The following is a 45,782-nucleotide window of genomic DNA, read 5'->3' on the forward strand; positions in this document are numbered from 1 at the left end:
CTCCCGGTTTGTGAAACAGGGAGAATCACGATGCCGTGCACAATTTCGACCATCGAACATTTGCTAGCAAAAGAAGAAAAGATTCCCAAGAAACATAGGTGCAAAATCTTTGCCAATTACACCGAATTATTTACCCAGATGTGCTTACGGCGGCGCAGGTCGTCTCGCTCCAGGCAGAGACGGAGTTGGAGGTCGACGCGTTCTTAGGTGACGGGTTGTACGATGATCTCGACGTTGATTTGTACAGTGTTCAGCTCGCCGCTGGGCAGACGATCTCCATCGATATCGATGCTTTTACTGATGACGCTGGAAACCATATTAGCGACCTGAACAGCTACTTGCGGGTGTTTGACGACAGTGGGGTCGAAGTGACGCCGAATGTAGGGCACCGCGTTGGCTACGCACGTAGCCCTAATGATTTTCAAAGTGAAAACTACGCGGACGATTATCTCTCATTCACTGCGGCGAATCCAGGCACCTATTTGATCGGCGTCAGCGGCCAGTCCAACACCCATTACGATGCACTCGTTGGCGGGAGCATGGGTGGAGGAGACGGTGGTTCCGGCGGTGGCAGTGGCACTGGCGAGGGAGGAAGCGGGAGTGGTACTGGAAGCGGGAGTGGTACTGGAAGCGGGAGTGGTACTGGAAGCGGGAGTGGTACTGGAAGCGGGAGCGGTACTGGAAGCGGGAGTGGGAGTGGGAGTGGGAGTGGGAGTGGGAGTGGGAGTGGGAGTGGGAGTGGGAGCGGGAGTGGGAGCGGGAGTGGTACTGGGAGCGGGAGTGGTACTGGGAGCGGGAGTGGTACTGGGAGTGGGAGTGGTACTGGGAGCGGGAGTGGTACTGGGAGCGGGAGCGGTACTGGGAGCGGGAGCGGTACTGGGAGCGGGAGCGGTACTGGGAGCGGGAGCGGTGGAGGCAGTGGCTACGGAAATGCAAGTTCCACGGGCGCTTACAAATTGCAGATGCTCACATCCGCTGCGCCTGTTCCTACCCTCAGTGTCGTTTCAACCATTATCAACGAAGACGCCGGAACGAGTTCAGTCAACGTCCAGCTTAATTTCCCGAGTGCGGGTACCGTTTCGGTCGACTACTCCGCCGTTGCCGGTACAGCAAGCTCCCCTGCTGATTTTTCTCTGACTGCCGGGACGCTGATCTTTCCTGCAGGTACCGTTGAGCAAAGCATTCCCGTCACGATCGTAAACGATGCACTTCTCGAAGGTACCGAAACATTTGCCTTGGTTTTGGCAAATGAGGTGGGCGCCCCGGTCCTGCAGCAGTCGACTCCGATCTCCATTATCGACAACGCACCGAATCCAATCCGTGACGTACGTTTGGTTCGCGATACGGGACGCGATAATAGCGATCGACATACCGCGAATCCTGAGATTGAAGGTAAAGTCGTCGGTAGTTTCGGAAACGCTTCCGCGCGAGTCGAATTTGATCACGACGAAGACGGAGTGGTAGATGGTCACGTCGATGTCTCCAATCTGCCTGCGAATTTCGTTTACGATCCAAGACTGACCGACCCGTCACTCCTCGAGTTCCAGGGCGACGTACCCATCCGATACCGGTTCGCGATGACCGAAACCAATGACAACGTGATTGAGATGTCGTGGGTCGATTTCGCCTTTACTATGGAAACGGTGCCGCAATCCGCCTACACAGTCTCTTCACTGATGCACTCCACTGGGCAGGCTGACGCAGGTGTGCCCGGTCCTCAGATTATTTCCGGGTTGCAGATCACCGGGCACGTCAATGCGAATGAAACCAGCTACTACCCCGGCGAAGACTGGATGTATGATGGCTGTGAGGATCCCATGGGACCGCTACCCGAGAGTGGAGACCTTCCCGGCGAGCCCGGCGGGGACCTCGCCAATCCAAACCTCGGCGAAAGTTGTTCGGTAAGCGTTGGTGACGATACCGTTCTCGACGGTTTCGACGCACCCGACCTACCCGCCGCGATACCGGTCGAGATTGATCTCGACATGGATGGTATTGCCGATGTGACGACAACGACCGATTCCGACTTGGACTTCGCTCAATACTTCACGTCGTTTTCTAATGGATACCACAACATCCAGGCTCGGGCACTGGAATGGAACACGGATTATGGGATGAATTTGGTTGGCGCGTGGTCTCAGCATAGTTTCTCATGGACGAACGCCTCGGCACCCGATTTGACTAGTCTAGAACTGCTCAACGATACCGGGAATTCCGATACAGACCGTGAAACGCGAGATCCGACCATCACGGGCAGCCTCGAACAGCCCTTCCACAATGTCATGAACGTCAAGGTCGAATATGACATCGACGGCGACGGAAATGCCGATGGGCAAGCCACCGTTGACGACCAGGCATCCTTCCAATTCGCACCCGCAGGGTTGAACGCAGGAACACACACGATCTCCGTCCGCAGTTCGGCACTGGATCGCGACACATCAGCCGTGGTTACAGGTAGTTGGGATTATCTTTACTTTACCTACTCTCCTCCCGCCCTGCCCGGCATTCAGGATCTCGGCCTTCTGGTCGATGACGGAACGTCCGAGTACGACAAAGTTACGACCAACGCGACGCTGATAGGAGTAATTTCGCCCGCCGAGGGCGATGATCTTACGCTGCACATCGATTTCGATCAGGACGGCGTCGTCGATACGATGATGACGCCACAATCTGACGGGCAGTTTTTGTACAACGCCGTCGAATTGGCCGCCGGTGCCCAAACCATTGATGTCTGGGCAACACGACGAAACGATGCCTTTGGCACTCTCGAAACTGGAGCGGTCGAAACATTCTCATTCACGCTCACGCCCGCAGCCGAAACACCGCTGGCTGTCGTCGATCTTCATTTAGTCAATGATACCGGCAGCATCCAGACTGACTTCGTCACCAGCAATCCATCCATCGCTGGCAAACTCACCAATGACGGCAGTGTTTCTCAACAGACGATTGAAATCGATGTCGATGGTGACGGAGCGGTCGATGCAACCACTCAGACGGACGGCTCCGGCGGCTTTCAGTTTTCGCCAACCGGTCTGACGCTGGGCCCAATCTCGATCGCCGCCCGAGGTGTGGCCTACAACAACGTCACTCAGAGTCTTGAACCGGGTGCCTGGAGCAGTCTATCGTTCTCACTCGTTGCATCGACCGGCGCGGTCGCCATGATCACCGATCTGGCCCTCGTCAATGACTCCGGCAGCGCCGATGACGATCATACCGAAGACCCTCGCATCAGCGGTCGAATCATCAGTGATTCTGCTGTCCCGGTCGCAGTCGACGTTGACACCAACGGGGACGGCACCGTCGATCAAACCGTTTTCCCCGATGCCGATGGGCGGTTCATAGTTGACCCAGATTTCGCCGTATTCGGGCCGGTCACAGTGTCCGTGCGCGCAACCCAGTTCGACTCCGAAAGCTCGACTCGTCTGGTCGGTGCCTGGACGACGTTGGCGTTCACGTACGAAAACCAAACCGATGGACCACCACGGACATCCCAGCTCGACTTTGATGCTGGCGACGCACCCCAAGGGACCCCTCCGTCGCTATCAGGCCTAGTCAATTACCAACACGATACCAGCGATCTGCGTGTTGAGGTGGATTCCGACGGCGATGGTGACGCAGACTTCACCACGACCACTGACTCACGTGGCCAGTTCACGATCGAGTTACACGATCTTCCCGATGACACCGCCGCGATCTCGGTACGCACCGTTGCCACCAATCTGCAGACCAAGGCTATCGATGCGGAAACCTGGCAGTCGTTGATCATCAACTACGACATCGCAACGGTCGCCGGTGCAAGCATTGTCAACCTGTCGCTCACCGAGGATACCGGTGCGAGTGACAGCGATAATGTGACGACAAAACCCAAAATCCAAGGCGGCGTCAGCCGACACGGCAACGGACGTGTGATGCTCGTCGAAATCGATACTGACGGTGATTCCATCGCCGATGGAACAACGATCGTGGGTGCCAATTTGAAATGGTCGTTCACCCCGACCGGCCTCGCCGACGGCTCGGTGACGATCGCGGCCCGTACCAAGGACACCGCCCCCAATGGCCAAACACTGCTGGGTACCTGGTCCAGCTTCACGTTCATCCTGCAGTCAGGTGTCGACCCGGGCGCGCCGCAGGACGAGCAAGACCAACAGGGCGACATCGACACAGCCGAAAACCAAGCCGAGCAGGATCAAAACGCCGCCGATGCCGATCTCACCGACGCCATCAACACGGCCAACGAGGATCAGGATGCCAGCGTTGCGGCGGCGCAGAACCAACTTGAGCAAGACATCGCTCAGTCTGCCATTGACTTGGCCACCGCACAAGCGACCGCCGCCGCCAATTACCAAGCGTCCCTTACCGCGTACACCGGAGACACAACGAGCTTCCAGTTCGATCCCCTGCAATGGCCCGACGCACCCGCACTGCAGCGTTTCACCGTCCCCGATGACGCAACGCAACCTCGCCCACCCAAAGCCAAACCGGACTACAGCGGCCCCGCCTTTGACTTTGATTCCAGCTCTTCGTTTCAGATTGCAGATGCTGCCGCCAAGTCGACTTACCAGCGGGCAGTGAACAGCGCCAACAACACGCGGCGCTCCGCCGACCAAACCGCGAACCAAACCTACCAAACCGCAATCAACACCGAGCGTACCCGCGCCAACGGTGCGAGAAAAACGGCTTCGGATGAATATCGAGACGACTTAGAAGAAGAACCTGCAACCGATCTTGATGCTTCGCGGGAGACCTATAACAACGCCCGTCAGACCGCCTGGGATGATTATAGAGAGGATCTCGATACCGCGAATGCAACTCTTACCGAAGCAATAAAGCTGGCTGGGGAAACGGCGCAGACAAGCTACAACACTGCCCAGAGCACCTATTCGACCACATCGAACGCTGCCTGGAACACACTTCGGGACATCCTGTATTCCAACCCCGCACCCAGTCAATCAGCACGAAACGCCGCCTATGATGCTTATTCGGCAAGCATACTGGAGGCAGGCAAGACCCGTGATCAATCTGTTGCCGATGGTGGCCACACTTACAGCGGAGACGTCATTACCGCCAATGCGGCTTGGTCGAGGTCCTATGCCGACGCCCGAAAGGATTACGCGCACGCGCTCAACGATGCCGCCAAGATCTACAGCGATGACGTGGCCAAACGCAATGATGAACTTCGCATCATCAAGATCAATGCGTCGATCACACTTGAGAAAGCCCGTGCCACTATCGAGCGTGATACCGCCAAGGCGAACGCCGACGCCGCTCAGACACGAGATGAGCAACTCGCCGCCAATCGCAAAACCGAACAAGTTTCCCTCAGCCAAGCCGAAGCAGATCTCGGTGTCAATCGTGCAACGGCCAAGAAAAATGCACTTGCCGCCTGGGACTCGGCAGTCGCCACGCCCTGGACCGCCTACCAACTTGCCCTGGCGGACAATGAGCTTGGGTACAACCAATCCCTGCGAACTGCTCGCGCCACCCACACCACGGCAATCACCGATGCGGACAAGGTTCGCGCCGACGCCATCGCCGCTGCCCGCCATGACACCGCCTACGACACCGCCGATAAAAAGCTCATCCTCGACCACGGCTATGCTGACGCCAAAGAAACTTACTGGTCCGACAGCGCGGCGGCCATGAATACCGCCGAACTCGACGCCAATATCGCGCAGCAGACCTACAGCAACAAACTCGCTGACATCACTCAAACCCGAGACAAGCAAACCACCGACGATGGCGAAACTCGCGCCAATGCGAATAACGACGCCTTCCATGATTACAACACGTCGATGATCTCGTCGCGGACCAAAGATGGTGTCTCCATCGCCGACGCCGGCAATGCTTCCGAAACACTTTCGATCGCTCAGAATAACGCCGGTCGAACCTTGTCGATCGCCAACATCAACTCCAACAAAACTTGGTCGAAAGATTATCGCGAGGCGTGGAAAACCTATGGAGACAGCAAGCAGTCAGCTTCCAGCACGCAATCCGGCGACATCGCCGGTGACTTAAAAGTCTTCCACGAAACCGTCGCCCCCTTGGATCGCGACTTCGCCATCGCGGTCTCAAAAATCGCAGGCGACGAGTCCCAATCCATTGCGGCCGCCCAGGTCGTCTACGTCCAGTCCGTCGCGCCGGTCGACAAAACCTTTGAAGTTGCTGCCGTTCAGCTCGTCGGTGTCCGCGACCTCGGCGACGCCAATAACTTAAAATCATATCGAATCGGCGAAGCCAACACTTACTCCGCAGCGATGAACGTCTGGGATAGCGCGGTGGCCACCCCTTGGTCACAACTTTTTGTCGACCAGGGCATCATCGAAACCGCTTGGGCGACCGCAACCGGTGCCGCTGAGGTAGCCTACGCAATCTCGATGAATTCCGCTAACACCACCCGCGTGCAAAACCAAGCCGAAGCCAAACGGCTGCGCCGGACAACGCTCGCCACAGCCAATCAAGATCGCACCGATGACATCGCCGATCACCACGATACTTACGTTGGCTCTGTCGCCGCCGCCAAGTACACCTACGCCATGGACTTGGCTGGGTACACTTTCACGCACACAGGCAATACCGCCGAAAACGCAGGCGACCGAAGTGACGACGAACGAACTTGGTCCAAAGACCATTTTGATGCATCGGCCGACGATGAATCGACCTACCAAATCGCCATGATCAATGCGAACACTGACTTCGCCAATGCGACCGTCACCGCCAACACCGCGTTCAGCATCTCGGTGGGCCAGTCCGGCAACCAATACTATGACGGCGACATCGACTATGCCACTCACACCGGTAACGTCGACGAAGCCAATGACACCTACAACACCGCCATGTCGGCCGCCACGGACGCTTACAATCCCGCTTCTAAGGCAGCGTGGGAAGCGATGCGAGACTCACGGGCCGCTTCGCTCGGCGAATCCCAAGCCCACTCCGCCAAAGGCAGCTATTTCTACGCCGCCGACGACGCCACTGACAACAAAACCTACACCCATGACAAAGGCGTCGCCGACAAAACGCTGGCCGATGCCATCCTTGCTGCCAAGACGATCCTGGCGAACACCAACGCCACCACCGAAAAAGCCTATGACTCGGCCGTCATCCCGCTCGACGCCGCCTATCAAGTCACGCTCTTGCAGGCCGACAACGCGCACAGCTACGCATCCACTTCCGCGTCCAACATCCACAACCGCGACACCTTCATTGCCGACGCCGCCCGCCGCGAAGACCAAATCGCCGCTCGTGGCATCTACGAAGCCGCCGCTTACCAAGGCTTCGCCAATGTCAAAGCATCCATTGCCGTTGCCAACCCCTCTTCACTGGCAACTGCGGAAGCCAACTCCGCCGCGACCGATGCCATTTGGGCGAATGCCGTCCGCGTCGCCCGCGATGCCTACGAAGACGCGGTCTCCGTGGCCGGACTGATTAAGCTCAACGCGACCAACGCGGCCCAGCTCAGCCGCGTCACCTCGACCAATATCGCCACCTACAATCATCTCAATACCGTCGCATGGGCGCAGTCTGCCTACCAGATCGACATCGCCCACGCCGCGACCGATGTCACTACCGCTGATGCCATTGGCCAAGCCACGCTCGAAAAGGAGGACGTTTACGCACGAGTCGCCTATGACGACGCAGCCGCCACTGCCAAGGAAACCTTGCAATCCAAACTCAATGAGCTCGCCACCACCTACTCCGAAGACGTCGGTGACGCTTACGAACAGTACTACCTCGATATCGCTGGCGATTGGAGCGACATCGAGTGGACCGATCGCAATCTAAGTGCCTACTACGGGTACTATGGATATTATGGGTATGGCTACGGCTACTATGGATATGGAGGTTACTACGGTGGCTATTATGGCTACGGTGGTTACTATGGGTATGGAGGCTACTACGGTGGCTACTATGGCTACGGGGGCTATTACGGTGGCTACTATGGCTACGGTGGTTTATCGGGTGGATACTACGGCGGCTGGGGCTACGGCTGGGGCGGCTGGGGACTCGGTTACTACTGGAACTATGGCTTCCAGAACGGAGCGAGCGATCCCGAAGCTGACCCGCACGCCGACCTGCAAGCCACCATGCAAACCAACGGCGAAACCTTCGACACCGACGCCATCGCCGCGCACGTGACCTACGCGACCTCCGTCGGTGACGCCGACATCACCCGCGCCACCAGCCTCGGTGATGCCAATATCGACCTGGCTGGAACTCGAGGCACCGCCGGAGTCGCCTACGCCACCGCGATCAATACCGCCGAAACCACGCTCTCCGCCGCGACCCTCCCCGCCGATGCGACTCAAGCCACCGCGCTTGCGAACGCCAATCGAACCTACACCGACACCGCCTCCGCTGCGACCAAAACCCACACGCTCTCCCGCGAGAACGCAGCCGTCGGCCTGACCAACCTCCAGCAGACCGCCGCCGTCGGCCGCGCCACCGGTCTGGCCACCGCCCAAGCTGGTTTCCAGCAAACCGAAGCCAACCAAGCCGCGACGCTGGCCGCGTCCGTCGCCAGCGGCACGACCTCGCCGCAAACCACCTACGCCGCCGCCTACGCGCAGGCCAAAGCGAACTGGATCACCGACGTTTCCCCCGCCTTCGTCACCCACGCCACCGCGATCGCCACCGCCGCTGGACAAGCCACCTACGACATCGCCCTCGCCCGTGGAAACCGCAACGCCGCCCAAGCCGGTGCTGACAAAATCTATGCGGATGCGGAATCCTTGCAGGTGCGAAATCGTGCAGTCGGTTCAAACTCACTCGAAATTGCACAGGAGACGACCCAGAAATCCATCGACAACGGTATTCGACTTTCATCCGCTCAAAAAACGAAGACCTTTGAACATGACGTCGCCGACGCTGAAAAAACACGTGGCACGGGCATCGCCGGAGCCTCGAAACAATATCAAATTGACCGCGCGAACAAGGTCGAAACTGATCAGCGAGATCGGACTAAGAGAATGTCCATAGCCGCTGTCGAGCTCACATTTGTGACCACCACCGCAGACGACGCCTTGACGCTGCAGAATGCGAAGATTGACGACCGAAAACAATATACGCTTGATGGTGCCGAGGCGGATCGTTTGCATACACAGGGAATAGCGACTCTGGAACATACCTACGCGGAGCAAATCGCAATCGCAGCCGAAACGCGTGACAAGTCACACGCGTCCGCTGAGGGCAACTTACAATTGGCCGAAACCAGCGCTCGCAACACAGGACGATTGGGCGAAGCACATGCGAAAGCAAATTTCCAGACCGCGTCGGAAACCGCGCGGGTGGACGCTCATATCGACATCGACAACGCATTGAACACCCCTTGGTCGCAATATCTGGTCGACGCGGCGTACGCACGTCAAAGCTGGTGGACAAATGCGGCCCCCATCTACATCTCGTTGGCCGTGGATCGAAACGCCGCCGAAAGCCAGTTCGCAAGTCGCACTGCGACCGCTCTGGTCTCCCGGGACCAGAATTTAGCGACCGCCGATAAGACTCGCGCCATCGCTCTCGCTGATGCCATCCGTGATCAATCCCAAGCGAACACGCAATCAACCTATGATCTCGCCACCAACTTGGCCGTGCCAGCTCGAACCTACACCAGAGCGATTGCCCAAGCAGATCGAGACCACACAGTGGACGTCGCAGAGGCCAAAGATGACTACGCCGACCATCAAATCGCGGGCACTCGCGATACCGCCATTGACACTGCCGCAGATGAGCAAACAACCGCCAAAGACAATGCGAAATCCGAATGGAAAACGAAGGATGATCAAGAACAGATCGATCGTTTCGGTGACGAAGCACTGGCGGCGAAAACTCGTACGATTGCCCTCATTGCTGCCGATGTCGCCCAATCCACTGCTCGCGTCAACCAACAACGTGCCTTCGATAACGAAAATTCAGCAGCCTACCTGCAAACGATGACAGCCTGGGAGAACATCGACGCGGTGTATCGCCAATACGAAGCGAACTCGTTTGCATCGGCTGCCGCCACGCTCGCCAGCAACAACGCATCGCCCTGGGCCGACTACGACGCCGACCAGGCCGCCGCAACCGCCGCCAATGTCACAACCACAACCAACGGTCATCGGACAAACGACATCGACAGAGCGGACGCTCAGTCAAGTGCGGAGATCACTCAAACCAATGCGTCGGACGATTGGAAAATCTCCCAGTTGACGACGAAAGCAACGTTGGCGGGTATCATGGCGAATGTGAACTATGTGATCGCACTCGCCCAGTCGTTTACCATTTCCGCTGACGACGACGAAATGCGAGTGCCCACCGTGCCGCTGGCTACCGACCTGGACGGCATCTACGAAATTGCCAAGCCTAGCAACGACTACGCAACATCCATTCACTCCGCATCGACCAATACGTACGCACACTACTACTCAGGCTACTGGTGGGGCGCGTGGGGCTACTACGGCAGTGCGTACTGGTACAGCGGCTACTACGGTTACGGCTATCCCTATCAGAGCTATTTCTCGTCGGCCAATAGGGTCAGTCTGGATCAGCCCAGCGAGCAATTTCCGGACTCGTTCTGGAAAGTCCACGACGAGGTCGATGAAATCTCCTTCGATCTGGGCGGCATCTTTGTCCAGTCACGGTACGATACCTTCGATCGGTCCAGCAACCTGTTCACGACAGCGAAAGCCCCCGCTGTCAAAGAACTGAGCGGATCGATCACGGCCATCCAACAGAGTCAAACGCCGCCGACAACGGTCGCCTACGACGCGCAAGAAGTACTTGATATCTTGGAGACCATTGATCCTGACTTAGCCGAGTTCTGGCGAACCCGTGGTAGGCTCACGCACGCACCAGTCGGCGCACGCGCCGTAGCCGACGTTCAGCTTAACTACAAAACGCGGCGAGAACTCGATCCCACCAACATCAACGCGAGTTCTTCGTACTTCGATGAATCCATCGCGGTCGAGAACTACGCAATCTCCGTTCCCAACGACTGGGAATCCGGGCGGGTTGCCAAACTCATCCACAACGCCGCCAATGGGTTGGTGGAAGAAGTAGAATTCGATCGCATCCATGACGGCTTCAAGCGATATCTGGCGACCCTGGAACCCGAATTCAATCAAGCCGAACTCAACGACGCCAAAAATAAGGAACTCTTAGCGGCGTACGGGGATGTCGAGCTCCAGCAGTTCGGCATGGCGGAACTCGACGCCGAGAATGTGCCCAATGAACGCATCGAGCATTTGCTGAAAACGGGCCAAGCGAAGAGATTCACCGAATACATCGGTCGCGCATATTACCACGCTGTGGCAATGTGGATCCCGATGGCCGATGGGACATTCCGCTCGCTCATCTTCGAGTACGTCAACGCGGGTTTGACCACCGCCGGTCATTGGCGATTGAAAACGCTCGGTCCAGGGAAGCAGTACGGCCCCGGCGGATCGTGGGACTTGCGAGAACTCGTCGACGCCTATATCTTCGACGGCAAACGCGTCGACCAAGCCGAATCGATTGCCTCGAAAGCCGAATTCGTATTACACGTCATCCCCTTGGGGGCCGCCGCCGACTACGCTTCTCAAGGCAACGGTCGCGAGGCGGCACTGTCCGTTGCAGGCGACGCCGCCATGCTACTGACTGGAGGCGGCAGCAAAGCAATCGGCTCGCTCGCCTCCGGCGTCCGCGCCGCCAAGCTAACCAACGGCCTGCGCGCCACCGGCATCGTCACCGAAGGCACGATCGCCGGAATTCGCGGCTGGCAGGGAGGCGTCAAACTCGCCAACGGCGATGGCGGCTACGGCGAAATCGCCGAAGCCCTCCTGAGAGTCTTCGGCGTGAAGTACGCGATGAGTACGAAGGTCGATGATTTGGCTCGTGCAGGTAAATCTGCGGCACGTGCCCCAAACAGTGTAGCGACCGGTGGTTGGCACAAGGCTACCGGTGGCAAATGGATCAGTCTTGATGATGCTGGCGGGGCTATCCGCCCACTTTCAAATGATAAGATCAAATTTACCGATCTTGGAATTGACTACTTGGAAGATCATCTCTCCCGCTTCAAGAGTCCTTCTGGCGGAATGTGGGATCACAATGCCGCGATGATCAACGATCTCCGCAAGATCGCTCGCGGCGAATTGGAAGCAACGCAGATCCACCGAAACTTCTACAGCCACGAGCTTCGTGAGATGACGCGACTGAGACGCCTTGGGTCGACTTCTGGGCCGGTCGACCCATTCGACTATGCAAACACGCACTACGCAACACTCTTTGAGTACGGGATACCGTGGGGCGACCATGGTTCGTACCTCTACACGCGATTCGCTCGAACGTTTTTCCCAGGAGGGTTTTAAAATGAGTGAACTTTCGGAAAAACAGAAGGTCATCATGTTCATTTACCGATATGGTGGCAAAATCGACTGGCATCCGCTTGTAGAGTTTGGGTTGATTGATGCAACCAAGCAGCTTGCGGATGAGGGGCTTGTTGCGGTTGAAGAGAACTCAGACGGAGTCTTGGTCTCACTTACAGAAAGTGGGAATCGTGATGCAATGGAATTGACTTCATCGCATAAGCCAGGTGAATCTGTCACGTTTGGTGAATAGGGCGGAAAGCGACTACCGCGATGGCAGGATGCCATCGCAACACCGGGCCGGAAGCCCGCCACACTGGACGACCGCGCACCGGAGCGTTAGCGACAGCGACGCACACGAAGTGCGTCGCAATCTTCGGCACGATGCCGCCACGCGCCGATAGACCGCGCTCCCGCCGGAGGCACGGCGGCCTGGATGGCCGCCGCATGACGTAGCCCGGCGGCACGATGCCGCCCGGCGAACGCGACACGGAAGGGCAGCTAAAGAGAAAAAGATTCAAACCCCGAAAGACTCTGCCAACTCATTGACGGTTGAATCACAAGTGAATCGCCCGACGTCGCGTTCGCCGGGTCGAAGCGACCGAGCGTAGGGAAGGCGCAGTGACGAGGAACGAGGAACGGAGACCGCACCGGAGTGACCGAGCGTAGACCGGGCGTCGTGAGCGAACGGGCCGCTGAGGGCAAAGCGAAGCCGCACGGTGAAGACGCAAGTAAACGGAAACACGTCAAAGCACCGGATAACGACGGCCAATCGTGAAAGGCTGCAAGGCGGCGTAGCGGGAGGCCCGAAGGCCCGGTAGCGAACCGAGGCAAAGCGGAACCGGCCCACGGGAAAACGTCACGACCCGATGAAAGCTCAACCCACCAAACAACTCCAGCCAATCGTTTAATGTCTCCAGGCCGGTGTAGCGGGATGCCGATAAAAACAGAATAGGCACGATGCCGTCATCCGCTCATAGAGTACGCGAGCGACCGCGCAGTGAGCCTAAGCGAACGGAGCTGGGAGCGGTGAATCGCCAGAAGACTTGCAAGGCGGCGGCGGAGCGTTGACGTTCCGCGACATTCGCTCAAAAGAACCGAACAACTCTCCATCGGTTCAAAGCCCGACAAGCCGAAAGACTCAACCATCGGTCGCGGTACGTCATAAGCGCAGTCCGTTCCGCAGATGGCCGCCCGAATCACCGACAGGCTACGCGGCCAGACCTGCCAGCGAAGTAGCGAAGCGGTTGTCGGCGCAGTGAGCCTGCGAACAAGCGGACAAACGCGGGAGCGGACGACTTGCGATGGCCCGTTGAATCACGCTTCGCGGACCGCGCACCGACGCTCCGAACAAGTCTCCATCCGGGCAAACGCCCGCGCGCCAAAACGGCTTCCAACCGCTTGCGTGTACTCTGGGTCGATCACGCTGACTTCTTGGACTTCTTGCCGTTGTAAGTGGCGCGGGCGTTGGCATCACGAACCAGCGCGTCGATCACTTCAATGACCCGACTTCGTTCGTCGGTTGGTAGTCGCTGGATACCGTGCAGACGGTCGAGCGTCTCTTGGTCTTGGATCGAATCTTCCGGCGCGTCCGGATCGGTCATGTAGTCGAGCGTGACTCCGAGTGCATCGGCAATCTTCCGAGCTACTTCGATCGACGGGGCAACGTCTCCGCGTTCATATCGTCCGGCAATCGCGGCGGACGTACCGAACTGCTTGGCTAGTTCGCTCTGGGACCATCCGTGCGATTTACGAAGTTCGCCGATCCGCTTGGCGAAGGTTGTCAAAACGCCATTCTTCTTGGGAGTCATATCAAAAGTGCCTCAAATATCACCTGTCGATGCCTGAATACTCCGATATTAGGAACAGAAAAGTGCCGGTCAACACCGAAGGGTGTTGCGTGGCTGGTTCTTGATCGGTACGTTCTAGTACCGATCGGTACCCAATCCAAAATCCCCGGTTATTCGCAAAAAGGGAAAATCATGGCACGATTCGACGATGACTTCATCGACCGCATGAAAAACGAAAACGACATCGTGGCTCTGATCGAGAGCTACGGAACACGACTCAAAGAACGTCCCGGTGGCAAAGGCGAGTTCATTGGGCTGTGTCCGGTTCACGATGACAAGAACCCTTCACTGGTCGCCAACCGAAAGAAAAATGTTTGGAACTGCTTGGGCGCGTGCGGCTGCGGCGGCGATCCGATCCAGTGGGTCATGCACGCCGAGAACGTCAGCTTCCGCCACGCGGTTGAACTGCTCCGCGATGGATCAACCGGCGGTCGTCCCAACGGTCGCGGGGCGAAGCCTCGCAAGCTCGACGCGCCGTTGCCGCTGTCCGGTGACGATCACGAAACGCTCGCCGGCGTCGTCGATTACTACCACTCGCGATTGAAGCAGTCACCCGACGCGCTGGCGTATCTGCAAAAGCGGTTCATCACCGATCACGAAGCGGTCGAGCGATTCAAGATCGGCTTCGTCGATAGAACGCTCGGTCTGCGGCTGCCGCCCAAGCAAAACAACAAAGCAGGAAACGAAATCCGCACGCGGTTGAAAGAACTGGGCGTCACTCGCGAAACCGGCCATGAACACTTCCGCGGCTGCATCACGTTCCCGCTTCTCGATGACACCGGCCGCATCAAACAAATCTACGGTCGGCGGATCGACAACAAATCCAAGGCCAAACACTTCTATCTGTCGCAACCGATGGGCGGCGTGCTGAACCTGGAAGCGTTCACCGCCTCGGATGAACTGATCCTGTGTGAATCGGTGATCGACGCGCTGACGTTCTGGTGCGCGGGCTTCCGCAACGTGACAACGATCTACGGAACCAACGGTCTGACCGATGAACTGCTGCAAGCTCTGCAGGTCCACGACATCAAACGGCTGTTGATCGCGTATGACGCGGACAAGGCGGGCGATGACGCGGCGGCGAAGCATGCCGAGAAATTCTGTTCGCTCGGTATCGAATGCTTCCGCACTCGAGTGAGTGACGGGGCCAAAGACATCAACGGCTGTGCGTTCTTAAACGGCGGCGGTCATGCTGAACCGATCCGCGACACGTTGGGACTACTGATCCGCAACGCGGCCTGGATCGGTCCAGGCGTGAAGCCGTCGCAGGCATCCAGCGCGGGAGCAGCTAAAGAAAAAAAGCCTGAGCAACCGACGAGCAAACCAGCCTCCTCAAAGGCTTCTTCTTTAGCTGCCGAAATCCCTGGCGTCGAAGTGGCGAAGCCTGCGGCGGCGGACGATCAACGGGCGGCGGAGCCGCCCGTTGAAAAGCAACCGCCTGTCGCTTCACCGCAACCACCGGCCCCGAAAGAAATCGAAGCCGAAGTGAAAGAGAACGGCATCGTCATCGAGATCGGCAATCGAACCTACCGCGTTCGTGGCCTCGAAAAGAACCTTGCCTTCGACGTGTTGAAACTCAACGTGATGGTTCGCCGTGACGAAGCGTTCTACGTCGATACGTTCGATCTGTACGCGGCGAAAGCTCGCGCCGTGTTCATCCGCGAAGCGGCCAAAGAACTGGGCTTCGATCCCGAGGTCATCAAGCGAGACCTTGGAAAGGTCTTGCTGAAACTGGAATCCCTGCAAGACAAGCACATCGAAGATACGCTTGCGGTCAAAGACGAAACCATCGAACTAACCGACAAAGACAAGGCGACCGCCTTGGACATGCTTCGTCAACCGAACCTCGTCGAAACCATCCTGACCGACTTCGACGCTTGCGGCGTGGTCGGTGAAGAAATCAACAAGCTCGTCGGCTACCTCGCCGCAACCAGTCGCAAGCTACCGCAACCGCTGGCGGTGCTGATTCAATCCTCGTCCGCTGCGGGCAAGTCCTCGCTGATGGAAGCGGTGCTGGCGTTCATGCCACCCGAAGACACGATCAAGTATTCGGCGATGACCGGGCAAAGCCTGTTCTACATGGGCGGCACGAACCTGAAGCACCGCATCCTAGCCATCGCCGAAGAAGAAGGCGTCGAGCAAGCGGCCTACGCGCTGAAGCTGCTGCAAAGCGAAGGTGAACTCAACATCGCCTCGACCGGCAAAGACCCCGGCACCGGCCGAATGGAAACGCAAGAGTATCACGTCGAAGGCCCGGTGATGATCTTCCTGACCACCACCAGCGACGACACCGACCCGGAACTCAAGAACCGCTGCGTCACGCTGGGCGTGTGTGAACACGCCTGCCATACCGAAGCGATCCACCGCCAACAACGCACGCGGCGAACGCTCGACGGCCGCAGCCTGCAGCATGAACGCAAAGCGATCCGCGCCCGTCATCAAAACGCACAGCGTCTGTTGCGTCCGCTGGAAGTCGTCAACAACTTCGCCGAGCAATTAACCTTCCGCAGCGACAAAACCAAAAGCCGCCGCGCCCACGATCATTACCTGACGTTGATCGAAGCGGTCACGCTGCTGCATCAGTACCAACGTGTCGAAGGCACGATGGTTAACGCGGCGGGCGAATCGGTACGGTTCGTCGAAACAACGCTTGACGATATCGAGCTAGCCAACCGTCTGGCCGATCGGTTCTTGGAACGCTCGTTCGCCGAGCTTCCCGAGCGAACGCAAGTTCTGCTGGAACAACTCCTCGCGGGTCTGCGCACGCGATGCAAGGAACAGGAAACCGAACTGTGGGAACAACGCTTCACGCGGCGTGACGTTCGCCGCTGGAGTACGTTCGGTGACACGCAGTTGAAAGAACACCTCTCGCGTCTGGTCGATTACGAGTATCTGAAAATCGAAGCAGGCGGCGGCAAGGGCCGCAGCCTTGAATACTCGTTGTCCTACGACCCCGACAGCGATCAAACGACCTCAATCACGTCAGGCCTGATCGACGTCAATCGACTGCGAAGCCCCGACAACTCACCCGAGAAGGCGGGAGAAGTCGGGGAGAAAACGGAAGAAGTCGCCCCACCCGAAAACGATTCGGCCCGGCAAAACACGTCACTTCCGCCCAGTAGTCGGGAAAACGACGAAAACGGGCAAGCGGAAGCTGCTTGAAGCGACACGAATCGTAGTCGTACTCAAAGCTCATTCAAAGAAACACGTTCCCGGCTTCTGGTTCATCAAAGAATCAGAAGCCGTTCTCGTTGGCGGCGGTCGGTTCCGTCGTCGGCGTTGGGTCTTACGTCAAGTCTCACGCCTGTTACCTCACCCCTGATTCGACGAAGGAGAATCAACCATGCCACGCAAAGGCGACAAACAACCACCCAAGCAAGTCGGCAACCTGGGCGACCCACAAGGGATGGCCGTGATGCTTGAAAAGTTCCTCGAATGGATGCGAGTGAAAAACTACAGCGAGCGCACCGTCGAGAATCGACACTTGTACTTGAACTACTTCATCCAGTGGGCGGAGGATCGCGGCTTGACGCGACCGACGGAGATCACCAAACCGATCCTGGAGCGTTATCAACGCTTCCTGTATCACTACCGCAAAGCGGACGGACAATCGCTGTCGTTCCGCAGTCAATCATCCCGCCTGGTTCCGGTGCGTGCCTGGTTCAAGTGGCTGACGCGAAACAACCACATCCTTTACAACCCGGCGAGTGAACTGGAACTGCCACGCCTCGAACGACGCCTTCCGAAACACGTCTTAACGATCCGTGAAAGTGAAACGGTCCTGGCCGTTCCTAACGTCACCGACCCGCTTGGGCTTCGTGATCGAGCGATCTTAGAAACGCTCTACTCAACGGGCATCCGAAGGATGGAAGTCGTGAACCTCAAGCTGTACGACATGGACGTAGACCGTGGAACGCTGATGGTCCGGCAAGGTAAAGGCAAGAAAGATCGGATGGTTCCGATCGGCAAGCGTGCTATCGACTGGATCAACAAATACATCACCGAAGTGCGTCCCAGGCTGATCGTCGATCCCAACGACGTGACGCTGTTCCTGACCCACCTCGGCGAAGCGTTCACCACCAACCGCTTAACGCAGCTCGTTCGTGAATACATCGACGCGGCCGACATCGGCAAGCGTGGTTCGTGTCACCTGTTTCGACACACGATGGCCACGCTGATGCTTGAGAACGGAGCCGACATCCGGTTCATTCAAGCGATGCTCGGTCATGCGAAGTTGGAGACGACGCAAATCTACACTCAAGTCAGCATCCGCAAACTGAAAGAGATTCACGAAGCCACGCATCCTGCCAAGATGAACCGCGAAGAAATCGACGCTCTGCCCGATGATCCCCCAAAGCCCACCGATCCATCGGGGAATCCCTCGACGCCCGAAAACCCATCGTCATCGACCGACGAAACCAAGTCGGACGATGACGACAACGACGCGCCCGGCGGTGTCCCCGCTGTGCCGCGTTAATCAAAGACTTCTTTCTTTATCTTTAGCTGCTATCTAGCTGCTTGCGGTCCCTGCACCGTCGCGGCGGTCGCTTCCAGCGATCCCGCCGCGTAGAATAGGTGCATGAAGGCAGCTAAAGAAAAAATCTTGTTCATGCTCGTGATCGCGTCGGCGCTGCTGGTCTGCGCCCCAGCGATCGCATCGAGCACGCATCATTCAACGCTGGAAAACCGCGCCGAGATTTTTTTACAATCGGCCCAAAACCGCGTCGAGCGACAGGCGTTTGAGTCGGCAAATCGCGTCGAGAATTACGATTCGCTGGGGGGAGTTGCGTTAGAGTCCTCTGTTGCCCCAAACAGTGTAGCGACCGGTGGTTGGCACAAGGCTACCGGTGGCAAATGGATCAGTCTTGATGATGCTGGCGGGGCTATCCGCCCACTTTCAAATGATAAGATCAAATTTACCGATCTTGGAATTGACTACTTGGAAGATCATCTCTCCCGCTTCAAGAGTCCTTCTGGCGGAATGTGGGATCACAATGCCGCGATGATCAACGATCTCCGCAAGATCGCTCGCGGCGAATTGGAAGCAACGCAGATCCACCGAAACTTCTACAGCCACGAGCTTCGTGAGATGACGCGACTGAGACGCCTTGGGTCGACTTCTGGGCCGGTCGACCCATTCGACTATGCAAACACGCACTACGCAACACTCTTTGAGTACGGGATACCGTGGGGCGACCATGGTTCGTACCTCTACACGCGATTCGCTCGAACGTTTTTCCCAGGAGGGTTTTAAAATGAGTGAACTTTCGGAAAAACAGAAGGTCATCATGTTCATTTACCGATATGGTGGCAAAATCGACTGGCATCCGCTTGTAGAGTTTGGGTTGATTGATGCAACCAAGCAGCTTGCGGATGAGGGGCTTGTTGCGGTTGAAGAGAACTCAGACGGAGTCTTGGTCTCACTTACAGAAAGTGGGAATCGTGATGCAATGGAATTGACTTCATCGCATAAGCCAGGTGAATCTGTCACGTTTGGTGAATAGGGCGGAAAGCGACTACCGCGATGGCAGGATGCCATCGCAACACCGGGCCGGAAGCCCGCCACACTGGACGACCGCGCACCGGAGCGTTAGCGACAGCGACGCACACGAAGTGCGTCGCAATCTTCGGCACGATGCCGCCACGCGCCGATAGACCGCGCTCCCGCCGGAGGCACGGCGGCCTGGATGGCCGCCGCATGACGTAGCCCGGCGGCACGATGCCGCCCGGCGAACGCGACACGGAAGGGCAGCTAAAGAGAAAAAGATTCAAACCCCGAAAGACTCTGCCAACTCATTGACGGTTGAATCACAAGTGAATCGCCCGACGTCGCGTTCGCCGGGTCGAAGCGACCGAGCGTAGGGAAGGCGCAGTGACGAGGAACGAGGAACGGAGACCGCACCGGAGTGACCGAGCGTAGACCGGGCGTCGTGAGCGAACGGGCCGCTGAGGGCAAAGCGAAGCCGCACGGTGAAGACGCAAGTAAACGGAAACACGTCAAAGCACCGGATAACGACGGCCAATCGTGAAAGGCTGCAAGGCGGCGTAGCGGGAGGCCCGAAGGCCCGGTAGCGAACCGAGGCAAAGCGGAACCGGCCCACGGGAAAACGTCACGACCCGATGAAAGCTCAACCCACCAAACAACTCCAGCCAATCGTTTAATGTCTCCAGGCCGGTGTAGCGGGATGCCGATAAAAACAGAATAGGCACGATGCCGTCATCCGCTCATAGAGTACGCGAGCGACCGCGCAGTGAGCCTAAGCGAACGGAGCTGGGAGCGGTGAATCGCCAGAAGACTTGCAAGGCGGCGGCGGAGCGTTGACGTTCCGCGACATTCGCTCAAAAGAACCGAACAACTCTCCATCGGTTCAAAGCCCGACAAGCCGAAAGACTCAACCATCGGTCGCGGTACGTCATAAGCGCAGTCCGTTCCGCAGATGGCCGCCCGAATCACCGACAGGCTACGCGGCCAGACCTGCCAGCGAAGTAGCGAAGCGGTTGTCGGCGCAGTGAGCCTGCGAACAAGCGGACAAACGCGGGAGCGGACGACTTGCGATGGCCCGTTGAATCACGCTTCGCGGACCGCGCACCGACGCTCCGAACAAGTCTCCATCCGGGCAAACGCCCGCGCGCCAAAACGGCTTCCAACCGCTTGCGTGTACTCTGGGTCGATCACGCTGACTTCTTGGACTTCTTGCCGTTGTAAGTGGCGCGGGCGTTGGCATCACGAACCAGCGCGTCGATCACTTCAATGACCCGACTTCGTTCGTCGGTTGGTAGTCGCTGGATACCGTGCAGACGGTCGAGCGTCTCTTGGTCTTGGATCGAATCTTCCGGCGCGTCCGGATCGGTCATGTAGTCGAGCGTGACTCCGAGTGCATCGGCAATCTTCCGAGCTACTTCGATCGACGGGGCAACGTCTCCGCGTTCATATCGTCCGGCAATCGCGGCGGACGTACCGAACTGCTTGGCTAGTTCGCTCTGGGACCATCCGTGCGATTTACGAAGTTCGCCGATCCGCTTGGCGAAGGTTGTCAAAACGCCATTCTTCTTGGGAGTCATATCAAAAGTGCCTCAAATATCACCTGTCGATGCCTGAATACTCCGATATTAGGAACAGAAAAGTGCCGGTCAACACCGAAGGGTGTTGCGTGGCTGGTTCTTGATCGGTACGTTCTAGTACCGATCGGTACCCAATCCAAAATCCCCGGTTATTCGCAAAAAGGGAAAATCATGGCACGATTCGACGATGACTTCATCGACCGCATGAAAAACGAAAACGACATCGTGGCTCTGATCGAGAGCTACGGAACACGACTCAAAGAACGTCCCGGTGGCAAAGGCGAGTTCATTGGGCTGTGTCCGGTTCACGATGACAAGAACCCTTCACTGGTCGCCAACCGAAAGAAAAATGTTTGGAACTGCTTGGGCGCGTGCGGCTGCGGCGGCGATCCGATCCAGTGGGTCATGCACGCCGAGAACGTCAGCTTCCGCCACGCGGTTGAACTGCTCCGCGATGGATCAACCGGCGGTCGTCCCAACGGTCGCGGGGCGAAGCCTCGCAAGCTCGACGCGCCGTTGCCGCTGTCCGGTGACGATCACGAAACGCTCGCCGGCGTCGTCGATTACTACCACTCGCGATTGAAGCAGTCACCCGACGCGCTGGCGTATCTGCAAAAGCGGTTCATCACCGATCACGAAGCGGTCGAGCGATTCAAGATCGGCTTCGTCGATAGAACGCTCGGTCTGCGGCTGCCGCCCAAGCAAAACAACAAAGCAGGAAACGAAATCCGCACGCGGTTGAAAGAACTGGGCGTCACTCGCGAAACCGGCCATGAACACTTCCGCGGCTGCATCACGTTCCCGCTTCTCGATGACACCGGCCGCATCAAACAAATCTACGGTCGGCGGATCGACAACAAATCCAAGGCCAAACACTTCTATCTGTCGCAACCGATGGGCGGCGTGCTGAACCTGGAAGCGTTCACCGCCTCGGATGAACTGATCCTGTGTGAATCGGTGATCGACGCGCTGACGTTCTGGTGCGCGGGCTTCCGCAACGTGACAACGATCTACGGAACCAACGGTCTGACCGATGAACTGCTGCAAGCTCTGCAGGTCCACGACATCAAACGGCTGTTGATCGCGTATGACGCGGACAAGGCGGGCGATGACGCGGCGGCGAAGCATGCCGAGAAATTCTGTTCGCTCGGTATCGAATGCTTCCGCACTCGAGTGAGTGACGGGGCCAAAGACATCAACGGCTGTGCGTTCTTAAACGGCGGCGGTCATGCTGAACCGATCCGCGACACGTTGGGACTACTGATCCGCAACGCGGCCTGGATCGGTCCAGGCGTGAAGCCGTCGCAGGCATCCAGCGCGGGAGCAGCTAAAGAAAAAAAGCCTGAGCAACCGACGAGCAAACCAGCCTCCTCAAAGGCTTCTTCTTTAGCTGCCGAAATCCCTGGCGTCGAAGTGGCGAAGCCTGCGGCGGCGGACGATCAACGGGCGGCGGAGCCGCCCGTTGAAAAGCAACCGCCTGTCGCTTCACCGCAACCACCGGCCCCGAAAGAAATCGAAGCCGAAGTGAAAGAGAACGGCATCGTCATCGAGATCGGCAATCGAACCTACCGCGTTCGTGGCCTCGAAAAGAACCTTGCCTTCGACGTGTTGAAACTCAACGTGATGGTTCGCCGTGACGAAGCGTTCTACGTCGATACGTTCGATCTGTACGCGGCGAAAGCTCGCGCCGTGTTCATCCGCGAAGCGGCCAAAGAACTGGGCTTCGATCCCGAGGTCATCAAGCGAGACCTTGGAAAGGTCTTGCTGAAACTGGAATCCCTGCAAGACAAGCACATCGAAGATACGCTTGCGGTCAAAGACGAAACCATCGAACTAACCGACAAAGACAAGGCGACCGCCTTGGACATGCTTCGTCAACCGAACCTCGTCGAAACCATCCTGACCGACTTCGACGCTTGCGGCGTGGTCGGTGAAGAAATCAACAAGCTCGTCGGCTACCTCGCCGCAACCAGTCGCAAGCTACCGCAACCGCTGGCGGTGCTGATTCAATCCTCGTCCGCTGCGGGCAAGTCCTCGCTGATGGAAGCGGTGCTGGCGTTCATGCCACCCGAAGACACGATCAAGTATTCGGCGATGACCGGGCAAAGCCTGTTCTACATGGGCGGCACGAACCTGAAGCACCGCATCCTAGCCATCGCCGAAGAAGAAGGCGTCGAGCAAGCGGCCTACGCGCTGAAGCTGCTGCAAAGCGAAGGTGAACTCAACATCGCCTCGACCGGCAAAGACCCCGGCACCGGCCGAATGGAAACGCAAGAGTATCACGTCGAAGGCCCGGTGATGATCTTCCTGACCACCACCAGCGACGACACCGACCCGGAACTCAAGAACCGCTGCGTCACGCTGGGCGTGTGTGAACACGCCTGCCATACCGAAGCGATCCACCGCCAACAACGCACGCGGCGAACGCTCGACGGCCGCAGCCTGCAGCATGAACGCAAAGCGATCCGCGCCCGTCATCAAAACGCACAGCGTCTGTTGCGTCCGCTGGAAGTCGTCAACAACTTCGCCGAGCAATTAACCTTCCGCAGCGACAAAACCAAAAGCCGCCGCGCCCACGATCATTACCTGACGTTGATCGAAGCGGTCACGCTGCTGCATCAGTACCAACGTGTCGAAGGCACGATGGTTAACGCGGCGGGCGAATCGGTACGGTTCGTCGAAACAACGCTTGACGATATCGAGCTAGCCAACCGTCTGGCCGATCGGTTCTTGGAACGCTCGTTCGCCGAGCTTCCCGAGCGAACGCAAGTTCTGCTGGAACAACTCCTCGCGGGTCTGCGCACGCGATGCAAGGAACAGGAAACCGAACTGTGGGAACAACGCTTCACGCGGCGTGACGTTCGCCGCTGGAGTACGTTCGGTGACACGCAGTTGAAAGAACACCTCTCGCGTCTGGTCGATTACGAGTATCTGAAAATCGAAGCAGGCGGCGGCAAGGGCCGCAGCCTTGAATACTCGTTGTCCTACGACCCCGACAGCGATCAAACGACCTCAATCACGTCAGGCCTGATCGACGTCAATCGACTGCGAAGCCCCGACAACTCACCCGAGAAGGCGGGAGAAGTCGGGGAGAAAACGGAAGAAGTCGCCCCACCCGAAAACGATTCGGCCCGGCAAAACACGTCACTTCCGCCCAGTAGTCGGGAAAACGACGAAAACGGGCAAGCGGAAGCTGCTTGAAGCGACACGAATCGTAGTCGTACTCAAAGCTCATTCAAAGAAACACGTTCCCGGCTTCTGGTTCATCAAAGAATCAGAAGCCGTTCTCGTTGGCGGCGGTCGGTTCCGTCGTCGGCGTTGGGTCTTACGTCAAGTCTCACGCCTGTTACCTCACCCCTGATTCGACGAAGGAGAATCAACCATGCCACGCAAAGGCGACAAACAACCACCCAAGCAAGTCGGCAACCTGGGCGACCCACAAGGGATGGCCGTGATGCTTGAAAAGTTCCTCGAATGGATGCGAGTGAAAAACTACAGCGAGCGCACCGTCGAGAATCGACACTTGTACTTGAACTACTTCATCCAGTGGGCGGAGGATCGCGGCTTGACGCGACCGACGGAGATCACCAAACCGATCCTGGAGCGTTATCAACGCTTCCTGTATCACTACCGCAAAGCGGACGGACAACCGCTGTCGTTCCGCAGTCAATCATCCCGCCTGGTTCCGGTGCGTGCCTGGTTCAAGTGGCTGACGCGAAACAACCACATGCTTTACAAACCGGCGAGTGAACTGGAACTGCCACGCCTCGAACGACGCCTTCCGAAACACGTCTTAACGATCCGTGAAAGTGAAACGGTCCTGGCCGTTCCTAACGTCACCGACCCGCTTGGGCTTCGTGATCGAGCGATCTTAGAAACGCTCTACTCAACGGGCATCCGAAGGATGGAAGTCGTGAACCTCAAGCTGTACGACATGGACGTAGACCGTGGAACGCTGATGGTCCGGCAAGGTAAAGGCAAGAAAGATCGGATGGTTCCGATCGGCAAGCGTGCTATCGACTGGATCAACAAATACATCACCGAAGTGCGTCCCAGGCTGATCGTCGATCCCAACGACGTGACGCTGTTCCTGACCCACCTCGGCGAAGCGTTCACCACCAACCGCTTAACGCAGCTCGTTCGTGAATACATCGACGCGGCCGACATCGGCAAGCGTGGTTCGTGTCACCTGTTTCGACACACGATGGCCACGCTGATGCTTGAGAACGGAGCCGACATCCGGTTCATTCAAGCGATGCTCGGTCATGCGAAGTTGGAGACGACGCAAATCTACACTCAAGTCAGCATCCGCAAACTGAAAGAGATTCACGAAGCCACGCATCCTGCCAAGATGAACCGCGAAGAAATCGACGCTCTGCCCGATGATCCCCCAAAGCCCACCGATCCATCGGGGAATCCCTCGACGCCCGAAAACCCATCGTCATCGACCGACGAAACCAAGTCGGACGATGACGACAACGACGCGCCCGGCGGTGTCCCCGCTGTGCCGCGTTAATCAAAGACTTCTTTCTTTATCTTTAGCTGCTATCTAGCTGCTTGCGGTCCCTGCACCGTCGCGGCGGTCGCTTCCAGCGATCCCGCCGCGTAGAATAGGTGCATGAAGGCAGCTAAAGAAAAAATCTTGTTCATGCTCGTGATCGCGTCGGCGCTGCTGGTCTGCGCCCCAGCGATCGCATCGAGCACGCATCATTCAACGCTGGAAAACCGCGCCGAGATTTTTTTACAATCGGCCCAAAACCGCGTCGAGCGACAGGCGTTTGAGTCGGCAAATCGCGTCGAGAATTACGATTCGCTGGGGGGAGTTGCGTTAGAGTCCTCTGTTGCCCCAAACAGTACAGCGGGCCGTGTCGTATCTGGTGGTTGCTTCGTAGCCGGGACACCAGTTCGGCTGAGTGCCGAACTGGCAATGGCAACGCTCGGCGGCAATTCCGAAGCGACTACGACGACCGCCAACCCCACGACTCCAGCAACTACGACCGCCATCGAGCACGTTGCAATCGGCGCACGTGTTCCAGACCAGAATCCACGCCCAGAAGACTACGATTTCAGTCTTCGCGACGTCGATCAGGACACATGGAGACAGCTCGATGTCCGACTACGCCGCAAGGACGGTGCTGTTGTGGAGATGCAGCTTCTGCGTCCGGTCGAATGGGTTGAAAACCTGAACCTGAGCGTCGGCAGTGAGTTCACGCTGATTCTCAGTGAATTTGAAGTCGACGGGAACGCTGTCGTTACGGCGATCGGCCCCTGCTGCGAAATTGCCGAAGGCGAAGGCAGCGTGGTCACCGGTCGATTCGTGACCCGGCAAGTTAGCAACCTCGTCGAAGTTACACTTGAGAACGGAACCACGTTCACGGGAACTACCACACACCCCGTGTGGATTCCGGCAAAACACGATTGGGTAGAGTTGGGCGACCTCAACGAAGGAGAAAAGCTCGCAACGCTCGCTGGCTCCGTGACCGTTGCGAAGGTCCGTCGTCCGAAACGGGTTTCCGATGTCTTCAACATCGAGGTTCATGGCCATCACGTCTATCGAATCACGGACGATGGTGTTCTTGTCCACAACAATAGTTCAGTCGGAAAGGCACTTGTCGAGGCTGCAACTCGGCGTAGAGCGCAAAGCCAGCTTGGAAGACGGTTAACTGACAGTGCTGATCCCGCATTCGACTACGTCGATGATCTCGATCGCACATATGACCAAATGGGCAACCCAGCAATGATTCCACACTGGGCGAGCCAACGAAGCCAGTTCTTCAATCAGATTGACCGGCATTTGCAGAAAGCTGACTTCACTGTCATTGACCTGACAAGTTTCCCGAAACAAATCCAGGATGACGTTGCGAACTATGTCTTGAATCTGCCGGAGCACTTGTTTGACAAAGTTATCCCAATTGGATTCTAGAATGACGACAGCAATAAGCATTTCTGAGAAAGCAGATGAAATCTGGACCATCCAAGACAGTATTTTTGAATGGTTCGCATCGCTCATTGCCGAGCGGTACCGAGACGAACCAGAAGTCGTTGCTCAGGTCGAGCTAGCGTCGGCAATGAACGGCGTATCGCTTGATGTTCTGTCCGCCGACAATCCTGAACTATCTAATCGACTTGCGGGTATATTGCGTTCGATGGCGCAAGACGTTGTGGATGGTGAAATTGAAGTGCCCGAAGAGGTTTGCGAATCTGCTGACAGATGCCGAGCTCTCTTCAGTAATTTGATTCAAATTCTTTCGGCTTTCGAGAATGTGAGGAGCACTGGCTAAAAGTTTGATTGCAACACGCGTCCTCATCGTCATTCTTTTCAGCTTCCTTTCGGTAGTCGGATCGGGGTCTGTCGCCGTCGGCGATTTACTCGTAGCCCCAAAGACGGGAGTGGCCTTTGAGGGCAACATCTATCGCGCTCCTTACCCAGGGGCGAGCCCAACAACAATTGACAATTTCAACATTGCCGCGAGCCATCGCTATTCGGCGACTGGCGAGGGAGCCCTCTACTTCTCGACAAATTCACGCACGGTGATCCAAGAGTTGGGTGGTAGTTTTGTTGGTGGTCGAACGATGGACACGTTTAACGTTCGGCTAGATAACTTCCTTGATCTTTCCAACCCGGCTGTTCGATCAAGGCTCGGGGTATCTCTTGACGATCTTGTTAGGACGAGTGGTGACGATATTTACGAGGTCACTCAGCAGTTGGGTAGATTTGCGAGGGAGCAAGGATACAACGGCATCATCGCCCCATCAGCACGTGCAGACGGTGGATTGAACTTGATCCTTTTTGATTGGTTGAACTGATGAAGCAAAATATTGAAGGTTCTATTCTGTGGCTGCGCTGTTCTACTTGTTCAATCGAATTTCCTGTTTTCGTATTTTCAGGTGAGAACGATTGGACAACGTCTGGGCTGCGAACACGAACAGATATTGAAAAGAAGGCGATCTATGTATACGCGCACGACGACGACCCTCCGTCGGGGACTGTTGTAGAACTGATTGATGTAGACCGGGTCAAATCGATTCCCGGCGAAAGCTTCCAAGATTTCCGCAAGCGTGCTGCAAACAAGAAAGACCGTTACATCTACAGTTGCTCGAATTGCGGTTCTGGTCGCGCAGAGAGCGTTGAAAAACTCGAGATGGAAGAACTCGAAAACAGAGGTTATGAGCTTCTTGTTCTGATCGAACAGCCGCCGCAGTAACGACGTGACCGAAGCGATTGATTAACCACCGTGGCAGAACCTGGGTTGATGTTCCAGCTGAAACCGACGGCCAAACGACTTTCCATCAGGACGGACCTGCAAGCCGTCGGAACCACAACGCCGCCTCGCCGATCGCTTGCGTTCTTCGCGGGTCGCGAAGCGACCGCGGCGACGACACGAAGTCGTCGCAACGATCGGGCCGGAAGCCCGCCACGCTGGACGACCGCGCACCGGAGCGAAGCGACCAGCGACGGCAGGATGCCGTCGCAATCTTCGGCAGGAAGCCGCCACCCTGGATAGATCGCTGAACGACGGCGACAAGGATGTCGCCGCATGACTAAGCCCGGTGGCAGGATGCCGCCCGGCGGGCCGGGCACGGAAGGCCAGCGCAGCGATGCCGACGCCCGATCCGCCGGGTCGTAGCGACCGAGCGGAGGGAAGACGCAGTGACGAGGAACGGAGACCGCACCGGAGCGACCGAGCGGAGACCGGGCGTCGTGAACGGAGTCGATGTGTAGCCATGGATGGCGGAACATCGACGGAGCGAACTGAGGCACGATGCCGCCCGGCGGGACCGGCAGGTCTGTCTAACCGCAGATGTAGCTCTCTGCTTTGAAGGGGATCATGGTATTTGGATAATCCATGAACGCCAAACCTCTTCGCCCGTGCAGTGGACAGTAAGAGACCGTTCGCGAGCCCATTGGTCGACTGCTGATTTCACCTCGAAGTTGCCCGATGGAAGCACTCCGTCCAAGTAATCATGGCCTGCCAGAATACCGCCCGGTCGAACCTTTTTTGACCAAATCTCCAAATGATCCCAGACCGCTTGGAAATAGTGCTGTTCGTCGAGGTAAACCAAGCACAATGACCTGTCGGCGTATCGGCCGGCAGCCTCGGCTGGCACTTCGCGACGGATGTGGCAACGACTCGCAAAGCTACCCAATCGCCGCCGTGTTTCGTTGTAGGCGTGATCGATCTTCCACTGCGGAAGATTGTTCTTGTCCACGTGCTGGGCGTCATCGAGACGGCATACCCAGGCATCAATGCAGTCAAGTTGCCTGCATCGCCACCGGCGTAGTAAGGTCTCAGCAAAACGGCCGTGCTGATCGCCAATCAAGACGCCATGCCCTCGAAGCCCGACGTCGTTGAGCCAATCTCCCAATAGAGCCCGCGTCGCCACCATTGGCGAGGGGAAGCGACCGCGCTGGGTGTCAGTTGGGATGTGGGAACGCAATGACTCAGTGGTCGGCAAATCACCACTCTGGTCGCTTATTTCCGCTGGACTGGGTTCCGGCAGCACGTGATCAAGATAGTTAACTAGTGCTGGGCCGAAGGCGCCGTCGTCGAAATTGAGAAAGGACTTGTCTTGGCAGTCCGTTCGAACCTGCTCGCCGGTGGGCTGCTCTCCGTGAAAGCCGACATAACCCCCTTCATCACCACGATGGACCAGGTCCATGGGACCGTGAAGGCAGGCGTGATTCAGTACTGCGGTGGGGCCCAGCATCCCGTACCACCGATCTTGGGTAACAAAATCCTGGAAATCTTCATAGGCATCTTGGACCCACTGCTTCCGATAAAACGTCGGCGTGTGCGTCTCAAAGTTGTACGTCGGATAGCCGAGACGAACCAATAAGTCGTAGGTGCGCCACAGCGACTCGGCCCATAGTCCGGTTCCTCGGTTCTGAACATTTCTCAAGTCATCAATATACCTGCATGAACGTGCTGACTCGGGGCTGAGTTCGTTCAAGCAGATAAAATCGTCGCAGAGCCAAATGTATTCGTCCGCAAGATCAGGGATGTGCGAGGAAGCCAGCAACATGATGAAGAAGTTTGTCATGGGCGTCCGGTAGGAGCCAAGATCGGCCATTGCCTCATGCGGAACATGCTCGACAAAAGTCTGGCTATCGGCGAGAAAGACAGGCCGATCGCCGAAGATCCAAATCTTATCTAGCCAAGGCGCGTGCTTGGCCAGACTACGAAGGGAATATCGAAGTTCCAGATCATCATGCTGGCTGTGACGGTAAAAGTAAAGTGCATCCATGTGGGACCTTTGAAAGAGCGGACTGCGTCAGCGATCAGGCGAGATAGGGCTATTTGACATCATTTATCGGCCAGCCGTGGGCTATTGCAGATCGAATTCGTTCAGGCACCTTTGCCTGATTGCTAAAAAAGCTCACGATGCCCAACCGGTTGTGATCCGGCTGGGCTCGGGAGTCTGGGGTGGTGAAGGCTAGTTCAATGCGGGCCGTTTGCCTTTGAGCTCATCGATCAATGTGGAGGCTTCGCGGATCGTGAGTGCTGAGAGTGCCGACACTCCGAACCGATCGTGGAGCGTGCGGTCGAGCGTGATGCCTTGTCGCTTGGACATGACCGCGATCGCGTTGATCTGCTTTTCCGTCGCGAGACGCTTCGCGGACGGTTGGTAACTAGCGGGTGCTGATTGCGGGGATTCCCGCTGTGGCGATTCCGTCGCGAGTGATTGTTCTGCCAGCAACCGGCAACGCCGGACGGCGGCGAGAATCGCGTCATCACTTGCCTGGCCGTCTAGCGGCACAGAGACTCGGATTTTCGGTCCTGGTTGCCCTTGGGAGCTGTCGGTCGTGATGCCGATGGTGAGTGATTGATGCAAATGTGTTCTCCTGAATTGAGGATGTGAATTCGCTAGCGACGTTCAGTTCGCTGGCGAGTAGGTTAAAGGTGAAATCGCTGTCCCGTGGCATATCACGGAGCCAGCGTGTGAATTGATGCACGGACAAGCCCGCGGCAATCGACGCTGCGTAGATTGTCGATTTTGTCGTGCAGGTTCCTGCGTGAGCATCATCCTGAGCGAACAACGTCGATTCGTACGAGTGACGTGATTTGCTGGGCTCAGCCGTTAGTTAACGAATCGTCTCGCCGTTCATCCGGGTATCGATCAGCAGTTGGGTCCGCCTTTGAAGGCATCGCCAGACCGTTGCCTGCGTCGCGATGCTGTCGACGCAGTAGAAAACGACATCACCGGTGCGGTGCATCGAACGGAAGCGGTCAATGATGAAGTCGATTTCGATCGACGGATCGATGCGTTCGACCTCCAGCATCGTTGCCGTCACCTTGGCTTGCCCGATCTCATCGGCCCGGTAGCCTTGAGTGGTGACGTTGGTCAGCTCGGCGGTGTCGAAGTCAATCAATTGCAACCTCGTAACACCGATCGAGGCGGGTTGCAGAGCGGCTGGGAGATCCCCAAGATGCGGCCGGAGTTCTTCACGGACCAGTATGGCCTGATCGTAGTTTACTTTGCCGAGTGGGTGCGTGAGATGCGGAAACGCAACTTCGGGGATGTGATCAACAAATGCTTCAAGCTCGGGCGAGGCCTCAACCAGCGAGACTCGATCGCAGTCAAGCACACGGTCTGAGGACTACTGAAGCTCCTGTTTCCCAATGAACGGGACGACAAGGAGGCCTTCCGTCGCTGCCTGGAATACGCTCTGGAAGTTCGCTGTCGAGTAAAGTAACAACCCAAAAAAAGATCGGCGGCATGGAGTTCTACGACGTCCACTTCAGCTACATCGACATGGAGCCCGGCGAAGAGAAGTCCATCAGCGTGGCTAAGCAGGGCGGTGGCGCTCTCATTCCCGATGGCCCACTGAATCCAGGGGTTCTGCACACGTTCGCCGCCGGCGGCGCAGGTGGGATTGGTCGTGAATAGGAATTTCCACACGCTTTTTCATCATGAGCCTTCCAAATGACGGCCGAGCTAGCTCCTAATCCCGATGAAAAGGTGGGTTTTCACGACCGCGATGCAGCCGCATTGCTCTCCATCCTTACCAATCACAAGCTATGATACACGCACGCTGCCTAGCTGAACGACGAGATGAAAATCCAAATTGAGGTCGAAATGACGTGAGTGCGAAGAGAATACGCAAGCAGCAGATTCGGAAGTGGCGAACGCGGTTTGAGGCGACGGATGCTGCGGGACGAATCCAGAATACCTATGACATCAGCTGCGAAGCAAAGAAGCTCGTCAAAGAATACGGCGACGAAGCAGTTCGAGCGGCGTTACGCGAGGTCGTAAACGGAGATCGGTCGAGCGCAGTTCGGTTGGCGAAGGTATCTGGTTTTCCAAAAAAAATGCTGGAGCGTGCAGTTCGGCATGTGGAGAAGTCACAGAAAAAGCGAGAGGAACACCGAAGCAGCAACACGCCGCATCAGCGAGGCCGGCGAGCGAAGGGCGGTGACCGAGCAAGAAGGTCGGATGGTTTCTCGCAGACTCATTTGATGATTCTTGCCAGCATCGAGAAGAAGCCTGTTCGCGACAAGCTATTTGCTCGCTCGCTCGAAGAAGGATGGGGTTCAACCCGGCTACGAAAAGAATTGAAAGACCTTAAGGGGCTACCTGTCACGCGTCCGCTGCATACCGCATACTCGATACAGAAGCGGGCGCAGGCTCTGGCCGATGCGATCAAAGCGGTGGACGAAGAGAGTTTATCGCAGGCTGTTGGCGGGATGAAACCGGCTGACCGATCAGCTGCGATTGATTCGTATCAGAAAGCCTACGATCTACTTGGGGATATCGCGTACGATGCATCCGACAAGTGTAGTGCCTTCATGGGCATCATCGAAAAGCTGAAACAGTCGGAGGACGAAGGCCAAGACGGGGCGGAGTGAAGAGTCGCTCAGCTCAATAAAATTACTCGTGACAGCAGGCCGAATACCTGCGAAAAGCGTTACCGGAAAACTACCGATATGGGGGTGTTTCAGGGGGTGCAATACCGCAATAAACGCCTCTAGTTGCCACGGGCATGGCACTTCTGATAGGCTTGTTTAACGAGAGAAGAGGGCTTTTTTCGCAGAAAAGCCCGGAACCACGGATGTGAATTATCGCCTCTGGGGGTGCAGAGGTCGCAAGTTCAAATCTTGTCATCCCGATCTATCGAGAACCCCGGGAAACTCGCGTTTTCCGGGGTTTTTTCGTGTCCGGACACCGCTTCGTCGGTGTGGTCCACAGTAGACGAAGCTGCCTCATTTTGATTACTTTGGACTGGGTCTGGGGCTACCGTCGGGGCAACCAAACTTTCAGCCTCCGCTGGTGGCTTGGTAATCGGCATTGTCGGTAGCAACTCAACTGCCGCCGACGTCGCCAACAACACGCTAGCCGAACCCTTCGAATGGATTCGGCGACGATCGTCGTTCGCCCGTCGGTGACTGCCGTTGATCTTCCCGTCGCCGCCCTGTCAGCCACCAACCGAACGCCACCCACAGCCACTCGCTCTGACGCGAGCCGAGAGCCTGCCCCAGGGCCTCGCTGGCTTGCCGGCAATCACTGCCGCCGTAGCCATTCGTCTCGAGCCTCGATCGTCGCCTTCTCGACGGCATAGGCCTGCAGGAACTCGTCGCGCCGCTCCTGCTCGCCCCAGTGGCCCTGATAGTTGTCGTACTTGGTTTCACCGGTCGTCGTATGGAACACGACCGGATACCGCCACTGCCGAAGCTGAACAGCGAGCCCTGTCACGGTCTCGCTAAAAAGCTTCAACTTGCCTTCGACCGGCTGATCGAGTCCCAGCCGAACACACCCAGCCCGAACCGCTGCAGCGTCCCGGACCTGAGTGGAAATCTGCACCACGTGCGACATACGCGCCTCCTCGCAGAGGAAATAGGTAAACCCCGGTGGCTACAACGCCACCGTCACCTATATGTAGCGAAGAATGGGTAGCAATTTAGCCCTGCCCGTCGATTTCAGCCTTTCGCGAAGATTGCAGTCAAAGCCGGAGCCACCGTGTTAGCCGATAACGAGATCACAAGATGCGGGTGGGGATAGCTTGGGATGCCCGGGCATGTCCAAACTTCTCGCAAAGAGTCCCGCGACTCGACGTGTCGGTCGATGAAGCCGGCGTGCCGTCGACGAATGAGAAGGTGCTCCGGCGTCGGCCACCGGCCAACACGCACATACCGAAGCCGCAGAAAAACGACCCCTTTCCCCTTTTCCTCACCGGACAGCTTCCAAATGTTGATCGATGTCGTTTCGCCATTGCTGACGACGCTCCGCGATGCGACAAGACTTCATAGTCACTTCCGAGACGACGTAAAACTTCTGATCGAAGCGCATCCGGAACGATACCTTCATCTCTTGCAAAAAGTGCTGCCTGAGGAAGTTCGATACTGGCCGTACGGGATCAGCAGCACTCTGGACATGATTGCAGCGGCAGACGATTCGTTGGCTACGGACGCCCGCGTTCGCGATCTGCGGCGACGATGGGACGCAAGGTAGACGTTCTGGAAAGTAGGCATTCTTATTTTCAGCAGCTCGTTGCCAGCAACCTCAGGTGTCCGACGCCGGATCTTCCTCCTCATCTTCCTAAATGCACCGGCGATCAAACTGGAGCATCCAAGTTCGGCCGCGATGGGGCGCGGAAGCGGATCAGATCAATGCGATCTAGCAGCGTTCGCTCGACGCTGAAGTCGATGCAACCGATGTGCGCCGCACGAGGCATTGCCGAGACCGCTAAAGGCCAGTTTCACGGCATTGCAATTTTCCGGTATCGCTGGCAGAGGCAGTCGATTTGGCGGAAGCTTGGGGCCGCCAACGTAGGTTTGCTACGTGGGCTCAACGCGTCAATCGCGAGTCCCTCAGCGCAGGCAACACTCAGTTTCTGACTCAGAACGGTTCGACAATGGTCACCAACGTAACCCATTGCAGGAAGTAAAACGTCGGCAGTCTAGCGGCGTTGTTCAGCCCCTATGGTCAACATAGATATCCCCCGTCTGGCAGAGGCTGCAGAAAACCGAGATAATGCGAACCACTTGTGGATCTGCATGGTCTTCGAAAATGAGAGACGCGTCGAATGGCGAATCACATATACGCACTGCTCGTTGGCATCAACGATTATCCGCATCATGTTGGCCGACTCTATGGCTGCCTCAACGACGTGCAGCACGTCCACAACTATTTGTCGAACACCTGCGATCGCAGTCGGCTTCACATTGAAACGCTTCTGGATTCTGATGCAACTCGCCGCAATGTCGTCGGTCAGATACAAACGCACCTCGGCAAGGCGGGAAAGGATGACGTCGTCGTTTTCCATTTCTCGGGCCACGGCGCCCGTTCAAAGTCGGCCTCACAGTTTCGGCAGTTCTTTCCGGATGGCTGGGACGAAGGACTCGTCTGCCACGACAGCCGGGATCCCGGTGGTTTTGATCTGGCAGATAAAGAGTTAGCCGTCCTGCTGGCGGAGGTCGCCAGGAACGAACCCCACCTTGCCGTCATATTTGATTGCTGCCATTCCGGATCAGCCACACGGAATGCTGATGACTTCACGCAGCTCAAGGCGCGGCAGACCCACGAAGTATTCGACGAGAGGCCGCTGGAGACCTACCTGGACGGCTACTACGCGAAACTTCATAACCAGGGAAAACCACTTCAAATCCCGGCCAGCCGTCACATCTTGCTCGCCGCTTGCCAGCGTATTCAAAAGGCGTGGGAAGGCAAAGACCACAACGGCGTGTTTACCAGTACGCTGCTCGAAGTGTTGGGCAAGTCCGGCTCGGACATTTCTTACGCCGAGCTCTTCGTCCGTTGCCGGGCCGCAGTCCGCAAGCGGGCCGACAACCAGGATCCGCAGTTCGAGACCTACTGCGGATTCCCTGCCTACACAGGATTCCTCGGCAACCGGTCTTCGCATGCCGCTCGCCGCTTCAGCGTCTACTTCGAGAACCGGAGCTGGCGGATCGATTGTGGCGCGCTTCACGGCCTGCCGAGTGATCCGGACAACACCGTCGAACTAGCACTCTTCCCGGAATTCGACCAGTCGCGTGTGGCCGGACATGCCGCGACGACGCAGGTTGGGACGCAGAAAAGCGACTTGCAACTGCTCGACTTCGAAGCCGACCCGGCGACCCGTTTTCAGGCCGAGATCACGACTCTGCCCGTACCGCCATTGGCCGTGCATCTGGAAGGCAACGCCCAGGACAGAGATTCGTTCGAGAAGTTTTTGAACGCGTCGGGCGATCGCTCGTTGGGTATTTCCTTGCTGACTGACGCGCCGGAAGCAGCACGCTACACGCTGTGCGCCGAAGACGGCAGTTATCTGTTGAAGTTCCGCGAGACGGACCGGTTGATTCAAGGTGCGAAGGGCTACACCCAGCAGGCCGCGGAGTACATGTTCGCGATTCTGAAACAGGTCGCGGCCTGGGAGCGAGCCGTCGTTTTGCAGAATCACTCGACCAGGATGAATCGGGACGATGTGCCGTTCCAGTTCTGCGAATTACTCGGCGACGACGATCATGCCGAACAGTATTCCTGCCCACATGGCGAGATCACCCTCGACGTCAGGAGGGAGAACGGCGAGTGGCAAGCCGTGCGAGGAGTACTGAAGGCCCGCAATCTCACGCCGCAGCCGCTGCACCTGCTGCTGGTCCATTTTGCGGACGATTACGGGATCCAGGTGCTGTACAACGAGCGGGTCGAACCCACGGACTCGGACTTCACGGTCACGCTCGACGGCAACGCGACCTTCAATCTGTCTCTGGATGACAACGAAGGCGACGAAGCGATCCACACATTCAAACTGATCGTGAGCACCGAGAAGGTCGACGATTTCCTGCTGGGACAAGAACCGTTGGAGATCGGCCGGATCTTTGACCCGCGGGCAACGAGGAGTACGAAGGGATTAACGTTCGGCCCGCCTCGTAAAAAACTCGTTCACGAAAACGAATGGTTTACCAGGGATCTGCACATAAAACTCGTCCGGCAACTCGACCGGGTCACGACAAAGGATACGACACTGGCCGGTGGCAAGATCACGATCAAGGGCCACGCGTCGCTTCAGGCTGGCGTCAGCCTGAGCGCTGCCAAAACGACCACTCGCAGCGTGGGAACCGCTCCGGACATCTACCGCGCCCTAGAGCGGCAGGGCATGCAGCTACTGAACTTCTCCGGCACGCGCGGCGACAGTGAAAACATCCTTGAGTTGACGGACATCCAAAATGCTGACGCCCTCAAGCAAGACCCGCTGGAAATCGAACTGAACGTCGAGCTGGCGGTGGGCGAATTTATTCTGCCGTTGACGTTTGACGGCGAGCACCTGTTGCTGACCGGCGATCCGTGGCAGGACGAACAAGGACGGACGCACGTCCGCATCGAGCACATCCCCGAAGTCCCGGACAACCGCCGCAGCCTCGGCCGGGCCTTGCAGATGTACTTCTTCAAGACATACCTCGGGCAGGAGAACGTCAATCGGCTGTGCTGGATCGAGTACAAGACTGACGCGTCGTTCGAGCGGCATCGCAGCGGCGTGGCCGAAAAGGTCGCGGCGGCGAAAAGCGTGCTGCTGCTGATTCACGGCATCATTGGCAATACCGACAGCATCGTTCAGGCGTTGAAACTGGCCCAGGACGCCGACGGACGAAGCATCGATCAGAAGTTCGACCTCGTGTTGACTTACGACTACGAAAACCTCAGCACGCCAATTGCCGAGACCGCCGTCAGGCTGAAACAGCAGCTCGCCGAAGCCGGACTGCGCGAAGGCGACGACAAGCGACTGACGTTGCTCGTCCATTCGATGGGCGGATTGGTTTCCCGATGGTTCATCGAGCGGGAAGGCGGCAACCGGGTAGTCGATCATCTGGTGATGTTCGGCACGCCCAACAAAGGTTCGCCGTTCGGAAAAGTGGACATGGCGCGGCGGCTCTCTAGCCTTTTGACCACCTTGGCGATCAACACGTCTCCACCGTTCGCCCCGTTCGGTGCGGCCTTGCTCTCCGCGCTGGTCCGTTCGCAGAAAGTCACACCGACGCTCGAACAGATGAACCCGGGCTCCGAATTCATCCGCATGCTGAACACCAGCGACGACCCGGCCGTGCCCTACACGATCGTGTCGGGCGACATCCGCGACTACAGCGAGGAATCGGACAAGCTGATCCCGAAGTTAATCGCCAAGCTCGGCGGCGGCCCCCTGTTCGATGCGCTTTACCAGGACGCCGCCCACGACATCGCCGTCAGCGACGCCAGCATCCGCAGCATCCCCGACAACCGCACCCCTGCACCCCAAAAGTGCAACGTGATCTGTCACCACTTGAATTACTTCGCCTCCAATGTCGGACTGAAGGCAATGGCGGGGGTTGCGTGGTGACAATCTCACTAAAGGAGATGGGACGAGCATGACAGACAAGACGAACAAACCAGTTATCTTTCTTGCGTTCGCGAACGATCGAAACGGCACGGTTGGCCAGCCGCTGAATCTGCCCGAGGAGGAAAGGCGAGTTCGCGAGACCTTGGAGGCCGCGCAGGGACTTTGCGAATTTGTCGCGCGGTCGCACTGCACGGCCGACGACATCTTCAAGGTCCTGCAAAATGCCCGATATCGCGACCGAATTGCCATCTTTCACTTTAGCGGTCACGCCAACAGCTTTCAGTTGTTGTTGGAAACCCGCGATGGCCAGGCAGCGGCGGCGGATGCGAGCGGACTCGCCTCGTTCCTTGCCTCACAACATGGTTTGCGACTGGTTTTCCTGAACGGTTGTTCGACTCGGCAGCAGGCGCAGGGACTGCTCGATGCCAACAAGAATCTCGCGGCGGTGATTGCCACGTCGCGGGCGATTGACGATCGCGTCGCCCTCGACTTCTCTAAGCGTTTCTATGCCGCGTTGGCTCAGGGAACCACTTCTATTCGCATTGCATTCAATGAGGCGTGCGCTGCAATCACGACCACCAGGGGTAGCGACCATCGGAAGCTGTACTTCGGCGACCACCACAGCCTGCCGGAAGACAACCGAAGTTCCGACGGTGCTCCTTGGGTGCTGTATGAACGCAAAGGTTCCGAGGTGGTGGATCAGTGGAGCCTGTCTCACGCCGCGAACGATCCGCTGTTCGGGCTACCGCCCCCGGACGAAACGAACCTGACGGAGAGTCCCTACAAGCACTTGAACTGGTTCACGAAAGACGATGCCGAGATTTTCTTCGGGCGCGGCCGGCAGATTCGCGAGATGTACGACGCCCTGTCATCGGGATCTCAGCCAGTCATTCTGTTCTACGGTCAGTCGGGCGTCGGCAAGTCGTCACTGCTGAACGCCGGTGTGTTGCCGCGTCTGACGAAGAGCTGCGAAATCCGCTACGAGCGACGAGGCGACAGGGGACTGTTAGCAACGCTCAAAAAGGCACTTGGTCTTGCAGCCGACGACGCGATACCGATCGAGACCGCGTGGCGGGCCAGTGAGGCTGAACCGGGCAAACCGCCGCTGATCGTGATCCTCGATCAAGTCGAAGAGTGCTACACGCGTCCCATCCTGGATCTGCCCGACGAACTCGCCCAATTGTTGAGAGCAGTCGAAGCCACATTCGGCGATCCGGCTCAGCGGCCGCGAGGGAAACTGGTGCTCAGCTTCCGTGAGGAATGGCTGGCCCTGCTAGAGGACGAGGTGAAGACCTTTCATCTTCCCTTCACCAAGATCTTCCTCAAGCCGTTGGATCGCGATGGCATCATCGAGGTAGTTGAGGGACCGACGCGCAGCCGGCGACTGCGCGAGCGATACGCCTTGACGATCGACGACAGACTGGCGGGGGAGATCGCCGACCGTCTCCTGGCCGATCGTGGTTCGGCCATCGCGACGACGTTGCAGATCCTGTTGTCCAAGCTGTGGGACAAGGCGACCGAGATCCGCTCAGAGCCGCCGACGTTCACGCGCGATCTGTATCTCGATCTGAAAGACAAGGGGATTCTGCTCAGCGATTTTCTCGGTCAGCAGTTGAAGGCGTTTGCAGCCCACATGCCGGAACCCGCCAAGTCGGGCCTGCTGCTGGACGTGTTGGCTAGGCACACAACCGATCTCGGCACAGCCAGTCAGTCCTCGCTCAAGCAGCTCGAACAAGAGTACTCCCATGTCAGCGACCGGCTCCCCGGGCTATTGAAACATTGCAAGGACCTGTACCTGCTGACGACTCCTCAATCCGGACCAACCAGCACCAGCGACACGACGCGACTGGCCCACGATACACTCGCCCCGCTTGTCCGAGCGGAATTCGACAAATCCGACAAACCCGGCCAACGAGCCCGCCGCATACTCGACAACCGCACGGTTGATTGGGCGGACGGCAAGACGGGAACGCCACTCGGCGATGCGGACCTTAAGATTGTCGAAGAGGGTCGCACTGGAACCCGCGACTGGAAACCCGATGTGGAACGGCTGATCAGGGCGAGCCGACAGGCTAAAGAGACGCATAAGCGAGCAGTTCTGGATCAGATGCAGCGAGAAGAGAAGCTGCGCAAAGTAGTCCTGGACACGACGAAGCAACGAGAGCTCGATGCACAGGTCGCCCGAATCAACGCGGAAAAGTCAGAGAAGAAAATTCGCAGTTGGTTCCACTTAGCCGCCGCTCTGCTGGTGGTCGCTACCGCCTTGGGGGCATTTGGGTGGTGGAACTACAAAACGGCCGAAGAGAGGAAAAATGAGCTAACCAAAACCAATAGTAAACTTACAATACAGACCGAACGAGCGAATACGAATGCGGATAACGCAACAGCGCAGAAACATAAGGCGGAGGCTACGAGTAGTCACCTGCAAGCAAACCTTTACAAACTAGACATGCGTACTGCATACGAAGCTTGGCAAAACAGCAACCTGCGGCGTGCTGTGGTTTTGCTCGAGAAATACCGTCCTGCAGCGCACTCAAATGAGTTAGACCTGCGTGACTTCGAGTGGTACCATCTCTGGACTCTTATCAACCGTGCAGACGCGACGTTTTGGGGACACACGTCTTACATTACCGCGGTCGGCTTTCTGCCGGAATCGGACCTCTGCTACAGTGCTGGCTATGATGGAACGATCAGGATTTGGAACTCACGAAGGGGAGGCATCGAAAACATAATTGATGTCGGCGAGAGAGGAAGCCATTATTCAGTCTCTGCCGTCGCCGTATCTGAAATCGGCAATACGCTTGCCGCCGCAACGAGTTCTGCGATTAGTGTTCGTGAGCGATCAACTTTCAAAGAAACTCACAGTTTGGACGCCGGCAACTACCGCGACGATGGAAATGGGAGCGGTGCGTCAAGTCCGGCACACGTGCTGATTACGTCGGATGCGAAGCGACTGGTCTGTTCCAGTCTTTTTGGCTTGAAAGTCTGGGACCTAACAACTTCGCCCTCAAATCTCATCGCGAAGTTGGACGATTCCATCACAGGCATGGCCTGTTCTCCGGACGGTAAGTTGCTGGCCGCAATCTGGATCGTTAATGCGAAAGAGCGTGAAAACGCGCTGTTCGATGAAACACCAGAAGCAGAAACGGCAATCAAGATTCTTGACGTCACCACACTCGAACTTATCACGACGATTGAAACTGAATCCAAGGGATTCTCGCAGGTGGCATTTTCAAACGACGGCAAGCATATTTTAGCCAGTACGCGGAAGCGAATCAAAAGTGACTCGTTCGTATTAGAGGATGCCGAGTATTCTCTCGAAGAATGGGATCTTGAAACGCACCAACGGGTACACACGATTCCTTGCGGAACAAGTTCCATCGAGAGTATCGCTGTACATCCAGATGGACTTCACGCTGCCACTGGTAATCGACAAGGCAAGATACATGTTTGGACGCTCGATCCCCCGTTGCTTCAGAATGAGTTTCTTGTTCATTCCGATTCCGTGTCTTGCCTCGCCTTCTCCAAAGATGGCGGCTTACTTCTTTCGGGCTCCATAGATGGATCTTGTAAGATCTTGCACCCGCTCGAGGTCGAACACCCGGCTCTTTTTGCACGATCGGAGGCGGAAGTGGCCCTACTGAAGATTAGCCCCAATGGGAAGCACTTTTTTGCGATCTTCGAAGACAAGCATATGTACGTATGGGACTTTGAGAGCCAAGAAACACTCGATCTTGGAGAGGTACATGCTGGCGAAGCAGACTGGCCAGAGATCCAAATGGTTGCATTTTCTCCGGACGGCAAACACTTGGCTGTTGTGCGTAACACGAAGGCACTTGAGCCCGGCTTTGTGGATGTCTTCGATTTATCAAACGGAGAGATTCAATTCACACTAACAGGGCATACGAACGAAGTTCGCTGCGTGGCCTATTCACCGACAGGGGCGTTAATCGCCACTGGAGCAAAATCCCAGGAAGTTATGCTCTGGAACAGTGCGGATGGCACTAGGGAAGGGACACTTGTTGGTCACGACGTGGAGGTGGCAACTCTGGCGTTCAGAAATGAACAAACGCTAGCATCAGCCGGAGGATACTACGACAAGCCAGGTGAGATCATATTTTGGAATCTGCATACGAAGAGGATTAGACAGCGGCTTAGCGGCCACTCTAAAACAGTTTACTCAGTGGGGTTTGGCCCTCAAAACACGTTCGCTAGCCTCAGCGAAGATGGTACGCTTAGACTGTGGGACTCAGATACGGGATTAGAGCGTGCGTCGGTGCCGTCTCATGTAACAGGTGGTTCACCCCAACTGTTTGCTGGGGTGATTTTCGCGCCGACTGCCCAACCGCTCGTCACCGTGAACACGGACAGCGGTAACGTGACAGTTTGGAATGGCTTCAACGGAGAAATCGCAGGGAGCCTACCGCAGGCTCCATCATTTGCAGTGACTTCTGTTGCGTTTTCGCCGGACGGCAATGATGTCATCACGTCTTCACTAGATGGCTATACGATCTGGGATTGCAAAGTTATCGAGAGTCGGGTGGAAGCTTCGCAGAATAAAAAAGAGCACTCGTCAATAGGGCTTTCTTCGGAAGTCTTGAAGATCGCGGCACTGGATCTCCCGAGCTTTAGGGGCTATGTAAGGCCACTGACTATTTCCGGCCCCAATAATTCCCTGATTGTTGCGGGTAAGAACGGGACTGTCCATGGTCTAAAGCTGGCGACGCCGTCTGCTGTTGTCAACCCGGCCGTTCGTTTCAAATCGGATTTGGCACATCCTAGTCCGACGACGCGACGTAACGCGGCGGAAGCACTAGGGAAATTACCTGTACTTTCCGAATCAGCAATAGGCCACCTAGAAAGCGGGCTTATGGACCGCGACGCTAAAGTCCGGGAGAGCTGCGCGAACACGTTGTTTTTGTACGGAAGTGCTGCAAAGCTCATTCTGCCGAGTCTAGTATCCACTATCGAACAAGATAGCAATGTTGCTGTGGCCTATGCGGCGTACCGTGCTGCAGAACGCATCGATGCCGGAAGCCAGAATCTCATGACGCTGAAAAAAGCGGTGATTCGTGGCCTTGCGACGAAGGACGACACTTCTCATTGGGAATGGGACAACCTCGTCGCCCCGGATGGCGGTGGAGGGGGTCTTTGGAAGATTCGTGAAGAATTCCCGGACATGATTAGCGAGCTACGCAATGCTCTTCGAAAAACGAACCGGATGCGACTACGCGAACGGCTCGTCTGGGCACTGGAACAACTCGGTCCGAAGGCAGCCGTGGCAGTTCCAGACCTTGAGAAATTGCTCGATGGCGACGACCACAAACTCAGGTATCGTGCGGCCATTGCAATTGTCATCGTCGGTGAGGGAAAAACAGCGTCACCTGAGGTAGTCACCGCGCTGAATGAGTGCTTGAATCAACCGCCCGGTCAGTACGTCAGTTCGATTCATATTGATGCTGCCGAGGCCGTAAAGCAACTAGGGCCCAAAGGGGTCGTAGCTGTTCCTGGTTTGCTAACTTGGCTCCGTGCAAGAAAAAGCCAGGCAGCTACACTCGGTTTTGGCTCTGAAATCCGCTATGCCGCTGCTGCACTGGGGAGTATTGGCCCAGGTGCCAAGGATGCCATTCCTGACCTAATCGAAATGCTGCAGCATGAATACCCGGTTGGCCCAGCTGCACAAGGAGCACTCTCCAAGATTGGCGTTGCAGCAGTTCCAAGCCTGGAAGTTGCCTTGGCTGGAGACAACTTGGAAAGTCAGATGAGGGCAGCAAGAGCACTCGGTGCCATCGGACCACCCGCAAATATGGCGTTGGAGTCCATTCGGAAGGCGTCAATGAGCGATAATCTGCTGTTGCGAGTGTACTGCTGGTATGCAATTACGAAGATCAGCCTTAATGGAGACGCAACTGAGCGTCAACTCATCGAGGTTCTGAACAATCCGATGAGTGATTCGGACGCCCGGTCAGCCGCTGCATGGGCCATCGGCGAAATGGGCACGCTTAGCCAAGAGGGGCGTGACTCTCTTATCAAGGGACTTAAAGAGGATGATGCCAGTCTGGTTCTGGCATGTGCGCGCGGACTCAAGGATTGGCAATCTGCGACTAGTAGTGTCATTGACGCTGTGCTGCAGAACCCTGGCAAGCACAAGGACAAGTGGATTCGCGTGCAAGCTGTGACATTCTTAGGACAGCTAGGCTCTGCCGCGACATCGGCAGTTCCGAGATTGGAAAAGATGCTGGAGGATGATTCCCCGGATGTCCGATCGGCGGTGAGTCAAGCGATAGATAAAATCACAGGCGTTCAAGAAGCTGCGAAGAAAATGAAGTGACTCATGGGCTGTGTCAAAGGCGTCATTCAGCATGGAGAATTCTGAAGGCCGTTCGCTCACCGCGCATGCTGCACTTGGCCACGCACGGGTACTTTCTGGAGGATCGCCCGGACATCGATCAGGACTCGCAGGGCACAAGTGGATTTCAAAGTCTCCGGCAGGAAGCGGGCGGGGCCTGGTCGGTCGCGGGAATAGAAAATCCTTTGCTGCGATCCAGTTTGGCGCTGGCCGGAGTCAACACCTGGCTGGTCGCTCGCCTGGTTCCCGCGGATGCCGAAGACGGAATCCTGACCGCTGAGGATGTCACGGGGATGGATCTGACAGACACGGACCCGAGAAGAGGGCCATCCATTTTGTTTGTGCACCAAATCGCGGATTCGGTGGCAGCTAATCTCGCCAATCTGCCCAATTCAGCTTTGGTCACTGGCAATCCGACCGTTTTCCAGTTGCTTGCTCCACGACCGCGCAGAAGCCAACCCAGGGGCATCGAATTCGGGCTAGTTGTCATCGGTTTGTGTCAGACCGACGATAAGCCCAGCGGATTGCCGGGAGCGCAAAGCCATTTTTGGTCGCGTCGAGATGCCTCTTCGGCCAGATGCTCTGGGCTGCCGGCGGCGCGGCGGAATACTCGTCCGAACTTGAGCACAATGTCGCACCAACCATGGGTGTCCAAGCCGATGCGAGTCAGGATGGGCTGCAGATGCTCTGGGATTGACCCGACCTTGTCGCTGCGAATTTGACGCCCCGTCCAATCAAGCAATTCCAGGTACCTTTCCAACGAGACACTTAGGCGTCGTTCGGAAATAACTTACCTGATTGGCATCGACCTGCGGCATACGGATTTGCATAATGGTTAAATGCCGGATGCAACACTGGTCGATGGACTCCGATCGAAATATAACGCGCTTGTTGAT

Annotated in this window: 24 protein-coding genes and 3 pseudogenes; 20 read left to right on the forward strand and 7 right to left on the reverse strand. The window is 57.0% G+C overall.

Going from position 1 to position 45,782, the window contains the following annotated elements; translation table 11 throughout:
- Window positions 1-140: 140 nt before the first annotated feature.
- The 3 genes and pseudogenes from CA85_RS26240 to CA85_RS22740 all read left to right on the forward strand — a co-directional run.
- A pseudogene (locus CA85_RS26240) lies at window positions 141-488 on the forward strand (PPC domain-containing protein); the annotation flags it as partial.
- A gap of 474 nt (window positions 489-962) precedes the next feature.
- Window positions 963-12,320 (forward strand): Calx-beta domain-containing protein, encoded by an 11,358-nt coding sequence (locus tag CA85_RS22735; protein ID WP_246113085.1) that lies wholly within the window; start codon window positions 963-965, stop codon window positions 12,318-12,320.
- 1 nt (window position 12,321) lies between these two features.
- Window positions 12,322-12,570, forward strand: a complete 249-nt coding sequence (locus CA85_RS22740) for a hypothetical protein (protein WP_146393699.1) — start codon at window positions 12,322-12,324, stop codon at window positions 12,568-12,570.
- A 1,168-nt stretch (window positions 12,571-13,738) separates the two neighbouring features.
- On the opposite strand, the gene CA85_RS22745 is transcribed toward CA85_RS22740, so the two are convergent.
- Window positions 13,739-14,128 (reverse strand): helix-turn-helix domain-containing protein, encoded by a 390-nt coding sequence (locus CA85_RS22745; protein ID WP_146393700.1) that lies wholly within the window; start codon window positions 14,126-14,128, stop codon window positions 13,739-13,741.
- A gap of 171 nt (window positions 14,129-14,299) precedes the next feature.
- Between CA85_RS22745 and CA85_RS22750 the strand changes: the two genes are divergently transcribed.
- From CA85_RS22750 to CA85_RS22765, 4 genes are all read left to right on the forward strand, one after another.
- Window positions 14,300-17,329, forward strand: a complete 3,030-nt coding sequence (locus CA85_RS22750; RefSeq protein ID WP_146393702.1) for a CHC2 zinc finger domain-containing protein — start codon at window positions 14,300-14,302, stop codon at window positions 17,327-17,329.
- A 181-nt stretch (window positions 17,330-17,510) separates the two neighbouring features.
- Window positions 17,511-18,644, forward strand: coding sequence for a site-specific tyrosine recombinase XerC (xerC, locus tag CA85_RS22755; RefSeq protein WP_146393704.1), 1,134 nt, complete (start codon window positions 17,511-17,513; stop codon window positions 18,642-18,644).
- Between the two features lie 102 nt (window positions 18,645-18,746).
- Window positions 18,747-19,421: a hypothetical protein gene (locus CA85_RS22760; RefSeq protein ID WP_146393706.1), complete on the forward strand. Its 675-nt coding sequence runs from the start codon at window positions 18,747-18,749 to the stop codon at window positions 19,419-19,421.
- Window position 19,422: 1 nt separating this feature from the next.
- The gene (locus tag CA85_RS22765) at window positions 19,423-19,671 is read left to right on the forward strand and encodes a hypothetical protein (RefSeq protein WP_146393699.1); all 249 of its coding nucleotides are present in this window, start codon (window positions 19,423-19,425) and stop codon (window positions 19,669-19,671) included.
- 1,168 nt (window positions 19,672-20,839) lie between these two features.
- Here CA85_RS22765 and CA85_RS22770 read toward each other — a convergent pair.
- Window positions 20,840-21,229, reverse strand: a complete 390-nt coding sequence (locus CA85_RS22770) for a helix-turn-helix domain-containing protein (protein ID WP_146393700.1) — start codon at window positions 21,227-21,229, stop codon at window positions 20,840-20,842.
- Window positions 21,230-21,400: 171 nt separating this feature from the next.
- Here CA85_RS22770 and CA85_RS22775 point away from each other — a divergent pair, with 171 nt between their 5' ends.
- From CA85_RS22775 to CA85_RS22800, 6 genes are all read left to right on the forward strand, one after another.
- Window positions 21,401-24,430: a CHC2 zinc finger domain-containing protein gene (locus CA85_RS22775; RefSeq protein ID WP_146393702.1), complete on the forward strand. Its 3,030-nt coding sequence runs from the start codon at window positions 21,401-21,403 to the stop codon at window positions 24,428-24,430.
- A 181-nt stretch (window positions 24,431-24,611) separates the two neighbouring features.
- Window positions 24,612-25,745, forward strand: a complete 1,134-nt coding sequence (gene xerC / locus CA85_RS22780; RefSeq protein ID WP_146393708.1) for a site-specific tyrosine recombinase XerC — start codon at window positions 24,612-24,614, stop codon at window positions 25,743-25,745.
- Window positions 25,746-25,847: 102 nt separating this feature from the next.
- The gene (locus CA85_RS22785) at window positions 25,848-27,152 is read left to right on the forward strand and encodes a polymorphic toxin-type HINT domain-containing protein (protein ID WP_146393710.1); all 1,305 of its coding nucleotides are present in this window, start codon (window positions 25,848-25,850) and stop codon (window positions 27,150-27,152) included.
- Window positions 27,124-27,510 carry a hypothetical protein gene (locus CA85_RS22790; RefSeq protein WP_146393712.1) on the forward strand — a complete coding sequence of 129 codons (387 nt, stop codon included), beginning with the start codon at window positions 27,124-27,126 and terminating at the stop codon, window positions 27,508-27,510. The genes CA85_RS22785 and CA85_RS22790 overlap by 29 nt, the downstream gene beginning before the upstream one ends.
- 4 nt (window positions 27,511-27,514) lie before the next feature.
- Window positions 27,515-28,036 carry an RES family NAD+ phosphorylase gene (locus CA85_RS22795; RefSeq protein ID WP_186775151.1) on the forward strand — a complete coding sequence of 174 codons (522 nt, stop codon included), beginning with the start codon at window positions 27,515-27,517 and terminating at the stop codon, window positions 28,034-28,036.
- Window positions 28,036-28,434, forward strand: coding sequence for a hypothetical protein (locus CA85_RS22800; protein WP_146393716.1), 399 nt, complete (start codon window positions 28,036-28,038; stop codon window positions 28,432-28,434). The genes CA85_RS22795 and CA85_RS22800 overlap by 1 nt, the downstream gene beginning before the upstream one ends.
- Window positions 28,435-29,056: 622 nt before the next feature.
- Here CA85_RS22800 and CA85_RS22810 read toward each other — a convergent pair.
- The 3 genes from CA85_RS22810 to CA85_RS25210 form a co-directional block, all read right to left on the reverse strand.
- Window positions 29,057-30,475 carry a class I SAM-dependent methyltransferase gene (locus CA85_RS22810; protein ID WP_146393719.1) on the reverse strand — a complete coding sequence of 473 codons (1,419 nt, stop codon included), beginning with the start codon at window positions 30,473-30,475 and terminating at the stop codon, window positions 29,057-29,059.
- Window positions 30,476-30,664: 189 nt separating this feature from the next.
- Window positions 30,665-31,063 (reverse strand): hypothetical protein, encoded by a 399-nt coding sequence (locus tag CA85_RS22815; RefSeq protein WP_146393720.1) that lies wholly within the window; start codon window positions 31,061-31,063, stop codon window positions 30,665-30,667.
- Window positions 31,064-31,313: 250 nt separating this feature from the next.
- Window positions 31,314-31,601 carry a ThiF family adenylyltransferase gene (locus CA85_RS25210; RefSeq protein ID WP_186775152.1) on the reverse strand — a complete coding sequence of 96 codons (288 nt, stop codon included), beginning with the start codon at window positions 31,599-31,601 and terminating at the stop codon, window positions 31,314-31,316.
- 30 nt (window positions 31,602-31,631) lie between these two features.
- Between CA85_RS25210 and CA85_RS25905 the strand changes: the two are divergent.
- The 3 genes and pseudogenes from CA85_RS25905 to CA85_RS22830 all read left to right on the forward strand — a co-directional run bounded on the left by CA85_RS25905 (window position 31,632) and on the right by CA85_RS22830 (window position 33,078).
- A pseudogene (locus CA85_RS25905) lies at window positions 31,632-31,925 on the forward strand (BREX system Lon protease-like protein BrxL).
- A 23-nt stretch (window positions 31,926-31,948) separates the two neighbouring features.
- On the forward strand, window positions 31,949-32,119 hold the full coding sequence (locus tag CA85_RS25485; RefSeq protein WP_222435508.1) for a hypothetical protein: 171 nt from the start codon (window positions 31,949-31,951) through the stop codon (window positions 32,117-32,119).
- 569 nt (window positions 32,120-32,688) lie between these two features.
- Window positions 32,689-33,078, forward strand: a complete 390-nt coding sequence (locus CA85_RS22830) for a hypothetical protein (RefSeq protein WP_146393724.1) — start codon at window positions 32,689-32,691, stop codon at window positions 33,076-33,078.
- A gap of 652 nt (window positions 33,079-33,730) precedes the next feature.
- Here the strand turns inward: CA85_RS22830 and CA85_RS22840 are convergent.
- A complete protein-coding gene (locus CA85_RS22840) occupies window positions 33,731-34,042 on the reverse strand; it encodes a hypothetical protein (RefSeq protein ID WP_146393726.1) in 312 nt (103 codons plus the stop codon).
- A gap of 372 nt (window positions 34,043-34,414) precedes the next feature.
- Between CA85_RS22840 and CA85_RS22845 the strand changes: the two genes are divergently transcribed.
- The 4 genes and pseudogenes from CA85_RS22845 to CA85_RS26245 form a co-directional block, all read left to right on the forward strand.
- Window positions 34,415-34,678: a hypothetical protein gene (locus tag CA85_RS22845; RefSeq protein WP_146393728.1), complete on the forward strand. Its 264-nt coding sequence runs from the start codon at window positions 34,415-34,417 to the stop codon at window positions 34,676-34,678.
- Between the two features lie 574 nt (window positions 34,679-35,252).
- Window positions 35,253-38,537, forward strand: coding sequence for a caspase family protein (locus CA85_RS22850; RefSeq protein WP_146393730.1), 3,285 nt, complete (start codon window positions 35,253-35,255; stop codon window positions 38,535-38,537).
- Between the two features lie 28 nt (window positions 38,538-38,565).
- Window positions 38,566-44,868 (forward strand): nSTAND1 domain-containing NTPase, encoded by a 6,303-nt coding sequence (locus CA85_RS22855; RefSeq protein ID WP_146393732.1) that lies wholly within the window; start codon window positions 38,566-38,568, stop codon window positions 44,866-44,868.
- Between the two features lie 65 nt (window positions 44,869-44,933).
- Window positions 44,934-45,134 (forward strand): annotated as a pseudogene (locus tag CA85_RS26245) (hypothetical protein); the annotation flags it as partial.
- A gap of 251 nt (window positions 45,135-45,385) precedes the next feature.
- On the opposite strand, the gene CA85_RS25915 reads toward CA85_RS26245, so the two are convergent.
- On the reverse strand, window positions 45,386-45,628 hold the full coding sequence (locus tag CA85_RS25915; RefSeq protein WP_186774889.1) for a hypothetical protein: 243 nt from the start codon (window positions 45,626-45,628) through the stop codon (window positions 45,386-45,388).
- Between the last annotated feature and the right edge of the window lie 154 nt (window positions 45,629-45,782).

The sequence above is a fragment of the Allorhodopirellula solitaria genome (genome assembly GCF_007859855.1).
Lineage (GTDB): Bacteria > Planctomycetota > Planctomycetia > Pirellulales > Pirellulaceae > Rhodopirellula > Rhodopirellula solitaria.

Excerpts from the sequence above, each read along its gene's own strand:
- CA85_RS22760 (WP_146393706.1), top strand. The coding sequence starts at position 18,747 with ATGAAGGCAGCTAAAGAAAAAATCTTGTTCATGCTCGTGATCGCGTCG.
- CA85_RS22800 (WP_146393716.1), top strand. The coding sequence starts at position 28,036 with ATGAAGCAAAATATTGAAGGTTCTATTCTGTGGCTGCGCTGTTCTACT.
- CA85_RS22785 (WP_146393710.1), top strand. The coding sequence starts at position 25,848 with ATGAAGGCAGCTAAAGAAAAAATCTTGTTCATGCTCGTGATCGCGTCG.
- CA85_RS22745 (WP_146393700.1), bottom strand. The coding sequence starts at position 14,128 with ATGACTCCCAAGAAGAATGGCGTTTTGACAACCTTCGCCAAGCGGATC.
- CA85_RS22740 (WP_146393699.1), top strand. The coding sequence starts at position 12,322 with ATGAGTGAACTTTCGGAAAAACAGAAGGTCATCATGTTCATTTACCGA.
- xerC (WP_146393704.1), top strand. The coding sequence starts at position 17,511 with ATGCCACGCAAAGGCGACAAACAACCACCCAAGCAAGTCGGCAACCTG.
- CA85_RS22775 (WP_146393702.1), top strand. The coding sequence starts at position 21,401 with ATGGCACGATTCGACGATGACTTCATCGACCGCATGAAAAACGAAAAC.
- CA85_RS22765 (WP_146393699.1), top strand. The coding sequence starts at position 19,423 with ATGAGTGAACTTTCGGAAAAACAGAAGGTCATCATGTTCATTTACCGA.
- CA85_RS22770 (WP_146393700.1), bottom strand. The coding sequence starts at position 21,229 with ATGACTCCCAAGAAGAATGGCGTTTTGACAACCTTCGCCAAGCGGATC.
- xerC (WP_146393708.1), top strand. The coding sequence starts at position 24,612 with ATGCCACGCAAAGGCGACAAACAACCACCCAAGCAAGTCGGCAACCTG.
- CA85_RS22830 (WP_146393724.1), top strand. The coding sequence starts at position 32,689 with ATGATTCTTGCCAGCATCGAGAAGAAGCCTGTTCGCGACAAGCTATTT.
- CA85_RS22840 (WP_146393726.1), bottom strand. The coding sequence starts at position 34,042 with ATGTCGCACGTGGTGCAGATTTCCACTCAGGTCCGGGACGCTGCAGCG.
- CA85_RS22810 (WP_146393719.1), bottom strand. The coding sequence starts at position 30,475 with ATGGATGCACTTTACTTTTACCGTCACAGCCAGCATGATGATCTGGAA.
- CA85_RS22850 (WP_146393730.1), top strand. The coding sequence starts at position 35,253 with ATGGCGAATCACATATACGCACTGCTCGTTGGCATCAACGATTATCCG.
- CA85_RS22750 (WP_146393702.1), top strand. The coding sequence starts at position 14,300 with ATGGCACGATTCGACGATGACTTCATCGACCGCATGAAAAACGAAAAC.
- CA85_RS22845 (WP_146393728.1), top strand. The coding sequence starts at position 34,415 with ATGTTGATCGATGTCGTTTCGCCATTGCTGACGACGCTCCGCGATGCG.
- CA85_RS25485 (WP_222435508.1), top strand. The coding sequence starts at position 31,949 with ATGGAGTTCTACGACGTCCACTTCAGCTACATCGACATGGAGCCCGGC.
- CA85_RS22855 (WP_146393732.1), top strand. The coding sequence starts at position 38,566 with ATGACAGACAAGACGAACAAACCAGTTATCTTTCTTGCGTTCGCGAAC.
- CA85_RS22735 (WP_246113085.1), top strand. The coding sequence starts at position 963 with ATGCTCACATCCGCTGCGCCTGTTCCTACCCTCAGTGTCGTTTCAACC.